This window comes from Aquiflexum lacus (assembly GCF_015476655.1).
In the GTDB taxonomy this organism is placed as follows: domain Bacteria; phylum Bacteroidota; class Bacteroidia; order Cytophagales; family Cyclobacteriaceae; genus Aquiflexum; species Aquiflexum lacus.
In genome coordinates this window covers 57672-111064 of record NZ_JABFHF010000019.1, presented here as the reverse complement: position 1 = coordinate 111064, position 53393 = coordinate 57672, and the positions used below count along the sequence as shown (strand labels likewise).

At 39.2% G+C, this 53393-nt stretch carries 51 protein-coding genes and 1 tRNA gene; 20 read left to right on the top strand and 32 right to left on the bottom strand.

Translation table 11 applies throughout. The annotated features are described in order from the left end of the window. Positions 1-268 precede the first annotated feature (268 nt). The 3 genes from HMJ38_RS16850 to HMJ38_RS16840 form a co-directional block, all read right to left on the bottom strand. The gene (locus tag HMJ38_RS16850; RefSeq protein WP_194975592.1) at positions 269-1234 is read right to left on the bottom strand and encodes a DUF4238 domain-containing protein; all 966 of its coding nucleotides are present in this window, start codon (positions 1232-1234) and stop codon (positions 269-271) included. Continuing rightward, on the bottom strand, positions 1224-1490 hold the full coding sequence (locus HMJ38_RS16845) for a hypothetical protein (RefSeq protein WP_194975598.1): 267 nt from the start codon (positions 1488-1490) through the stop codon (positions 1224-1226). Before HMJ38_RS16845 ends, HMJ38_RS16850 begins: the two co-directional genes overlap by 11 nt. Before the next feature lie 182 nt (positions 1491-1672). Continuing rightward, the gene (locus tag HMJ38_RS16840) at positions 1673-2845 is read right to left on the bottom strand and encodes a baeRF7 domain-containing protein (protein WP_194975591.1); all 1173 of its coding nucleotides are present in this window, start codon (positions 2843-2845) and stop codon (positions 1673-1675) included. Positions 2846-2959: 114 nt separating this feature from the next. Here HMJ38_RS16840 and HMJ38_RS16835 point away from each other — a divergent pair, with 114 nt between their 5' ends. Continuing rightward, a complete protein-coding gene (locus HMJ38_RS16835; RefSeq protein WP_194975590.1) occupies positions 2960-3271 on the top strand; it encodes an HPF/RaiA family ribosome-associated protein in 312 nt (103 codons plus the stop codon). 268 nt (positions 3272-3539) lie between these two features. On the opposite strand, the gene HMJ38_RS16830 is transcribed toward HMJ38_RS16835, so the two are convergent. The 3 genes from HMJ38_RS16830 to rnr form a co-directional block, all read right to left on the bottom strand. Beyond that, positions 3540-4169: a rhomboid family intramembrane serine protease gene (locus HMJ38_RS16830; RefSeq protein ID WP_194975589.1), complete on the bottom strand. Its 630-nt coding sequence runs from the start codon at positions 4167-4169 to the stop codon at positions 3540-3542. Between the two features lie 402 nt (positions 4170-4571). Continuing rightward, positions 4572-5561 (bottom strand): polyprenyl synthetase family protein, encoded by a 990-nt coding sequence (locus HMJ38_RS16825; RefSeq protein WP_194975588.1) that lies wholly within the window; start codon positions 5559-5561, stop codon positions 4572-4574. Continuing rightward, positions 5533-7716, bottom strand: coding sequence for a ribonuclease R (gene rnr / locus HMJ38_RS16820; protein ID WP_194975587.1), 2184 nt, complete (start codon positions 7714-7716; stop codon positions 5533-5535). The genes HMJ38_RS16825 and rnr overlap by 29 nt, the downstream gene beginning before the upstream one ends. A 267-nt stretch (positions 7717-7983) precedes the next feature. On the opposite strand from rnr, the gene HMJ38_RS16815 reads away from it, so the two are divergent. Further along, positions 7984-8763, top strand: a complete 780-nt coding sequence (locus HMJ38_RS16815; protein WP_194975586.1) for a hypothetical protein — start codon at positions 7984-7986, stop codon at positions 8761-8763. A 63-nt stretch (positions 8764-8826) separates the two neighbouring features. On the opposite strand, the gene HMJ38_RS16810 is transcribed toward HMJ38_RS16815, so the two are convergent. From HMJ38_RS16810 to lipB, 4 genes are all read right to left on the bottom strand, one after another. Then, positions 8827-9993 carry an ATP-binding protein gene (locus HMJ38_RS16810; RefSeq protein WP_194975585.1) on the bottom strand — a complete coding sequence of 389 codons (1167 nt, stop codon included), beginning with the start codon at positions 9991-9993 and terminating at the stop codon, positions 8827-8829. A 326-nt stretch (positions 9994-10319) separates the two neighbouring features. Next, entirely contained in the window at positions 10320-11054 is a 735-nt protein-coding gene (locus HMJ38_RS16805) for a 3'-5' exonuclease (RefSeq protein ID WP_194975584.1), read from the bottom strand. A gap of 11 nt (positions 11055-11065) precedes the next feature. Then, a complete protein-coding gene (locus HMJ38_RS16800; protein ID WP_194975583.1) occupies positions 11066-11467 on the bottom strand; it encodes a hypothetical protein in 402 nt (133 codons plus the stop codon). Positions 11468-11608: 141 nt separating this feature from the next. Next, positions 11609-12325, bottom strand: a complete 717-nt coding sequence (gene lipB, locus HMJ38_RS16795) for a lipoyl(octanoyl) transferase LipB (protein ID WP_194975582.1) — start codon at positions 12323-12325, stop codon at positions 11609-11611. Positions 12326-12410: 85 nt separating this feature from the next. On the opposite strand from lipB, the gene HMJ38_RS16790 reads away from it, so the two are divergent. Beyond that, positions 12411-12767, top strand: a complete 357-nt coding sequence (locus HMJ38_RS16790; RefSeq protein ID WP_194975581.1) for a YraN family protein — start codon at positions 12411-12413, stop codon at positions 12765-12767. A 600-nt stretch (positions 12768-13367) separates the two neighbouring features. On the opposite strand, the gene HMJ38_RS16785 is transcribed toward HMJ38_RS16790, so the two are convergent. From HMJ38_RS16785 to HMJ38_RS16770, 4 genes are all read right to left on the bottom strand, one after another. Then, complete coding sequence (locus HMJ38_RS16785; protein ID WP_194975580.1) at positions 13368-14342, bottom strand: c-type cytochrome; 975 nt, start codon at positions 14340-14342, stop codon at positions 13368-13370. A 148-nt stretch (positions 14343-14490) separates the two neighbouring features. Beyond that, on the bottom strand, positions 14491-16062 hold the full coding sequence (locus HMJ38_RS16780; protein ID WP_194975579.1) for a LuxR family transcriptional regulator: 1572 nt from the start codon (positions 16060-16062) through the stop codon (positions 14491-14493). 262 nt (positions 16063-16324) lie between these two features. After that, positions 16325-16990 (bottom strand): arylesterase, encoded by a 666-nt coding sequence (locus HMJ38_RS16775; protein WP_194975578.1) that lies wholly within the window; start codon positions 16988-16990, stop codon positions 16325-16327. A gap of 54 nt (positions 16991-17044) precedes the next feature. Continuing rightward, complete coding sequence (locus HMJ38_RS16770) at positions 17045-17209, bottom strand: hypothetical protein (protein WP_194975577.1); 165 nt, start codon at positions 17207-17209, stop codon at positions 17045-17047. Between the two features lie 143 nt (positions 17210-17352). Between HMJ38_RS16770 and HMJ38_RS16765 the strand changes: the two genes are divergently transcribed. From HMJ38_RS16765 to HMJ38_RS16710, 12 genes are all read left to right on the top strand, one after another. Continuing rightward, positions 17353-18030, top strand: coding sequence for an ABC transporter ATP-binding protein (locus tag HMJ38_RS16765; protein WP_194975576.1), 678 nt, complete (start codon positions 17353-17355; stop codon positions 18028-18030). Beyond that, positions 18023-20542, top strand: a complete 2520-nt coding sequence (locus tag HMJ38_RS16760) for an ABC transporter permease (protein ID WP_194975575.1) — start codon at positions 18023-18025, stop codon at positions 20540-20542. Before HMJ38_RS16765 ends, HMJ38_RS16760 begins: the two co-directional genes overlap by 8 nt. 306 nt (positions 20543-20848) lie before the next feature. Beyond that, positions 20849-21313, top strand: a complete 465-nt coding sequence (locus HMJ38_RS16755) for a hypothetical protein (protein WP_228780105.1) — start codon at positions 20849-20851, stop codon at positions 21311-21313. Between the two features lie 292 nt (positions 21314-21605). Then, a complete protein-coding gene (locus tag HMJ38_RS16750) occupies positions 21606-23822 on the top strand; it encodes a S9 family peptidase (protein ID WP_194975574.1) in 2217 nt (738 codons plus the stop codon). 24 nt (positions 23823-23846) lie between these two features. Further along, entirely contained in the window at positions 23847-24455 is a 609-nt protein-coding gene (locus HMJ38_RS16745) for an alpha/beta hydrolase family protein (RefSeq protein WP_317174548.1), read from the top strand. Between the two features lie 377 nt (positions 24456-24832). Beyond that, positions 24833-26425: an amidohydrolase family protein gene (locus HMJ38_RS16740; protein WP_194975572.1), complete on the top strand. Its 1593-nt coding sequence runs from the start codon at positions 24833-24835 to the stop codon at positions 26423-26425. Positions 26426-26742: 317 nt separating this feature from the next. After that, positions 26743-27543 carry an alpha/beta fold hydrolase gene (locus HMJ38_RS16735; RefSeq protein WP_194975571.1) on the top strand — a complete coding sequence of 267 codons (801 nt, stop codon included), beginning with the start codon at positions 26743-26745 and terminating at the stop codon, positions 27541-27543. Between the two features lie 104 nt (positions 27544-27647). Beyond that, a complete protein-coding gene (locus HMJ38_RS16730) occupies positions 27648-28097 on the top strand; it encodes a MarR family winged helix-turn-helix transcriptional regulator (protein ID WP_194975570.1) in 450 nt (149 codons plus the stop codon). Positions 28098-28167: 70 nt separating this feature from the next. Beyond that, complete coding sequence (locus tag HMJ38_RS16725; protein WP_194975569.1) at positions 28168-28695, top strand: YceI family protein; 528 nt, start codon at positions 28168-28170, stop codon at positions 28693-28695. A 212-nt stretch (positions 28696-28907) separates the two neighbouring features. Beyond that, positions 28908-29858, top strand: coding sequence for a ring-cleaving dioxygenase (locus tag HMJ38_RS16720; protein WP_194975568.1), 951 nt, complete (start codon positions 28908-28910; stop codon positions 29856-29858). A 1-nt stretch (position 29859) separates the two neighbouring features. After that, positions 29860-30462, top strand: coding sequence for an alpha/beta hydrolase (locus HMJ38_RS16715; RefSeq protein WP_194975567.1), 603 nt, complete (start codon positions 29860-29862; stop codon positions 30460-30462). A 396-nt stretch (positions 30463-30858) separates the two neighbouring features. Further along, positions 30859-31539, top strand: a complete 681-nt coding sequence (locus HMJ38_RS16710; protein ID WP_194975566.1) for a DUF2461 domain-containing protein — start codon at positions 30859-30861, stop codon at positions 31537-31539. A 7-nt stretch (positions 31540-31546) separates the two neighbouring features. Here the strand turns inward: HMJ38_RS16710 and HMJ38_RS16705 are convergent, their stop codons facing one another. The 9 genes from HMJ38_RS16705 to HMJ38_RS16665 all read right to left on the bottom strand — a co-directional run bounded on the left by HMJ38_RS16705 (position 31547) and on the right by HMJ38_RS16665 (position 39125). Beyond that, on the bottom strand, positions 31547-31816 hold the full coding sequence (locus HMJ38_RS16705) for a hypothetical protein (protein ID WP_194975565.1): 270 nt from the start codon (positions 31814-31816) through the stop codon (positions 31547-31549). Then, positions 31803-32258 carry a hypothetical protein gene (locus HMJ38_RS16700; RefSeq protein ID WP_194975564.1) on the bottom strand — a complete coding sequence of 152 codons (456 nt, stop codon included), beginning with the start codon at positions 32256-32258 and terminating at the stop codon, positions 31803-31805. Before HMJ38_RS16700 ends, HMJ38_RS16705 begins: the two co-directional genes overlap by 14 nt. Then, positions 32255-32767 (bottom strand): RidA family protein, encoded by a 513-nt coding sequence (locus HMJ38_RS16695; protein WP_194975563.1) that lies wholly within the window; start codon positions 32765-32767, stop codon positions 32255-32257. Before HMJ38_RS16695 ends, HMJ38_RS16700 begins: the two co-directional genes overlap by 4 nt. 81 nt (positions 32768-32848) lie before the next feature. Continuing rightward, a complete protein-coding gene (locus HMJ38_RS16690) occupies positions 32849-34063 on the bottom strand; it encodes a glycoside hydrolase family 57 protein (RefSeq protein WP_194975562.1) in 1215 nt (404 codons plus the stop codon). Continuing rightward, positions 34060-35346 carry a glycosyltransferase family 4 protein gene (locus HMJ38_RS16685; protein ID WP_194975561.1) on the bottom strand — a complete coding sequence of 429 codons (1287 nt, stop codon included), beginning with the start codon at positions 35344-35346 and terminating at the stop codon, positions 34060-34062. The genes HMJ38_RS16690 and HMJ38_RS16685 overlap by 4 nt, the downstream gene beginning before the upstream one ends. 9 nt (positions 35347-35355) lie before the next feature. After that, a complete protein-coding gene (locus HMJ38_RS16680) occupies positions 35356-37272 on the bottom strand; it encodes an amylo-alpha-1,6-glucosidase (protein ID WP_194975560.1) in 1917 nt (638 codons plus the stop codon). Positions 37273-37382: 110 nt separating this feature from the next. Continuing rightward, a complete protein-coding gene (locus tag HMJ38_RS16675) occupies positions 37383-37523 on the bottom strand; it encodes a hypothetical protein (RefSeq protein WP_194975559.1) in 141 nt (46 codons plus the stop codon). Positions 37524-37626: 103 nt separating this feature from the next. Further along, a tRNA-His gene (locus HMJ38_RS16670) sits at positions 37627-37702 on the bottom strand. Between the two features lie 73 nt (positions 37703-37775). Continuing rightward, positions 37776-39125: a dihydroorotase gene (locus HMJ38_RS16665; RefSeq protein ID WP_194975558.1), complete on the bottom strand. Its 1350-nt coding sequence runs from the start codon at positions 39123-39125 to the stop codon at positions 37776-37778. A 132-nt stretch (positions 39126-39257) separates the two neighbouring features. Between HMJ38_RS16665 and HMJ38_RS16660 the strand changes: the two genes are divergently transcribed. After that, positions 39258-40619, top strand: a complete 1362-nt coding sequence (locus HMJ38_RS16660; protein ID WP_194975557.1) for a DEAD/DEAH box helicase — start codon at positions 39258-39260, stop codon at positions 40617-40619. A gap of 325 nt (positions 40620-40944) precedes the next feature. Here HMJ38_RS16660 and HMJ38_RS16655 read toward each other — a convergent pair whose 3' ends face one another. Continuing rightward, positions 40945-41208, bottom strand: a complete 264-nt coding sequence (locus HMJ38_RS16655; RefSeq protein WP_194975556.1) for a hypothetical protein — start codon at positions 41206-41208, stop codon at positions 40945-40947. Positions 41209-41287: 79 nt separating this feature from the next. Further along, a complete protein-coding gene (locus HMJ38_RS16650; RefSeq protein ID WP_194975555.1) occupies positions 41288-41515 on the bottom strand; it encodes a DUF2188 domain-containing protein in 228 nt (75 codons plus the stop codon). Between the two features lie 243 nt (positions 41516-41758). Here HMJ38_RS16650 and HMJ38_RS16645 point away from each other — a divergent pair, with 243 nt between their 5' ends. The 3 genes from HMJ38_RS16645 (at position 41759) to HMJ38_RS16635 (ending at position 44579) form a co-directional block, all read left to right on the top strand. Beyond that, positions 41759-42814 carry a helix-turn-helix domain-containing protein gene (locus HMJ38_RS16645; RefSeq protein ID WP_194975554.1) on the top strand — a complete coding sequence of 352 codons (1056 nt, stop codon included), beginning with the start codon at positions 41759-41761 and terminating at the stop codon, positions 42812-42814. After that, entirely contained in the window at positions 42814-43320 is a 507-nt protein-coding gene (locus HMJ38_RS16640) for a PIN domain-containing protein (RefSeq protein ID WP_194975553.1), read from the top strand. Before HMJ38_RS16645 ends, HMJ38_RS16640 begins: the two co-directional genes overlap by 1 nt. A 119-nt stretch (positions 43321-43439) precedes the next feature. Then, entirely contained in the window at positions 43440-44579 is a 1140-nt protein-coding gene (locus HMJ38_RS16635) for a DUF4221 family protein (RefSeq protein ID WP_194975552.1), read from the top strand. Positions 44580-44619: 40 nt separating this feature from the next. Here the strand turns inward: HMJ38_RS16635 and HMJ38_RS16630 are convergent, their stop codons facing one another. The 3 genes from HMJ38_RS16630 to HMJ38_RS16620 all read right to left on the bottom strand — a co-directional run bounded on the left by HMJ38_RS16630 (position 44620) and on the right by HMJ38_RS16620 (position 48545). Next, on the bottom strand, positions 44620-45207 hold the full coding sequence (locus HMJ38_RS16630; protein ID WP_194975551.1) for a hypothetical protein: 588 nt from the start codon (positions 45205-45207) through the stop codon (positions 44620-44622). A gap of 56 nt (positions 45208-45263) precedes the next feature. Continuing rightward, complete coding sequence (locus tag HMJ38_RS16625) at positions 45264-45983, bottom strand: DNA alkylation repair protein (protein WP_194975550.1); 720 nt, start codon at positions 45981-45983, stop codon at positions 45264-45266. A 129-nt stretch (positions 45984-46112) separates the two neighbouring features. Beyond that, complete coding sequence (locus HMJ38_RS16620; protein WP_194975549.1) at positions 46113-48545, bottom strand: outer membrane beta-barrel family protein; 2433 nt, start codon at positions 48543-48545, stop codon at positions 46113-46115. Positions 48546-49085: 540 nt separating this feature from the next. Here HMJ38_RS16620 and HMJ38_RS16615 point away from each other — a divergent pair. After that, the gene (locus tag HMJ38_RS16615; protein ID WP_194975548.1) at positions 49086-49355 is read left to right on the top strand and encodes a hypothetical protein; all 270 of its coding nucleotides are present in this window, start codon (positions 49086-49088) and stop codon (positions 49353-49355) included. 36 nt (positions 49356-49391) lie between these two features. Here HMJ38_RS16615 and HMJ38_RS16610 read toward each other — a convergent pair whose 3' ends face one another. From HMJ38_RS16610 to HMJ38_RS16595, 4 genes are all read right to left on the bottom strand, one after another. Then, positions 49392-50258, bottom strand: coding sequence for a nucleoside phosphorylase (locus tag HMJ38_RS16610; RefSeq protein ID WP_194975547.1), 867 nt, complete (start codon positions 50256-50258; stop codon positions 49392-49394). Then, positions 50239-51234 (bottom strand): oxygen-dependent tRNA uridine(34) hydroxylase TrhO, encoded by a 996-nt coding sequence (trhO, locus tag HMJ38_RS16605; RefSeq protein WP_194975546.1) that lies wholly within the window; start codon positions 51232-51234, stop codon positions 50239-50241. Before trhO ends, HMJ38_RS16610 begins: the two co-directional genes overlap by 20 nt. A gap of 144 nt (positions 51235-51378) precedes the next feature. After that, a complete protein-coding gene (locus tag HMJ38_RS16600; protein ID WP_194975545.1) occupies positions 51379-52014 on the bottom strand; it encodes an acetyltransferase in 636 nt (211 codons plus the stop codon). 56 nt (positions 52015-52070) lie between these two features. Continuing rightward, the gene (locus HMJ38_RS16595; protein WP_194975544.1) at positions 52071-53366 is read right to left on the bottom strand and encodes a DUF2851 family protein; all 1296 of its coding nucleotides are present in this window, start codon (positions 53364-53366) and stop codon (positions 52071-52073) included. Positions 53367-53393 lie beyond the last annotated feature (27 nt).

Below are 53393 nucleotides of genomic sequence, written 5' to 3'. Positions count from 1 at the left end.
ATATAGGTTTACAATTTTAAATTAAATTGTGTCAACCTATTTCAGTACACGACCCCTTTTCAGAAATGGAATTGCTCCCGACAGCTGTACGGGACCCGAAAAATAATAGGGCGGAGTTGCAAACTCCGCCTAGTCAATGTCGTATTCTACACCCAGCGACCACTGATTCTAAAAGGTGAAAGGTAGAAGTCTACACCTAGATGGGGGCAAACTTAGTTTAGATAAATGCTTATTCTTCACTCAGGCTGGGATTCCAGAAAATAGAAACCTAAATTCCATTCTCTTTTGCAAAATTCTGATCAAGAAACCGTTGCAAATTATCCTTGCTGTTAGAAATTATTAGATTATTTGATACGGAAGAAGATAGCTTATTTATATCCTTAACTACTGAAGAATCTATTTTTTCTCTTTCAATAAGAAAAATATCATTTTCAATTATATTTAATTCCATATCAGTTATTCTCAATGAATGTTTAGGCGAAAGTGGGAGGTAAAAATTAAAGCCATTTAGAAATTTAGTATTGTGAATTATCCCTTTACTATCTAAGGCAACTCCAGGATTATCGGTAGTTAAAAAAAAATCAGAATTATCATCAAGTTCTAATAGTTTCCAAGATGATGAAACTATAGCATCTCTAAATTTTTTATAGTTTTCTTCAGGGTTCTCATATTTTCGTATTAGGCTCTCCTTTTGAAGTTCCTGTGTTAAATTTTCCTTATTTAATAAACTTTTAATAGACTTTTGATAAACAACATCAAATATATCCTTCGGAATCCCTCTTTCAAAAGCTTCATTTCTAAAAAAATCATACCTTTTAGATGAAATCTCTGTTAATCTTTGAATTTTACTTCTCTCGTTTAGTAATTCCTGATACGGATTTCTAACTTTCAGATGAATTATAAAGTCCGAAAATAATGTGGCCTCTCTCAAGCTAAGAGCACTTTCACTTATAATCTTTTCAATAATTTTTGGAATCTTGTTTTCATAAAAACCATTAACATTATTTTCTATATATTGCTTTGGCCTTTTTCCTACAGAAATAGGCAAATCCCTATCTATATTGTAATAGTACTCTTTATAGCAAATTGCTGCTGGGAATGAAGGTTTGATTTTTGCCGAATATCCCCTTTTCATATTTTCAAGATTAAAAACATAAAGCGGTTCTTTTTCACATGATTGAAACTTTCTTAAATAAAATTTAGGAACAAAATGTTGATTTTTTTTATCCGCCATAATCACCCCCTTCCACTACACTAATCTCCTCTTCCGTCAACTCATACACCAAAGCATCGATCTCGCGGTCGAGGCGGGTGATGTCGGATTGGGAGGCTTGAGCTTTGGTTTTTTGTTCATTGAAATAGGCCATCCATTCGGCTTCCTCTCCTAGACTTAACTTTACCTTGGCCTTGGTTAACTCTACCAAAAACCTTTTTAGTCTAGGCTGTGCGGATAGGTAATTCTTAAGAACTGAATTCTGAAAAAGAGGCATATTTAACTTGGGTTCCAAATGGCATTCAAACTAATTGGTTTTTGAAGATAAGGAATAAAGTAAATTTTCGGTAAAAGGGAAAGAGTTTTTAATGGGGAAGGAGGAATTTAAAAGAAATGAAAAAAAAGGGTTACCCGATTTTTCAGGTAACCCTTGATGATGGTTTTTTGGAATTCTAAAGATTATAGCGGATACCTCATCGTGGCAGCGATCAAATTGTCCTCGGGCATATCCTCAGGTTCGGTCATATATACTTTGCCCTTAAACTCAATGACCTTGGCAGCGGCTTCATCTACCAAGCAATGAGAATCATCTTCCTGCTCTTCAGTAAGGTTTACTTGATGGGTTTCAGGATCATATTTTCCCCAAAGGTGTTCATGGTTTTTATTGACCAACAAGGTATCCACCGCACCTGTTAGTGCTGCTTTGATGATTTTGAGATTGTCATTGCTGACTGCCAAGCCTTCCGCTTTTTTGGCCTGAAAGTTTTCTTTTCTTTTTTTCCTTTCTTCCAGAAAGTGTGGTTCTGCTATTTCCCAAGATTTTTGATGTAAGGTCATCATGTCTTTTTCCTGAAATGCCCCGCTGACATGACCATCCATCAAATGATTGTATTTACTGGCTTCTTTAAAAATCGGAATCAGATAATCCACCCCAGCAAGGTATAGGGGCAGTGGGTTTTTGTATAAGAGTGGCTCGAGCATATTGGTCATCCTGTGAAAGTAATTGAGGATCGTGACTTTTTTCACTTCATCCGCACCCCCATCATGTCCGTGGTACATGGCGCCGGCATTGCCAATTCCACCCTGACCATGCAGTTGATCCTGATTCTCATCCTCGTCTTCTTCGGCAGTGAAGGATACCGCCACTTCCTCAGGGTCAAGTAAGACCTCTTGTATGACACTCCTGGTAGCTTCGTAAAGTCTGATCCTGTCAAGGTTGAGCAAGAGAAGATAATAGTGGCCATCATCATTCAATTCAGGAACCATGGGCAACAACATGGGTTTTGTACCTATAAAATGACTGCTATCATTGATTTCAATCGGAAGCTTGAACAGGTCCATATCTCCATCTTTAGATAAAAAACAGGCCAGCGTATCAGAATTGTTTTGCCAAAATTTGAAATTATCCAAAAGCTCCTGGGCAGGATCTAAAAGGTTATTGATTTCTGAATTCGACATCCTATATTCTTTTTCTAAGGTTTTTTTCACATTTGAAAGCTGATTTTTAAAATGAATCATATCCTCCTTGTAACCATTTGAACTTTGCCTGGAAGTAGGAGAATAGATGGATATCATCGGGTTTGCTGTTTTATTGGAAAGATTTATAAAATCTTCTCTATTAAAAATCTTCATATCTATTATTTATTAGTTAAACATGTATTTTTGTTGATTCTAGCCTTTCGACTGATGTGAATGGTGCAAAAACCATTCCTTGGAAGGGAAAATATTAACTAAAATATATTAAATATGAATTACACCGAAAATTACAAAGGGATTAAAATTGATGTTCAAGCCCCACAAGTTGACCTTCCGGAAGGTTTGCAGGCCCAGATTAGAAAATCCATAGACAAGATTTCAAGATTTACCCACGACATCAATGCGGTTGATCTTTATTTTAATATTTCGGGAACAGGAAAGACCGCTGAAAGACAATTGGGCATGAGGGTTGGTATCCCAGGACCTGATGTTTTTTCTGAGGAAAAGGCAAAGGACAGATGGAACACCATGCTGAGAAGTGTCACGGATAAAAATATTCGTCAATTACAGAAGGATAAATAGGTCTTTTTGGTTTGATGGCCTAAATCGAATTTTAAAGCCTATTTCAAGTATAGGATATTTATTGATATTGGATATTTATGGATATTATGGTGCCTAGCTAGGGCTCACAAGTATCTATCAATATCCAATATTAATTTTTGCTTATTTCAATACTTCAAATTACCGTACACCGATTCGGATTATGCAAAACTTTATGTTTGACTTATTCTCAAAGTCCCTAAAGGGACGGAAAAGCAACCATATTTTTCCTGGAATTGCATAAAACATGTCAAAACATCCTGAAGCTTTTTATTTGGTCTATAAAGTTCAAAGCACTTTGGGGATTGATGATCAAGATGAAGGCTATTCCAAACAGTGCGCCATATAAGTGGGCGTCATGATTGATGCCATCGGAACCTTTTTTTGCCTGTACGACCGAATAGATCAAAAACATGATTCCCAAGGCAAATCCCGGTAAACAAATAATCCCAAAAAGGCAGATGTCCGACAAGGGCATCAAAATGATACTCCCAAATACCGTCGCAGCAACACCTCCCGATGCACCCAAAGCCCGGTAAAATGAATGATCTTTATGCTTAAAGTAGGTTGGAATGTCGGCAACCACTATGGCACCCACATAGAAAAGCACATAGGCAATTATTCCCAACACTGTTCCAAATTTAAAGATCAAAAACATCTCCACCACCCTTCCAAAAAAATAGAAGGTAAACATGTTGAACAGCAGGTGGATATTGTCTTTGTGGATAAATCCCGACAGCACGAACCTGTCCCACTGCCCCATATTTTTGATCATGTAGGGAGTAAACATCCACCTGTTGAGCAGTTCAGGCTTTTTCCACGCCAGATAGGAGGTCAATGCAGTAAGGGCAATCAATATGACTGTTACGGATAATTCCATTTGGTGAGGTGTTTAGGAGTCTTTTAGTGATTTTTAAAACTATCCATCAAATGTAGGTGATAAAATGCAAACAAAACTTGTCCTTGTCACCTCGACGTCAGAAGGCTCTTTAGATATCTCTCTACGTTCGATATGACAAGGAGGAGTCATAGACACGATTGATCCATCAAAGGCATTCAATACTTCAAATGGCGTATCCTTGTCACCTCGACGACAGGTCTTGTCCGCCGTGGCGGAAGAGGTCTAAGACCTTCAAGGCAGAACAGATATCTCCTGACGTCGATATGACAAGGAGAAGCCTTTGGCACAATCTATCCAATAAAAGTATTCTAAAGTCCTTTCAAACTTTACTTCGTCACCTCGATCCCGATAGCAAGATGTCTGCCCCTAATACTTCCAGATTTACTTCTCCCTATCCACTAAATTTTGAGTAAGTCCCAAAAGTTCCTCGAAATGGTTCTGATAAGGTACTTTCAAGGAAGTGAATTCCGAAAATCCTTTGTCAAAATACTCCTTCATTTTCGACTCTGTCAAGGCTTTTATCCCCAATTCCTTATAGATAGCGGTGACTGCCTCAACTTTTTCGGCTTTATCAAAATCTTTGGCTTCAATCCAGTTTTCCAATAAATTCTTTGTTTTTCCTTTGGCTAATTCTTTTGCTTTGAGCAGAAGGAAGGTTTTTTTGTTGGAAATGATATCTCCACCTACCTGTTTCCCAAACTTCGCCTTATCTGCATAGACATCCAAAAGGTCATCTTTCAACTGAAAACCAATACCAATATTGACTCCGAAGTTATAGAGATGTTCTGAATCTTCTTTGGATGCACCGGCCAAGATGGCGCCAAACTGTAAAGCAAAACCAAGGAGAACTGCTGTTTTCAATCGGATCATGTCGATGTAATCTTCCTCGGATACCGTAGGCAGGGTTTCGAAATTCATGTCCTTCTGCTGTCCTTCACAGACCTCTGCGGCTGTTTTATTGAAAAGTCCGATGCACAACTTGAGTTTGTCTGCTTCAATTTCAAGCAGCATATCATAAGCTTTGACCAGCATGACATCTCCCGAGAGGATAGCTGTATTGGCATTCCATTTTTCATGCACGGTTTGATTTCCCCTTCTAAGCGGGGCATCGTCCATGATGTCGTCGTGCATGAGTGTGAAATTGTGGAAAACCTCTACGGCCATAGCAGGGGTGAGAATGTTTTGATAATCCTCTCTGTACAGCGAATAGGCCATCAATGTGAGTAAGGGACGGATGCGTTTCCCGCCCAAACTCATGATGTAGGATATGGGCTCGTAAAGTTCCTTGGGTGATTCTCCGTATGAAAAACCTTGGATATGGTTTTCCAAGGCATATAATAATTTATCGGCGCTTTTTTTGGCTTGGTTCATTATCAGCAAATTCCAGATCTATTGTTCTCCTATCAATATCCGTAGCAACTACACGGACCATTACTTTGTCCCCCAAAGTGATCATTTTTTTATTTTTCGACCCAATAAGTCGCATGTTTTTTTCATCAAAATCATAATAATCATCTTTCATGTCATGAACACGGATCATTCCTTCGCATTTGGTCTCTGTGATTTCAACAAAAACACCCCACTCGGTAACACCAGCCACAATCCCTTCATAGTCTTTTTCCTCAGCAAGAGACATGAATTCCACTTGTTTGTATTTGATGGATGCCCTTTCGGAATCGGCTGCTCTTTTTTCCCTCGTGGAGGAATGAAGACATTTGTCTTCCCACTCTTCCTCATTGGGAGATTTGCCGCCATCAAGGTAATGTTGCAGCAATCTGTGCACCATCATATCCGGATACCTCCTGATTGGAGACGTGAAATGGGTATAATGTTTAAATGCCAAACCAAAGTGTCCCTTGGGCTCGGTGGTATATTTGGCCTTGGCCATACTTCTGATGGCCAATTGTTCTAGCACATTCTGCTCAGGTTTTCCAACGATTTCGTCCATCAGCTTATTGAGCGCAGCAGATACCCTCTCGCCTTCACCTATTTTGACCTCATGCCCAAACTTCTTGGCAAAGTTGGCAAATGTTTCCAATCGCTCGGCATCGGGATTGTCATGGATTCTATACACAAATGTATCCTTGCCTTTGTTTTTGTTGTAAACAAATTCCGCCACGGTACGGTTGGCCAGCAACATAAATTCCTCTATCAGTTTGTGGATGTCTTTCCGCTCTTTGACAAAAAGCCCAAGCGGTTTTCCTTTTTCATCCAATTTGAACTTGACCTCAACTGTTTCAAAATTCACAGCTCCTTTTTCAAATCTCCTCTTACGGAGTTTTTTAGCGAGATCATTCAAATGGGTCAGTTCTTGATAAAAGTCTCCGGATTGATTGTCTATATTTTCCTGACCTTCTTCATAGGCGAACCGCCTGTCTGAATGCGTTACAGTCCGCCCGATCCAATGGTTCAGGACATCTGCATTTTCATCCAATTCAAAGACACAGGAAAAAGTCAGTTTATCCTCATTTGGTCTGAGGGAACACAATCCGTTGCTCAATCTTTCAGGTAGCATGGGGATTGTTCTGTCTACTAAATAAACCGAAGTAGCCCTGTCGTAGGCTTCTTTTTCCAAACCTGTTTTTGGCTGCACATAGTAGGTCACATCAGCGATGTGGACACCGATTTCAAGGTTTCCATTGTCCAGTTTTCTGTAGGATATGGCATCATCAAAATCCTTGGCATCAGCGGGGTCAATGGTGAATGTAGGTACATCCCGCATATCCCGTCTGTTTTTGATTTCAGAACTCGGGATTTCATCCGGGATAGCATTTGCCTCTTCTTCCACAGCTTTGGGATATTCAAAAGGCAATCCAAATTCAGCCATGATGGAGTGGATTTCCACTTCGTGTTCACCGGCTTTACCCAAGACCCTTGTAATCTTCCCTGTAGGGTTTTTATCATCTTCCCGCCATTCTGTGAATTTGACTACTACCTTTTGATTGTGTTGGGCACCATTTAAGTCACCGGTATGCACAAAAATATCTTGATGCATTTTCTTAAAATCAGGTACTACAAATGCAAACCGGGGAGAGATTTCTACCCTGCCCACAAATTCATCCCGGTTTCTTTGAACTATCTCCAAAACTTTCCCCTCAAGTCTTCCGGTTTTGCCTTTGTTTGGATAGACCATAATTCTCACCCTATCTCCATCGAGTGCTTGTTTGAGGTCTGCTTCTTTAATCAATACATCTTCCTCCAAATCGTGTTTGGGATCCGGCTTGATAAAGGCAAACCTTGGGTTGACAAAATCAACCTCACCTTCTACAAATTCCGGTTCTTTGACGGAAGAAAAATAATTTCTCGGCGTCTTGGATACAGAACCTGCGGCGGCCAATTTATGCAAAGTCGGTTCCACCCCACCTTTGGTGACGGAATCCCTGATTTCAAGTTTTTTGATGATCTGTTTGGCATTGAATTCTTTGCCATAGTTATTGTCCAAAAAATTAAGGACTTTTCTTGCCAACTGGGAGGCATCCATCACTTTTGTCTTCTTCCCCTGTTGATTGTTTGATTTTCTTCCCATAAAAGGTTTATTTCCAATTGTTTAATTTCAGGCCCTTGATCTGTCGGAAATGGGCCTGGTTATTTGTAATTAATTCCATATCTGAGTTTTTGAAAAAGTTTATCAAGAAATTAGTCCTTAAAAAAGTCACTTTCAAATGTCTCATTGATACGGTTTCCTTTAAGCCTGTTTTTCTTTCTATAAAGTTAATAAAATCATTTTGGTTTTGGTGAAATTTTTTAACTTAGAATTTAATTAAAGAATGGATAATTTTTAACCTTTAGAAAGATGAATTCAAAAACTTTGATCCTGTTGTTTTTACTGTGCTTTGCTCTGCAACCTGCTGGCTTTACCCAAAATTTTCAGGGAATCTACCAGACCACCGATCCGGAAAATCCTTTGGTTTTAAGTGTTTCCGAGCAGGGGGAGTTGCTTATGGGTAAACTTTACCAATCTGATTTAAGTTCCAAGGAATTCGTGGGCAGGAAGGGAAAAAGCGGTTTTGCAGGTGTATTTGAGGTAGAAGGAGAGTCTGAAGAGGTTCATGGGATTCTTGACAAGAAACTCCTGACTTTGACTTTAAAAGCTGAAAACAAGACAGTGGAAATGGAAAGGGTTTCCAAAGATTTGAATTACGATTTTTCAAAGGTATTTGGAGAAGCAACAAATGCTTTAAGAGACAAAATCACCGGGGTTTGGATCCTAAAAGAACAGTATAAAACAGAAAATGGTGAGAAAGTAATTTCTGAATTGACAGGTAAAGATTATATGACAGCTTTCAATCCCGATGGTAAGCAAGTAGCTGATGTCAGAGGTTTTAGAGATGCGGAGAATAAAGCAAACAAAGAATTAAACATTCCACAGCATCTAAGGCCCAAGGCGTCAGATTTTTTTGAAATGTCACAGATGATGTCTTGGAAAATCGTCGGAAATAATATTCATGTTTTTCCCACACAAGCTATCCCTGGTGTACCTACTCTAATTAGAAGTGTAGAATTTGAGAATGAGAAGATGATTCTCAAAAGTATCGAGCATGGATGGATTGAGGTGTATGAGCGGAAGAAATGATAATATCTAAATCTAATACTTCAATTTATTTTGTTGATGACCTTATTGATTCAAAAACTTGAATCACGTTGGTAATCCAAACTCCAACCAAGAAATCAAATTTCCTGCATTCCTTTTTTGAGAAGTATTTCCTCCATAAACCAGTGATTTGTTTAGGTTTTTGATTTGGGAGATTTCTTCAAATTTGGCCAGTCCATCAAACGATTGGGTTTTGATTGTTTGGGATGCTTTGAATTCAATGATATCTATTTGATCACCCTTGTCGACCAAAAGGTCGATTTCATTTCCAGAAGCATCCCGCCAAAACCATAGGTCTTGAGGATTGTTTTGATGGTGCATCTGTTTTACATATTCAGCAATCATCATATTTTCAAACAAAGCACCCTTAATCGGATTTGTCAGTAAACTTTCCGTTTTACTGATTTTGAGCAAGTGACATAATAAACCTGTGTCATAGAAATAAAGCTTAGGTGTTTTGACTATCCTTTTATTGTAGTTTTTATGGTTTGGGTATAATTGAAATGTAATGAAGCTTTGTTCCAATGCAGAAAGCCAGGACTTAGCGGTAGGTTGAGTGATACCGCATTCATTGGCCAAGGCATTAAGGTTGAGTAATTGCCCTGCCCTAGCAGCGCAAATGGAAAGGAAGTTTTGGAAAATCCTCAGGTCTCTGATTGCAACGAGTTCACTGATGTCCCTATTGATGTAAGTCTCAATGTAATTGGAATAAAAGATCCTTGATGGGATTTCCCTGTCATAAATAGCAGGGTAAAATCCCTTGATAAGGGATTGTAAATATTCCTCACCCAATAATTCAGCTTTTCCCAATTCCTTGAAATCAAAGGGAAATAATTTGAAAATTGCAACTCTGCCGGCTAGGCTTTGAGTGATGCTGTGCATCAAGTGGAAATTCTGCGAACCTGAAAGGACATAAATACCCATTTCCCCACTTCTATCATCTACGATATTTTGGATGTATGAAAACAATTCGGGAACACGCTGAACTTCATCGAAAATGACATGTGAGTGAAATTCTTTCAAAAATCCATTAGGATCTGACTCAGCGAAGTTTCTGTTATCAGGATTTTCTAAGCTGACATACCTGTAATCCGAGAATAAATTTTTGAGTAGCGTAGTCTTTCCGGATTGTCTTGGTCCGGTCAATGCAATGATCGGATACATAGGTGCTATCTTCTTGATTGCAGATACTATTTCCCTAGAAACCAACATGTTTTTGTTTCAAATTTAAGCTGAATTTTGAAATTTCACAACATAAACTTTGAAATAACATGACTTGAACTTTGAAATAACAAGATATGAATTTTGAAATTACAAGGTCTAAATTTTGAAATAACAGACTTTGAATTTTGAATTGACATGTGGTATTTTAGTTGAAAAAGTGAATAAAGCAATCCATTTCAATTCTAAGGTTGGAAGGGTAATAATTTCTATTAAAAACGAATAGAGTGCCTTTTTTAATATCTTAATATCAATCAGTATCCATAAATATCCACAATCCTATTTCAATAATATTTCTACTATATTTCCGATATATCTCATTCATCAGAATCCTTATTGACAACTTCCATTTCCATATCCGGCGGAAGTCCCTGAAAGGCCAGATAAATCTGGGCGGTGACCAATACATCCCTCAGACAATATTCCCTGATTTTTTCAAGGTCTTTTTCATGGTAATAGGCTTCATTGACCTGTGAACCGTCAATCCCTTCCTTGGAAGTAGGGATGTCAAAAATAGCAGCCAATAATTCCAGCCGGGTATAGTGCTTATAATCCCCGAACTTCCAAAGTTCAAGCGTGTCCAAATGCCGAACTTCCCAAGGCTTTTTGCCGGCTATCTGCAAAGGTTCAGGAAGTGGGATTCTGTTGATCAAAACCCGGCGGCTCAAATAGGGAAAGTCAAATTCCTTTCCATTATGGGCACAGAGTATCCACTTTTTTCTTTGGAGCAATTCGACAAATCCTGCAAGGGTATCATATTCCTGTTCCTCCCCATAACTTTTGGTCCTGAATTCCAGTTTATTCTCTTCTTCCACAAAATGAAAATAGCCCACACCCACACAGATGACTTTCCCGAATTCGGCATAAATGCCTGCTTTATTGAAAAAGAGACTGCCGGGCTCGATTTCCTCATCTTTGGGTTGGATGTGTTTTTCCTTTTTAATCCATTCCTCCTGAAGTCTTGGAGGCAACGCTTCAAATGTTTCTTCTTGTGAAGCCGTCTCAATATCCAAAAACAGGATATCGCTCAATTCATTTAAAAAATTTCCCATAGCTAAAATTTTTATCCGTGAAGGACGCCTTCCATATCCAATTCAGGAATATAGATCATATTGGATGGGTCCATACTGCCTTCTGTAAAGATAAACTTTTTGTCGAAAATCTGATCAAGGATATAGTAACTTACCCAATATTCATTGTTCAGGGCAAACAAAGCGGGATCGATGGGTTCTATTTTAGCGATGGATTCCGCTCCCAACTCCTGTATCATATGCCGTAAAGTGGAGGTTTTCTTTTCCTCCCCATCAATCATCCCATAGCCTTTGGAGGTAATCATGACAGTATTCAGTTCTATCATATTAAGATTGATGATATACACCCCCCATTCAATATTGCCATTTACTTTGTTTTTGGCAATGGCAAGTTTAACTCCGGTAACCGGGTGAAAGTCTATGTCTTTTTTCATGGGATAGAGGTGAGAGATGAGGCGTTGGATATGAGAGCCAAGAGACAAGAATCAAGAGCCAAGACAAGGTAATTCAGCGGTTAAAACTAATTTTTATATCAACCATATTTCCATTTTATTTCAAATGTATTTCCATTTTATTTAAACCAATTCCATCTCAAACAAATCAATAAGATGCTTTTTGACTTTTTCTTTGACTTCAGAAATGTTTACTGGTCTTCCCAATTCGAGGTGTAAGGAAGTCACAGCTTTGTCGGGGATGCCGCAGGGGACGATATTGTTGAAATAATTGATATCTGAATTGACATTAAAAGCAAAACCATGCATGGTCACCCACCTGCTGGATTTGACACCCAAGGCACAGATTTTTCTGGGATTTTTTTGAGCTTCGTGATCCAGCCAAACTCCTGTCAAGCCCTCTATCCTGCCTGCTTCAATGCCATATTCTGCCAAGGTCAAAATAATGGCTTCCTCCAAAAACCTCAGGTATTTGTGTATATCCGTAAAGAAATTGTCCAGATCGATGATGGGATAGCCTACCAATTGGCCGGGGCCATGATAGGTGATATCCCCGCCACGGTTGATTTTGTAGAAGGTGGCATTTTTTTCTTTCAGACCATTTTCATCCAAAAGTAAATGTGCTAGTTCACCGCTTTTGCCCAAAGTATACACATGGGGGTGTTCCACAAAAATCAGGTAATTATCGGTCGGCTTTTGGAGTTCTGGGGAAGATTTCCTGTTTTCGATTTTCAGCGCAACAGATTTCGCAAACAATTCTTCCTGAAAATCCCATGTTTCCTGGTAATCCTTTAGGCCAAGGTCTAGAAATTTTACTTTTTTATTGATAACTTGATTCACAGTTTTGGAGGGGGTTGCTGCTTAGCGACAAGCGTTTTTAAATATAGGTTCTCAAAGAGTTTTTCAAAAATAAGCAATTATCACGATGGCAGAACACAATGACAAAGGAAAGGAAGCCGAAGACTTGGCCAAGGATTGGCTAAGTGGACGTGGCTACGAATTTATAGAGGCCAATTATCGCTACAGTCATGCCGAAATTGACCTGATTTTCAAGTATAAAGGAATCCTGGTTTTTGTAGAGGTCAAATACAGGAGTGGAACCGGGTTCGGATATGCCGAGGAGTTTGTGGACTATACCAAGCGAAAGTTGATAGTCAAAGCCGCTGACCACTATATCCATGAAAAGGACTGGCACAAAGACATACGCTTTGATATAGTGGGTGTCTATCGGGACAAAAACGGGAATGTGAATTTCAAGCAGTTTGAGGATGCGTTTTATTAGAAGCGAGAGGTTAGAACCAAGAAGCAAGATGCAAGAGCCAAGAGAGGAGATGTGTATAGGTGAGAGGAGAGGAAAAAGGAACGTAATTTAACATTAGAGGTACATATGGCTGATCAAAGCTTTTCCTTGTCATATCGACCGTAGGGAGATATCTATAACCCTAAATCGGAGAATAGACATCTCCCTTGCGTCGAGGTGACAAGGCAAAGTTGAAAAGGAATCTTGAATGCTTTTATAGCATCAATCGTGTCAAAGGCTTCTCTTTGTCATATCGATCCCGATAATTATCGTGGAGAGATATCTATAGAGCCTTAAGGTCACAGACCTCTTCCGCCACGGCGGACAAGACCTGTCGTCGAGGTGACAAGGAAAGGTTTGATTGGACTCTTGAAAGCTTTTGTTGCATCAATCGTGTAATCGACTTCTCCTTGTCATATCGATCCCGATAATTATCGTGGAGAGATTTCTATAGAGCCTTAAGGTTACAGACCTCTTCCGCCACGGCGGACAAGACCTGTCGTCGAGGTGACAAGGCAAAGTTTAAATTAAATCTTTATCACTGTTATGAGATCAGTTGTGCAATTACTCCCCTAATCCGACTCAACTATTAGGCTTAAACTTCTCCACATAATTCTCCACTGGTTTCAGAGACTTTAGGTAAGCGAAAATAGATTCAAGATCGGTTTCTTTCATTCCCGCATACATCACCCAGGGCATGATGGTCTGGAATTCTCCTGGTTTGACCTCAGGGGCAGTCATGTGCTCATTTTCATACATTTTGAACCGTTGAACAAACATGTCTTTGGTCCAGTTACCGATACCGCTTTCATGTGGGGTCAGGTTTGGACTTGTCAGGACACCATCGGGGAATTCAAAGGTTCTTCCACCTGCAAGCCTCTCTCCGACAAAATCTCCCTCCTCAAATTTAGTATGACAATCTGCACAAGCTGCAGCATTGACCAAGTATCCACCATAGGCTACTTGGTCAGATGGCGAAGGTTTTTTGGTCAATTGGGCTTTGGCAGGCAGGGTGCGGAGAATGAGGTTGAATGGAAAATCTGCTTTGGATTTAGGATGGTCGGTTTCGATGGGTTCCAAAGTTCGGAGAAAGGCAATGACAGATTCAATGTCCTCTGAGTCAATGGTGCCGTAACTGTGGTAAGGCATCACCGGAAAAATAGGACTGCCATCTTTTCTGACTCCTGTGGTGATGAGCCTGAAAAGTTCCCCATCTGTCCAATCCCCTATTCCATATGGGGTGATATTGGGAGAAATAAAAACGCCCGGGAACCCCATACTCTGATCAAATCTTTCTCCTCCCGCAGTTAAAGTGCTTGGGACTGGAGGACCTGAAAATTGGCTGAAATCCCTTACTGAATGGCAATCCACACACATCATGACATGGTATGCCAGGTACTTACCGTGAGCGACTTTTTCCGGAGTGATCTCTACTACGAGGTCTTCTGGTGCCGGGCCTACATTTGGTAAAGCTACGCTGATGTAAGTTGCGGCTACCAGAATCAAAAGAATAATAGCTGACGCGATATATGCGGTAATCCTCAAAAACTTTTTCATAACACAATCTTGATTTGGTTTAAATGGTTACCCCAAAATTCAGATATTTAGGTTTTAAGGAGATCACCCATTTGAGTGATATTCGCATTTGGTCAGCAAGAAATGATGTTATATTTGCCTCACATCGAAATCTAAAAAGTGAAGAACTTCAATAGTTTCTGAGTTTATGGATTAGGTCAGTACGATTGATGGCATGAGTTTTTGAAAAAATATTTTTCAGGTGGGTCTTTACGGTATTCTCACTGACAAACAAATTTTCGGCGATTTCATGGTTGGTCATGCCTTTCTCCACCAATTCAATGATCTCACTTTCCCGGGTGGTGAGGGGGCTCAATAATTTGGAATTGATTCTCCCGATATCAATGGCAGTACCGTTTGGTTTTGCGGGTGTGTTGTTTTCTTCTTGGGCCTTAACTTTTGCCCGCCACCTAAATACATAATAATAAATCCCCGCTAAACCGGAAAGAAAGGCAATTGTCAAAAAGATCATCAGCCTAGCTTTTTTGGTTTTTTCCTTGGAAAGTTCGAGTTCTTGTTGCTGGATTTTTTTATCTTTCTCTATGGCATCAAACCTTGCCTGCATTTCCTCAAAAGCCCACAATTTTTGTTCATTGTTGATGCTGTCATTCAGGATGTTAAAAGCTTTCCAGGACTCGATGGATTTTTCGGGCTGCTGCAGCAATTCATAAGCAACTGCCAATTCTTTCATGACCTGCCTTTTCAACTCCAACCTTTCAGTTTGTTCGACAATTTCTTTGGCTTCGATCAATTTGGAAAGGCCTTCATCGGTTTTTCCGGTCCGAACCTCCAATATTCCCAAATAGGTCAAGGCACCAACTTTTTCATGGATTTTGTCGGATTTCAGATTTTCAATACCGATTTTTAGGTAGTCATAGGCATCTTGGTGCTTTTCCAAATTGTATAAGGCGACCCCCAGTCCAACGTTGATTTCTGCCATAGACCTTTCATCTTTTTGGCCTTCTGCCAGTTTTTGTGCCTTGGAAAATGCTTCAAGACTCTTATCAAAAACCTGCATGTAAGAGTAAAGCAGGCCGATATTATAATGTACATTAACCATCCCGATGGTATCCTTTTGTGTTTTTTTGATTTCTAGGGACTTAAGGTAAATATCAAGGGCTTTTTTGAAATTCCTGCGATGCCGGTATATCACGCCAAGATTGTTGAGGGCATGGGACTCACCTTCCTGATACCCGGCTACCTCACTCAAGGCCAATGCTTCATGATAGAAATTCAATGCATTGTTGTAATCGGATTGATAATAATATGCTACTCCCATGGCATTTCGCAGCTTTGCCATACTCAAACTGTCTTTATAGACTACAGAGATATTGTAAGCGTCTTGGTAGGTTGCAATAGCTTCTTCAAATCTATCTCCGAATTCTAATGCAAGTGCTTTTTGGTATAAATTCCAGATCTGACCTTGAACGAATCCAATGTCTCTTGCTAAGTTAAAACCCCTTTGGCTGTAATGGATGGCGGAATCAAGATCATCATCCATATGATAATAAGCTATGTCTCTCAGTATCCAAACTCTGTTTGTATCTCGCTCGCTTTTTTCCAATTGTTGGAGAAGATCATTCAATCCATTTTGACTAAAGGCAGGAGGGGAGTAAAGGAAAATTATTCCAGCTATTACTGATGAAAAAAAAGCAGTCATCAAAAACAAACGGTTTTCAATTACCGGTTGGAGCATTTTCATAGTTGTGGGTAAACTATCCTTTAAAACATCCATTTTTATAATGAATTGTATTTTAGAGGATTAGAAGCTTTTCTCAATTTAAAAAAAATATTGCAGGTATTGCGTAACTGTTTCCCAAAATATAAAGAGCGATATCAAGCAATTGATTAGATGTCAATCAATTTCACAAAAAAAAATAAACGAGATTAGATAAAATAATATTAAGCAGTCATAAAACCTTAAATCCGTACTAAAATGATGATTAAATTTATTTCAAATAAATTCACAATAATTTTTCCAAATAGGGCCAGATGGTCTCAAATACAATCAAATGCCCTTCCTCTGTAGGGTGAATCCCGTCAGGAAGATTTAAATCAGGATCTCCTGCCACACCTTCCAATAAAAATGGTATAAGAATTACATTTTCTTCTTCAGCCACACTTGGGTATAATTCCCTAAATTCTCGGGTATATTCCGGGCCCATATTGGGCGGGATTTGCATGCCAGCCAATAGAATAGTAGTTTCCGGATATTTGGTGCGGACAGCTTGGATGATTCCTTTCAGATTCTTTTTTGTTTCAGTAAGGGGAATTCCCCTCAATCCGTCATTCCCGCCCAGTTCAAGGACAAATATGGCCGGTTCTTCCTCCAGAAACCAATCCAACCGGCTAAGTCCGCTGGCAGTGGTTTCACCGCTCAATCCTCCATTGACCACTCTATAATCCAGTCCCAAGCTGTCTATCCGCTGTGCCACTAAGCCTGGGAATGCATCTTCTGCATCAATTCCATAACCTGCACTCAGGCTGTTTCCGAAAAAGAGGATGAGTTTTTTAGAATTGATTTCTTCAGATTGATGTTCTGCTTTATTTAGGTTTGTGTCAGCAGGTTTTTGATTACAACTGAAAGAGAAAAGGATGATTATTAAATAAAGTGAAAATTTATAATTCATAAATTATTGAATCTAATTCTTTGATATAATACAATGTTGGTATCAATAAAAAGTTCATTCCCATTCATCTCTTAACGCTTTTTGGATTTCCAGGGGATCAATTGCTAAAGTTATTTTACCACTGTATTTAGTGGCATCTAACATTTTCTTTGCCTTGATTTTTGAAAGTGCTTTTTTGATAGTTTCTTGATCAGCACCGCTTTTGATTTTAGTTGTCATAGCTTAAACCTTTCCCCAAATCTACAATTTTTCAAGCGAAATTGTTTCAATCCATTCTTTCGCCTTATCTTTATTTCCAACGGATCAAACCTTTTGGACGTTTGTTGGTGTTATTAGCCCATATAAAAACCCCTCTTATTTTTATGAGTATTTTAAGTGTAAAGGAAGTTTCCAAAACCTACCAAAGCGGTAACAGGAAATTGACAGTGTTGGATAATGTCAATCTCAATATCCAATCAGGTGACAGCATTGCGATTGTTGGGCCATCAGGAAGTGGTAAAACCACCTTGCTTGGCTTATGTGCAGGATTGGATTCTGCTACTACAGGCTCGGTAGTGCTCAATGGTAGTGCATTTGAGAAATTGTCTGAGGATGAAAGGGCTGCGGTAAGAAGTAAAAATGTGGGTTTTATTTTTCAGAATTTCCAACTCCTCCCCACCTTGACTGCCCTTGAAAATGTGATGGTACCTTTGGAATTGAAGAAAAGAAAAGATGCCAAGGAAAAAGCATTGTCATTGCTACAGAAAGTCGGTTTGGGCGACAGGGTGACACATTACCCCACACAATTATCCGGGGGAGAACAACAGCGGGTATCCATTGCAAGGGCCTTTGCCAATGAGCCTTTGATTCTTTTTGCTGATGAACCCACAGGTAATCTCGATACCGAAACCGGAGAAATGATCGAAGATCTGATTTTCGACATGAACAAAGAACAAGGCACTACTTTGGTTTTGGTCACCCATGACCCGGAATTGGCCAAACGCACCAACAGAATCATTCATATCAAAGGGGGCAAAATCCAGGAGGAAACCAATGACTGATTTTTCTTGGATTTTATTGATGGCCTACAGGGATTTTCGAAAGAATTTCTCCCGCCTTTTGCTTTTTGTGTCCTCCATGGTGGTCGGAATTGCTGCTTTGGTGGGAATTAGCTCTTTTGGTGAAAACCTCAAAAAAGATATTGAAGATCAGTCTAAGGAATTAGTTGGGGCGGATTTGGTTCTTCGAAACAACAAACCACTTGGTCTAAAGCCTACTGATTCGATTGCGATTCAGACTGCAGAGGAAGTCAATTTTGCCAGTATGGTGGCATTTCCTGCTACCGGTGAAAGCAGGTTGACCCAAGTCAGGATGCTGGAAGGGGATTTTCCTTTTTACGGAAGACTCGAGACCATACCTGAAAATGCGGAATCGACTTTCAGGCAGGGGGGAAGAAAAGCTTTGGTTGAAAAACTGCTGATGGCACAGTTCAATGCTGTCGTCGGAGATAGCATTAAGGTAGGGGAATTGACTTTTGTGATCGAAGGGGAATTACAAAAAGTTCCCGGTCAAACAGGAATTGCAGCTACAGTTGCGCCTGCGGTGTATTTGCCCATGGAATATGCCGAGGCTACAGGATTGATCCAATACGGCAGCAGACTCAATTATCAAAGGTATTATCAGTTGGCTGACGAAGTGAATCCTGATGAATTGGTTAAACTGTATGAAGAACAATGGGAAGAGGAAAAAGTAGATGCTGATACCGTAGAGGATCGTCGGCGCCAAACCGGGCGTTCTTTTCAGAACTTATCCAATTTCCTGAGCTTGGTGGCATTTATAGCTTTGCTATTGGGTTGTGTTGGAGTGGCTAGTGCTGTGAATGTATTTGTAAAAGAGAAATTGGCTTCTGTGGCAGTATTGCGTTGTCTGGGAGTTTCAGCTTGGACAGCCATGAAAATCTATCTGGTTCAGATATTGGTCATGGGTTTGATAGGATCCTTATTTGGTGCTTTTTTGGGTACAATGCTGCAGTTTGTATTGCCTACTGTTTTTGCGGATTTTCTTCCTGTGGAGGTCACCATGGCAATTTCATGGATGAGTGTTGGTTTTGGGATATTGACAGGATTGCTGGTCGCTGTGCTTTTTGCGCTATTGCCTTTATTGAAAATCAGGAAAGTTTCACCCATGGCGACATTAAGACCTGAGGAAGGAGAAACAAAAATCTCCAAAGATCCATTGCGATGGGGGGTGATTACAGGCATTTTACTTTTTATATTTGGTTTTAGCTTTTTCCTTTTAAATAGCTGGGAAAATGCTTTGGGATTTACAGCGTTTGTGTTGTTTGCATTTATTGCTTTGTGGTCAGTAGCGTTGGGAATCATGTGGCTGATCAAAAGGTTTTTGCCCATTACACTACAGTATCCTATCCGGCAATCCCTTGCAAATCTTTACAGGCCCAACAATCAGACGGTTTCTCTGATTGCAACCATCGGGCTGGGCACGGCGATGATCAGCACCTTGTTTTTTGTGCAAAACCAATTATTGGATGAGGCAAGATTTGCTGATAAAGAGGATCAACCTAACATGCTGATGTTTGATATTCAGACCCATCAGGTGGATTCGGTGGCTGAAATGATCAGAAAACGGGATTTGCCCATTTTACAGCAAGTTCCGATTGTTACCATGGGATTGGAATCCATCAATGGACTCACAAAAAAAGTCAATGATACCCTTCCTGATGAGGAAAGGAGGTCAAGAGGTTTATATAACAGGGAGTTCAGGGTGACTTATAGGGATTCATTGATTTCCTCAGAAAGGTTGGTCAGCGGAGAACTAAGGAAGGTGGAATCTCAAAGTGACTCTGTCTTTATTTCCTTTGATCAGGGTTATGCCGAAAGGACAGGTATTAATTTGGGTGATGAGATAGTATTCAATGTACAGGGAAGACCGATCAAGACTTATGTAGGAAGTTTTAGGGATATCAAATTCAATCAGGTTTCCACCAATTTTCTGGTGTTGTTTCCTGACAATGTTTTGACCAATGCACCAAAATTCCACGTGCTGATTACCAAAACCAAAAATGACCGACAAGCTGCCGATGTCCAATCAGAAATTGTGCGGAAATTCCCAAATATTTCCGTGATCAACTTAGGGGCAATCGTGGAAACGTTGGAAGAAATCCTGGGGAAAATCAGTTTTGTCATACAGTTTATGGCCTTTTTCAGCATCATAACAGGAGTATTGGTTTTGATCAGTTCTTTGATTATCAGCAAGTTTCAAAGGATGCGCGAAAGTATCTTGTTGCGGACATTGGGTGCAGATAGTGGTACGGTCAGCAAGATCAATACATTGGAGTATTTCTTTTTGGGATCTTTGGCTTCTTTGAGCGGGATTTTGCTGTCATTTCTGGCTACCTTCCTTTTGAGCAAGTTCGTGTTCAATTTGCCTTTCCGAGGGGCCTATGAGGAAGCATTGATCGTCTATTTGGCCATCACTGCACTGACGGTTTTATTGGGCTGGTTGAATGGCAGGAATATTATCAAGATGGCTCCGATGGAGATTTTGAGGGGCTGATATTTACTTGATGTTTGTACATAAATATCCACCTTTATTTCAAATCAGTCTGATATTTATGGATATTGGATAATGATGGATATTAAGTGATATCCTAATGGGTAAGCTTATTTCTGAAATAGGATAGGTTAAGAGCATTTATCACCTTCTTTTTTCAGGTTGATTCCCGGTTCCATTACCGGGAATCGTGGGATTTTGCCTGCTGGCTTGATGACAAATCAAATATACCAGAAAAGTTTAGGTGAATATTTTCTTCATTATACAAAGAATCCTACTTTTATAAACTTAATATTAAAGTGTTCTATCATGAAAAAATTTAAACCCCTTGGTGTAGTTTTAACATTGTTTTTTGCTTCCACTCTAATGGCTAATGCACAAGAAAAAAGTAAGCTTAGACCCGCTCATGTTGGTGTTTATCATTCAGGCTTGGTAGGCCAAGTGGCCATCGGAACAGATTTGAACCAAAAGTATTTTGGTGATATCAGGTTTCAGGCTAATGATATTTTGGAAACTAGTTTTGGCATAGAGGGTTCTTTAAATCGAAATCTGGTCCGGGATGATTGGTTCAATTTTCATATTGGTTTTATGGTAGGTTATCATTTCAATGATAATATGCGAATAGGAGTACCCATAGGTTTTACAATCATGCCTTGTGAAAACCATAAAAGATTTGCCATTTTGATGGAGGCTAGCCCGAACGTTTTTCTTAGTAATGATTTTTTTAACTTAAGAGCAAATATTGGATTAAGGTATACTTTCCGAAAGCAATAATTTCTTTATAGTTCCGTAGGAACGAACGATCTTGAGGCTTTTGGAATCGGTCGTCCCTACGGGACTGGATGGTAGTTTTATAGCTTTGGTCCACATTATATCTTTCGTGCCGCTGGCACTTGGTGTCATGGATGATAGAGGGTGCATCGGAATAGAACCTATATTCTTTTTTATTCCCTACTTCTTGTTTGATAAGAAAATTCATAGTGTCATTGATTTCTCCACCGCTGTTATATAGTCGGTTTTTTTGTTTTTCGGGAATGGTATAATTTCAAACCAAATTCAATTGATTATGATGAAAAATATAATTACGGGTTTATTGCTGGTGGTTTTGATACTTCCCGTCCACGCCCAAAGGAAGCAGGCAAGTCCCCCAATTGTCAAAAAGCCATTGACCCATGCTGCTTATGACGAATGGAAAAGCATTACCTATAAAGAACTGACCAATGATGGGAGATACGTCGCTTACACACTAAACCCCGAAGCTGCGGATGGGAAGCTGGTTTTAATGGACCTTTCCAAAAACACCACAGATGAAGTACATCGGGCGGGAAATATAAAATTAAGTTGGGACAGCAGGTATTCCTTTATGATGATCAAACCACAAAAAGATTTGGTTAAAGAGCTTCGGAGAGAAAAGAAGAAAAAAGAGGATATGCCAAAAGACACTTTGGGCATTTATTCATGGACCAACAAAAAACTGGAGAAAATACCCCATGTAAAATCCTACAAAATTCCTGAAAAAGCAGGGAGTTGGATTGCTTATCAATTGGACCCTGTAGCCGAAACCGAAACAACAAATGGGGATGGACAGGAAAATACTGATAAAGCCAAACCATTACGTAAGGTCTCCGATGAAAACGGATTTCCCCTGGTTTTGAACAACCTGGAAAATGGTCAGCAAATGACCTTTGGTTTTGTGAAAGACTATACATTTTCCAAAACCGGAGAAGGCTTATTATTCCATACGACCGGTGATAATGGTGAACTCCAACCAGGAATTTACTGGTATGACCTGAATGAAGGGAAGTTGCAGTCCATTTTTAAAGCCAACCGAAAACATAAATTCAAATACCTGAGCATAGATGATTCAGGTTCCAAAGTGGCGTTTATCGCAGACTTGGACACCACCAAAGCTTTGGTGCGGGAGCCGAAATTGTATTATTGGGACAAATCCATATCAAATGCCATAGTTTTGGCAGATCAAAGCACTACAGGAATCCCTGAAGAATGGTTGGTTTCTGAAAATTTCAATCCCTATTTTTCGAAAGATGGCAGCAAACTTTTTTTCGGAACCAATCCGGTCCCTATTGTCAAGGATACAGCCTTGTTGGCTGAAGAAATAGTGAATGTGGAAGTCTGGCATTGGCAGGACGATTACATCTATCCCGAGCAAAATGTAAGGGCAGACAGGGAAAGAAAGCGGAGTTACTTGGCAGTGATGCATTTGGACAACAGGAAATTGGTGCAATTGGGCAATGAAAAATTGTCTGACATCAATACTGGTGAAGAAGGGAATTCCAAATATGCGCTGGGCAAAGATGACAGGGAATATAGAGTTAGCCGTACTTGGGACACTGGAGGTGGACACGATTTATATATTGTGAATGTGGCTGATGGCAGTTCAAATCTGATCGAAAAAGGTGTTCAGGGTTATTCCAGGTTATCGCCTTCCGCAGGGTATGCCTATTGGTTCAGCAATCCTGATACAGCTTGGTTTGCGCATCACATTGCCTCCGGAAAAACACTGAAATTGACTACGGGTATGGGTATCTCCTTTGCCGATGAGGAAAATGATGTACCCGATTATCCTTCTTCTTATGGACTTGCTGGTTGGACAAAGGATGATGCAAGGATTTTGGTCTATGACAAATACGATATCTGGTCATTTGACCCTCAGGGAAAGGATGGTCCCATTAACCTGACCAAGGATGGAAGGGAAAAGAAGGTAACTTATCGATACGTGAATCTCGACAGGGAAAAGCAATTCATAGATTTGGATGAAGTGATGCTATTAACAGCTTTTGATGAAAAGAGCAAATCATCTGGATATGCCAGGTATTCATTAAAGGATCGGAAACTTAATCCATTGGTCATGAGTGGACACCGATATGGAGGAATCCAAAAAGCCAAAGACACTGACCTGTATCTTTACACCAGGGAAAACTTTCAGGAATTTCCTGATCTGTATGTTTCAGACCTGAATTTTTCCAAACCAAGGAAAATCTCTGAAGCAAATCCCCAGCAAAAAGAGTATATCTGGGGAACAGCGGAATTGGTTTATTGGAATTCATTGGACAATATTCCTTTGGAAGGAATCCTTTACAAACCGGAGAATTTTGATCCCAACAAAAAGTATCCCATGGTAGTGGTGTATTACGAGCGTTTTTCCAATACCATCCATCAGCACCACAAACCAGAACCAATCCGTTCTTTGGTTCACCGTACCATGTATGTCAGTAATGATTACCTGATTTTTGTACCGGATGTGGTATACAGTACGGGCTAACCTGGTGAAAGCGCCTTCAATTGTATCATTCCTGGTGTCAGCCATTTGATATCCCAAGGTTTTGTGGATAAAGATAGAGTGGGTATACAGGGGCACAGTTGGAGTGGATATCAGACAGCCTATATTCTGACCAGAACCAATATGTTTAAAGCTGCCGAAGCCGGCGCCATAGTAGCCAATATGACAAGTGCCTATGGAGGAATCAGGTGGGAGTCAGGACGGGCAAGAATGTTCCAATATGAAAAGGCACAGTCAAGATTAGGGGTCAGTTTATGGGATAATCCATTACCTTATATAGAGAATTCCCCTTTGTTCTTTGCGAATAAAATTGAGACACCCATACTCCTTTTGCACAATGATGCAGATGGTGCGGTGCCTTGGTATCAGGGAATAGAAATGTACTTGGCCATGAGAAGGCTCGATAAACCTACCTGGATGCTGAATTATAATGGTGAACCACATTGGCCTGTCAAGAGAGAAAACCGTATCGATTTCCAGACTCGGATGATGCAGTTCTTTGATCACTATCTAAAGGATGCTCCTATGCCAAGATGGATGGAAAGAGGAGTTCCTGCGATTGAAAAAGGGATTTATCAGGGATTGGAGCTTGTGGGAGAGGATGGTGTTCAATAAGACTGTAATTTGCTGTAGACAAGAGAGGAGTCTTTATCACCATAGAACCAACAAAAGTGTTCAAGACTAATAAAAGCTTTGCCTTGTCACCTCGACGTAAGGTCTTGTCCGCCGTGGCGGAAGAGGTCTAATACCTTAAGGTTGAAAAGATTTCTCTCTACGTTCGAAATGACAAAGGGGAGGCTTTTAATACAATTTACCTACTGATTACATCAATACTTGGTAATTACTTATTAATTTTGATTCTGGTTTTCATCGCAAGAATGCGGAAACCCAAAATAATTTAAAACAAAAGACCGATTGTCAAATGGAAATGACAATCGGTTTTTTTATTCTTTTGAAAAGGCCTATTTTAAGCCTGTCAACCATTTACTAATATGAAAAAATCGATACTCCTTTTATTTCTGGCTATTTTATTATTTCCAATAGCTGCTTATTCTCAAGTAATGCCCTCACCTGACAGAAAGGAAGGGGATGGTCCCTATGACAAGCTGATCATTAGAGGAGTGACTTTGGTCGATGGTACAGGTGCACCGCCGATAGGTCCTGTGGATATTGTTGTTGAAAGAAATAAAATCGCGGAAGTAAGGATAGTGGGTTATCCTGGCTTGCCGATTAAAGAGGAAAGAAGACCCAAGGCTGGGCCGAATGATAAAGTTATGGATCTGGAAGGCCATTACCTGCTTCCAGGCCTGATTGATATGCACGGCCATATTGGAGGTGCCGGTCAGGGTACTCCTGCAGAATATGTATTCAAACTTTGGATGGCGCATGGCATTACCACGGTCAGAGATCCATCGGCTGGCAATGGACTTGATTGGGTATTGGAACATAAAAAGAAATCTGCCGCCAACACGATCACTGCCCCGAGATTATTGGCATATACCAGTTTTGGACAAGGCGCTACCAAACCGATCACGAACGCTACCGAAGCCAAGGCTTGGGTCAATGAAAATGCAAAGAATGGGGCCGATGGTATTAAGTTTTTTGGTGCAAAACCAGAGGTAATGCAAGCTGCAATGGAAGAAAACAAAAGAATAGGATTGCGTTCTGCTATGCATCATGCCCAAATGGATGTTGCAAGGTGGAATGTACTTCATTCAGCCAGGGCAGGCTTGACTACTATGGAACATTGGTATGGATTGCCTGAAGCATTGTTGGCGGACAGGACTATTCAAGATTACCGTTTGGATTACAATTACCAGAACGAGCAACACAGATTCGCAGAGGCGGGTAAACTTTGGAAACAGGCCGCAGCACCTTACTCTGATCATTGGAACAAGGTCATGCAGGAATTGCTGGATTTGGATTTTACCATTGATCCTACTTTTAATATTTATGAAGCCAATCGTGACCTGATGCGGGCAAGGAGGGCAGAATGGCATGAAGAATATACCCTTCCTTCTTTGTGGAGGTTTTATAAGCCATCAAGAGAATCTCATGGCTCCTATTGGTTTGATTGGACAACCGAAGAGGAAATCCAATGGAAAGAAAATTATCGGATTTGGATGACCTTTGTCAATGAATACAAAAACAGGGGTGGAAGGGTTACGGCTGGATCGGATTCCGGATTTATTTATCAGTTGTATGGATTTGCATTTATCAGAGAGTTGGAATTGCTGAGAGAAGCAGGTTTTCACCCATTGGAAGTTATCAGGGCTGCTACCATGCATGCCTCAGAAGCATTGGGAATGGATAAAGAAATCGGAACTGTCGAAGTTGGGAAATTGGCTGATTTTGTGATACTGGAAGAAAACCCCCTTCAAAACCTTAAAGTCCTTTATGGTACAGGAGCCATTAGAATAGGGGAAGACAATGAGCCTGTAAGGGTAGGAGGTGTCAAATATACTGTGAAGGATGGGATTGTCTATGATGCCAAACAACTCCTTGAAGATGCCCGTATCATAGTGCAACAGCATAAGGACCGTGAGAACGCCATGAGGTTGAAGCAGCCTGGATTGGATTGGTAGTTCTTAGAGCCAAGAACCAAGAGCCAAGAAACAAGATGTGCAAGAAACAAGAAATAGCCGAGAACAGAGGGCAGGCACTATTGATGTTTTGATAATCGAATGCAGTAACTATTTAATAAGACTTCTCCTTGTCATGTCGACGGCAGGAGACATCTAGTGAGTCAAGAGATCAGTGAAGAGTCAAGAAACAAGGGGGAGTATTTAGTCGATAAGCAAAAAAGATTTAAATAAGCCTTAAAAAAACAACCAACTTCAATTTCTTGGTACTTTGTACTTCGTACATCGTACTAAATCCTTCAAACTTCGTACAATAATACATGCCACATATCCAACTCAATAACATCAAACTGTTTTACATCAAAGAAGGTGAAGGAAAGGAAACAATTATCTTTTCCCATGGACTACTTTGGAGTCATAAGATGTTTATGGATCAGGTTGAGTTTTTGAAAAAAAAATACACCGTCATTTCTTATGACCATAGGGGGCAAGGTCAATCAGAGGTAAATAAGGGTCCTATCGACATGGACATTTTGACTGAGGATGTATTGGAACTGATTGATAATTTAGTAGGTCAACCTGTTCATTTTGCAGGTTTGTCCATGGGAGGGTTTGTGGGGATGCGTTTGGCTGCACGCTATCCAGAAAAAGTTAAAAGCCTGATATTACTGGAAACTTCCGCTAATTCAGAGCCTGTAGAAAATCTTCCTAAGTATAAATTTTTAAATGGGATTGTAAAATTGGTTGGTGTTGTTCCCATGGTAGCTTCTAAAGTAATGCCGATTATGTTTGCACAGAGTTGGTTGGAAAATTCCAAAAACAAGAATTCCTACAAAAAATGGATTAAGGAATTACAGGCTAACAAAAAATCAATTACCAAATCAGTGGAGGCAGTGATTTACCGGAAGGGTGTGGAGGAAGAAATCCGTAATATCAAATGCCCCACCATGGTATTAGTCGGAGATGAGGATGTAGCTACCAAACCTGAGAAAGCCAAATTTATACAAATGGCCATTCCCAATGCCACGCTTCATATCGTGCCCGGCGCAGGACATAGCAGTTGTATCGAAAAGCCTGATGAAATCAACAGGTTAATAGGCGATTGGCTAGCAAAATTCTAACCAACCAAAAATAATCTAATGTTTTTCAAAAATTAAATTGGAATTGGTAAACCTTTTATTACTTTTGTATGTATATACATTAAATACTTAAACATTATATACCAATGAGGCTAGAAGAAGCGATAAAGCAGAAAGAGTTTAAAGATCAGTATAACAAGGCAATTGTAAATCTACTTTACACTCAAAGTTTTATTGTTACCAAGCAGAGTAGGTTATTCAAACCATTGAGTCTTTCTCCGGAACAATATAATGTCTTGAGGATTTTGAAAGGACAAAAAGGAAGTCCTATTACAGTGTCTTCTATTCAAGAGAGAATGCTTAATAAAATGTCCAATGCTTCACGTTTAGTTGAAAAGCTCAAACAAAAAGGAATGGTGGTCAGAGAGGAATGTCCTACCGATAGGAGACAGGTTGATATTCTGATTACTGAAAAAGGTATGGATGTCCTCAGTCAGTTGCATAATGAAATGCATGAGCTGAACAGAACACTGATTCAATTGAACGAAGGGGAAGTAGATCAGCTAAATTTTCTTTTGGATAAACTGAGAGGCTAAAAAAAAATTAATCAAATAAGTGTATAGACACTAAATGTAAATACAATTTAAACCAAAAAACAATAAAATTATGAGTACTGCAACAACAACAACTACCAAATGGGCTATTGACCCAACACATTCAGAAGTTTCTTTTAAAGTAAAGCACTTGGTGATTTCTACAGTTACAGGTTATTTTAAATCATTCGACGCTTCTGTGGAAACAGAATCCGAGGATTTTGAAGGAGCAAATATTTCTTTCTCTGCGGATATCGCAAGTATCTCTACCAATCAGTCAGACAGAGACAATCATTTGAAGTCAGCAGATTTCTTTGATGCTGAGAAATTTCCTAAAATGACATTTTCCGGAATTTTGAATGGAAATACCCTGGAAGGTGATTTGACTATAAAAGGTGTTACTAAAACTGTATCCTTGGATGTTGATTTTGGGGGTGTAGTGGAAGATCCTTATGGACAAACCAAAGCTGGATTTGAAATTGAAGGTAAAATCAGCAGAAAAGAATACGGATTGATGTGGAATGCTGTGACCGAGGCAGGAAGTGTCGTCGTGAGTGACCAAGTGAAAATAATCGTTAACGCTCAAGTTATTAAGCAATAAAACCTTTAAGACCTTTGGGTACGCCTCGGCGCACCCGAAGGTCTTATTACCAAAATTTGAATTAGACTCAAAGTATCCGAAAGTATATTTCATATGATTAGTCTTGAAAACCTTTGAGGTCTTAGAGACCTCAAAGGTTTAAAAAACCAACTTGCCACTATTTACTAATTGCATATTATCCAGTAACTTAATATCAATAAAACGCCAAAACTATGAAAACCCTGATCACTGGAATACATCACATTACCGCCATTGCAGGAAATCCTCAAAAGAATGTTGATTTCTATACAGGTATTTTGGGACTGAGGATGGTCAAAAAAACCATCAATTTCGATGCCCCGGATGTATACCATTTTTATTTTGGTGACGAATTCGGAACTCCTGGTACAGTTTTTACCACTTTTCCTTTTGATGGTGCAAGGAAAGGGACCAAAGGCACAGGTGAGTTGACTTACACTGCTTTCTCCATTTCCAAAGGTTCATTGTCTTTTTGGATAGACAGGTTAGCAAAGTTTAATATTCCTACTTCTACCGGATTGAGTCGCTTTGGTGAGAAATTGATCCGTTTTGAAGATCACGATGGTATGGGGATAGAGTTGATTGCCAATGACAAGGATTCCAGAAGAGGCTGGACTTATGGCAATATCCCTTTGGAATATTCCATCAGGGGATTTTATGGAGCGACCCTGAATCTCAAAGCTAAAGAATTGACAGAAAAGTTGCTTACCCAGTTTATGGATTACAAATTCATAGCTGAGGAGAATGGCCGTTTTCGATATGGAACCAAAGGTGAACCCGGGGACATTGTAGATATTGTTTTGGATAATAATGGACGTCAGGGAATACAAAGTGCAGGTACAGTTCATCATATTGCTTTCCGGACAGCCAACACTTCTACACAATTGGAGATCCAAAAAATATTGATGGAGAATGGGTATCATGTGACAGAGGTAAAAGACAGGAACTATTTTAAATCCATTTATTTCAGAGAACCTGGAGGAGTCCTTTTTGAGATTGCTACAGATGAACCAGGATTCGCAATAGATGAGGATGAAGCACATTTGGGTGAATTGTTGAAATTGCCTGATTGGGCAGAACCCCAGCGCGATAAAATCGCATCAAGATTGGCGAAAGTGAATTTGAATATCGAAAGTTTTGCATAAGATGAAAACAGCAGGAACAGCATTTGGAAAAGCCGAAAAAGTAGCCATTATGATTCATGGTCGTGGTGCGTCAGCGGATAGTATTATCAGTTTGAAGGAATATCTAAATCTTGATGATTTTGCCATTTTAGCACCCCAAGCACCAGGAAACACTTGGTATCCATACAGCTTTATGGCCCCTGATTCCAGCAATGAGCCCGCATTTTCCAATGCCATAAAAATGCTTGATGGTGTTGTCGTAGATTTGGAGTCCCAAGGATTCAAATCAGAGCAGATCTTTTTTATAGGCTTTTCTCAAGGTGCTTGTCTTTCATTGGAATACGCAACCCAACATGCCAGAAAATACGGCGGTGTGATTGCCTTTACGGGCGGTTTGATAGGGGAGAAATTGAATAGAGACAAATACAAAGGTGATTTTGAAGGTACAAAAGTTTTTATTGGATCCAGTCACAAGGACATGCATGTTCCTTTGAGCAGGATTGAAGAATCAGGTGAGTTGATAAGTAAAATGGGTGGTAATGTAAAGATATTGATCTTTGAAGATTCAGACCATACCATCCGGCAAGAAGAAGTTGATTGGGTAAATGAGAATGTCTTGAAATGAATATAGGTAGCTTAACCAACTAGAAACCTGACCTGTTTTATGGTCGGGTTTTCCTTTAATCAAAAAATAACCCGTCACATTACTTTGCTAAATCTATTCTTGATTTCTAAATCCACCACTTAATCTATACATAAGTCCCCGCTAGGGACCAAATACGGGTAGGAAAAGAGCATTAATTGTAGATTTCCGTGCCTTTAGGTGTAGAATATATTTTGTACCGGAAAGGCAGGCCTCAAGGCACAAAATTCCTCAAATAATCGTTTATTTTTTACCTATATTTAGTCCCTAATGGGTCAAACAACAGCAACTTTTTCATGTCAATCAGGTCATTGGATGCAAAAAAACTAATTTAGGAATGTTAAAACCATCTCAAAATTTATAAGTTTTATTGTTATCATGGACAATCAATATCTCAAATTCCTCGAAACACTTTCCCAAAACAACAACAAAACCTGGATGGATGCCAATAGAGATTGGTATCTCAAAATCAGGGAGCGTTTGTTGGAAGATGTCGAAGTTATTTTACAAGGTGTCACACAATGGGAGCCAGAATTATCAAGTTTTAAGGCTAAAGACTGTGTTTTTCGTCAAAACAGAGATGTAAGGTTTTCGGCTAACAAAGATCCTTATAAAACCAATCTGGCAGCCTACTTTTCAGTAGGAGGAAAGAAATCTTCCGGTCCGGGATATTACCTTCATATTCAGCCGGGACAGAGTTTTATTGCAGGTGGTATTTGGATGCCACCCGCTGATGTTTTGAAAAAAATAAGACAAGAAATTGATTATTCAGGTAAAGAACTGCAGGCTATCCTTGGACAATCTGAATTTCAAAAAACATTCGGGGGTTTGCAGGGAGAGACCCTCAAGACCAGTCCAAAAGGTTATGAATCAGACCATCCTTATATTGAATTGTTGAGATTTAAATCTTTTATTGTATCCACCCCATTGAAAGACAGTAAGGTATCGGATGGATCGTTTAGGACCCACGCCATTGAGATTTTTAGACAAATGAAGCCCTTCCATGACTTTTTGAACAAAGCCGCAGAGGATGTGGAGAATGGAGAAGGGCTTTTGTGATTGGGGATTAAAAATCATCCCATGGCACATTGTCAAAGATTCCAGTGACGGCACCAAAACCCACCAGCATTAAAACCAAAATGGCAATACCTATACCCACGACATACCAAAGTAGTTTAGCTTTTGCCCAATTGGCTTTATTGGGGTTCCCCTGCTTGTCAAAGGCCCATACTATAAGCATGATGAAACCAATTACAGGAATGTTTGTAATCAAAATGGTCAAAAACCATTCACCGGTATTGATTGGAGGATGCTTGAATTGTTCATTGAAATCCATAGTTTTCTGGGGTTTGGTTTGTCAATAAATCCTTCACTTCAAAACTATATTCACTGACCGCAAAGTTTTCTGTATTAAACGGGTCAGTTTGAATAAATGAAATTTTGATGGTTTTGTAATCGTTGATTTTAGAATAGCCATTGGAATATAATTCAGCACATTTACGGGCAGTATTTTCTTCACTTAACCTTAATTCCGGGCTTTTCCCATTATGAAGCCTTAATTCCAGCGTACTTTCATTTTTTCCATTTTCAATAATTTTGGAGACCAAGACTTCTGCCCCTTCAAATTCTCCAAGGGCAAGAATTTCCGGAGACGGGAAATATCCTTCGCCTGCCATTTTGTTAAATCCCCACAGCATGGCTTTCATGACTTTTTCTCCATCACAAGAAGTCAAAGAAAAAGAAAGCAAAAGGAAGGTTATCAAAGCCAGATTTTTCATTTTGCAGCTACAGCTTCAATCTCAATCAATAAGTCAGGGTTGGCCAATGCATATACTGCAATGGTAGACCTTGCTACCTTGTTTGGGTTTTCTTCATTATTGAAATACTCTCCATAAGCTTTGAACCAAGCGTTCCAATCAATATTTCCCTCTTGATCAGGCGCCAAATAAACCCTCAAAAAGAAGACATCTTCCAAAGTAAAGCCTGCCTCAGCGATTGTTTCTTTAATTCTTTTCAAAGTACCTAAGCTTTGTTCATAGGTATTGCCATACCGCTCTATCGAACCAACTGGGGCGCTTTCGTCTTTAATTGGGGCTACAAGTCCTGATGTATAAAAATATTCCTTTCCTTTTGGGATATATACTCCTCTCAGTATACTTGCATCAGGGCGGTCATAGCGCACTATGAATTCCTCTTTTGGTTCACTTTCTTTTTTCGTTTCAGTGGACACAGTACAGGATATCATTGATATCAAAAGACCAAGAATAAGAATATTTATTTTTTTCATATTTTTTGATTTTCACAAAAAAAGGCTTGACAGAACAAGCCTTTTAAAGAAATTATTGATGTTATTTAAATGACTTGCTGGTTATTGAGTCTCCTCAGCTAATTTTTCTTCCATAATTTTTACCCTTAATATAAAATCGCTGAGAACGTTCATATAATTGATAAAGGCATCATAGGGGGTGTCATAATGGCTGAAGTAAGAGTGGACGGCACCATCAGAGAAGAATTTGGTACACATGTAGTAAAAATGATCAGAGGTTTGAAGGTAATTCCAGTCTCTTTGGATTTCTTCATCATCAATTTTCGCAACCCTGTTCTCCATTTCATAAAGCTTCGAAAAAGCTTCATTTTGAAGATCATTTCCTAACCATGCGGTCAGATCCCGCTCCTCATCTGCCCAAGATATTGGAATAGGAACATGGATTTGGGAAATTGACCTACTATTTCTTACCACTTCAGTTGGGGTAGAAAAGCCATAATTGGTATGCTTAAATACTGCATTTGGCAATGCCCTCATAAATTCAAAAATCCCTGTTTCGGCCCATTGATGTTCGCCAAATGTTTCATAATCCATAAATAGGTTGATTACTTCCTGTTCTATTGGCAAGGCATTTATCCAAGTCACAAATTTCTCTGTGGTCAATGGGTAATCAGACCAAGTCTTATTGCTGAAACGGAAAGCGATATCATCACTTAGCTGAAAATTCTTCAATAATATCTTTAGATTGGGATCAATAGCGTTTTCATAGACAAAGTTGGGGCTTTTCCAGCCCAGAATGTGTTTCGCACCTTCTGTTAGCATTCCTTCAAATCCCATTTCTGCAACCATCCCCCCAATCTTATCAGAATAGATTAATTCGGTATTTCTAAACACCTTGGTTTCGTAACCATTGAAGTGCTTTTTGATTTTTTCTTTATGGTTCTGGACCATTCTTTTAAACTCAGTTTTGCTTTTTAGCGAACACAGTGCATGGGAATCAGTTTCACTTAACAGCTCAACATGACCTGTCGCCACCAGCTTTTTGAAGCTATCCAAAACATCAGGGGCAAAGGCTTCAAATTGATCCAGACAAACACCTGAAATCGAAAATGCTACTTTAAAATTGCCGTTGTAGTGATTGATAAGATCCAAAAGTAGGGCATTCATAGGTAAGTAGCATTTTTGAGCTACTTTTCTGATGATACTCTTATTGCTGTAATCATCCCAATAGTAATGATCTGCGCCGATATCAAAAAAACGATATGGCTTTATTCTGAGTGGCTGATGAACCTGAAAGTAGAAACAAATAGTTCTCATGGCTGTTGTTTGTGAAGTTTATCGTAAACGGTTACTAATTTGGCAGCTACATGCTCCCATTTTAATTTTTTAAGTTCTTCGCTGCCCAATTCCTTGAACATCTTGGAGATACTGTCATAGTGAAGCAATCCAAAAATGGCATCAGCCATTGCATCTACATCCCAGAAATCCACTTTGATTGCGTTTCTAAGCACTTCTGCAACTCCGGACTGCTTTGAGATGATGACTGGAGTATTATGCCGAACTGCTTCAAGAGGGGCAATTCCAAAGGGTTCGGATACAGAGGGCATAACATATACATCACTGATGGCATACATGTCATCCACATCTTTTCCTTTAAGAAAGCCTGTGAAGTGAAATTTTGTCCCCATTCCCAATTCAGCGACCCTTTCTATCATCCGGTTTAGCAGGTCGCCGCTTCCTGCCATTACAAATCTGACATTGGGATCTCGGTCAATTACTTTTTTGGCTGCTTCAACGAAGTATTCCGGGCCCTTTTGAAAGGTAATCCTTCCTAAGAAAGTCACGATTTTTTCGGGAACATTTTTATATACACTTGATTTGATAATACTCGCATCAAGTACAGCATTGTGCAATACACTTACTTTATCCGGATGAACACCATATTTTTCTATGACTACCTTTCTTGTGAGGTGACTTACCGCAACTACATGATCAGCAGCAAGCATTCCTGCTCTTTCAATATCGTAAACAGGCTTGTTGACTGTCTCACCTGACCTGTCAAATTCTGTGGCATGAATATGGGCCACTAATGGTTTACCACTGATTTCTTTGGCAGCAATTCCTGCAGGATAAGCCAACCAATCATGTGCATGAATGACATCGTGATCTTTGGATTTGGCGATCTGCGCGGCTACCAGGGCATATCTGGACACCTCTTTCATCAAATCTTTACCATATTTTCCACTAAATTCGAATTTATTGGAAAACACACTTTCGTCTACATCGGTACGATCGTGAATCGCATAATCAGTGTATTTTTGGAATTCTTCGGGTCCCAGATACGGAACCAAAAAGCTGCTTACTTCGAGGTATGTAAGGTTTTTCCATATTTTCTTAAATTTTTTCTCCCTGTAGTCAATCACTACATCGCTGGCATTGACAAAATCTGCCAGGGGCTCTTCGTCACCCCATAATTTTGGTACTACAAAGATGATGTCTTGATTGTGATGGACCAGTCCTTTGACCAATCCATAACAGGCAGTGCCCAATCCTCCTGAAATATGTGGCGGGAATTCCCACCCAAACATTAAAACCTTCATAAAAATAATTTAAACTTTATCTAATATGTACATCATTCTCAATAATTCCCCAATACTCCATGCTTGAGAGATTGCTCCTTTTGGTCTGTGTGGTGGATCTCCATCATAGATTTCAGCAACAGTTCCAACACCGTATTGAGTCATCACACCGTCAAATGCCTGAATGATTTTTTCAACATAGTGTTTTCCTGATTTCCCGTGGAGTTTGAGGTAACCTTCAACAAAGTTCCCTAGGAGCCAAACCCAAACTGTACCATTGTGATAGGCTATATCCCTAGTGAATTGGTTGCCATGATAATACCCTTTGTATCCTGGATCATCAGGAGAAAGAGACCTTAATCCTCTTGTAGTCAGTAATTTTGACTTCACTTTTTCCAAGATACTGTCCATTTGACTTTCTTCCAATGGGGAGTACTGCAAGGAAGTGGCAAAGATCATGTTGGGTCTTATGGACCAATCTTTGAAACCACCTGAGACATAGTCGGCAAGGTATCCTCTTTCTTCATCCCAAAAGGTATCAACAAATGATTTTTTGACTTGCTCCGATAACGCTTGGATTTCTTGGTCCCCAGTAAGTTCCGCATAAAAACAAAGCGCATTGTACCAAAGCGCATTTATTTCAACAGGACAACCGATTCTAGGAGTAACAGGACCATCAGAATTCACAGCATCCATCCAAGTCAAAGCGACTCCATCCATACCACCATACATCAATCCATTTTCCAACATATGGATATTGTAATCTGTACCTTTTCGGAATCCATCAATGATTCCTTTCATTTTTTCAAGATACTTCTTTTTGATAGTCTTTGTATCTCCTGTAAATTCTATATATTGTTGGAGGGACCAGAAAAACCATAAGGGAGCATCCATTGAGGTGCTATTTCTCATGACTCCACTGCCCACATTTGGGAAAAGAGGGCCTTGAAGGTCAGTTATCATGGTATCCATGATCTCCAAAAATGTCTCTTTATTGCCTTGCGTCAAAGTTAGTCCAGGTGCAGAAACAAAAGTGTCCCTTCCCCACCAACCAAACCAAGGGTACCCTGCGATTACATGGGTTTTGCCATCTCTTTTTTGAATAAATTGTCCGGCAGAATTTTTGAGACAGTTAATGAAATTATTTCTTGGAATCCGTCTTGCCAATTCTTTTTCAAAAGCTTTTTGTCGGGTACTTGGATCGGCTTCAATAAGTCCAGCAGAGAAAATTACAGATTCGCCTTTTTTGATATCAAATTCAAAGTATCCGGGAACGAATAAATCCTCTTGATATTCATAGCCCCGTTCCCTTTCCATGATGTATTCAATATTAAAATACCAATCCGGTTTTGATACGAACTCATTTTTTTTGGAAAGCTGTAGATAGAGTGGGTTATATTCAGGATATAATTGAAATTTTGCACCATTGGGGACTTTGGAAAATTCTTTATTGATTCTATCATTTTCTTTGGAAAGATTATGATATCCCCGAAATCCCAAAAATGGGCTGATTCTTATTTTGGTTGGTGAGTGAGCATCCAATAAGGTGTACCGAATCATTACCCGGTCTCTATTGGTATCAAGAATAAGTTCTTTTTGCAATAAAACGCCACCTACCCTGTAAGTGAGCTTTGGTATAGGTTCAGAATCAAAGTCCTCAAGGTATTTATGTCCTCTTGGGGAATAGTTCCCTGGAAATTTACTGATACCTAAATTGAAGCTTGCCCCCCTTTGGATGACTGTCTCATGGACAGTAGATAACATGACATGTAATTGTTCATCAATTTGGGGCTGTGGGGCCACCAAAAGGCCATGGTATTTTCTGGTGTTACATCCTATGATGGAGGTACTGGTATAACAGCCGCCTCTATTCGTTCTGATTATTTCCCTATCGAGGGAGTAATTAAGGTTGATTAATTGGGTTTTGTCAAAATGGATATAACTCATTTGGTTAAAAGTTTTGAGATTTCCATAAAAATACTTTTTTGATACCGAAACAAAAACTTATTCAACAAAAAAAAAGGTTATTATAAGATAACCTTTCATTTTATCCAAAATTAGTATCGGATGCTTTCTTTTTGTAATTCCTCAAAGTTTTTGAGTGATTCTTCAAACTTGGTCATGTATAACTGAACAAACTTCAGATTGACAGGCTTGACCTTTGGGAATTTGGGCGAAGCTTTGAATAATGTAAACATTGCCTTTCAAATTTAAATTTTAACCATCTATACAAAATTTATGCCATTCGGGTTCATTATTGGTTCTTAAAATAATAAAACCCCTCTCATGGAGAGGGGTTTAGGGTGGAAGACCGGGTTCGAACCGGCGACCTCTGGATCCACAAACCAGCGCTCTAACCAGCTGAGCTACAACCACCATTTAGGATTATTGATCCAAGTATTTCTGGATTCGACTGCAAAGGTAATGTTTCGCTCTTTCCTAAGCAATACTCAATCCTGTAATTTTCTTGAAAATTTTAAACGTTGTCCTTTCTGTTCTTCATGAAATGTGCCGTTTTCGAACGCTAAGTGCCCAGATACAACCGTATGGGTTACTTTGGACTTAAAAGTATGCCCTTCAAATGGCGACCAACCGCATTTAGAAAGAATATTCTCTTTTGCTACCGTCCATGGGCTGTCTAAGTCTGCAATCACCAAATCAGCATGATAGCCTGGACGGATATATCCTCTTTTATCAATTTCAAAAAGTATCGCAGGGTTATGGCACATTTTTTCAGCAATCTGTTCCAATCTGATTTTACCCTGATGGTAAAGGTCCAGCATGGCCACTAAGCTGTGCTGTACCAATGGCCCTCCTGAAGGTGCGGATAAGTAGGTTTTACTTTTTTCTTCAATGGTATGTGGAGCATGGTCCGTGGCGATGACATCAATATGCCCGTCCAAAACCCCTTCTAATATTTTATCCCTATCATCAGCGGATTTTACTGCTGGGTTCCATTTGATAAAATTTCCCTTTTTATCATAATCTTCTTCCGAAAACCACATGTGGTGGATACAGGCTTCAGCAGTTATTCTTTTTTCTTCTAATGGCAGTCTGTTGTCAAAAAGCCCAACTTCTTTACCAGTACTGATATGCAAGACATGAAGCCTGCTGCCGTATTTTCTTGCAAGATCCACTACTTTTTTAGAAGCATCATAACAAGCTTGGGCAGACCTGATTTTAGGATGGTATTTTACTGGAATATCATCTCCGAATTCTGCTTGATATTTCTCAAGATTTGCTTTAATGATTTCGTCATTTTCACTGTGCGTGGCGATGATCATCTTACATTCAGCAAAAATCCTGTCCAGACTTTTTGGATTGTCCACCAGCATATTGCCTGTGGACGAACCTTGGAATACTTTGATGCCGCAAACATTCTCGGGGTCAACTTTAAGGATCTCCTCGATATTATCATTGGTAGCCCCGAAGAAAAAAGAATAATTGGCCAGGGATTTTTCAGAAGCGATTTTGAATTTATCTTCCAATAGTTCCAATGTAACGGCTTGTGGAACGGTATTTGGCATTTCCATGTAGGACGTAATTCCCCCTGCTACGGCAGCTTTGCTTTCGGTATAGATATCAGCCTTATGCGTCAAACCCGGTTCCCTAAAATGTACTTGGTCATCGATCAATCCCGGAAAAATATATTTGCCACTTGCGTCTATAGTCATGTCGGCTTCAAATTCAGAAAGGTCTCTGCCAACATTATAAATTAAGCCATCTTTGATTAAAATATCAGAACGGGTAATCTTGCCTTCATTTACTATATTTGCACCGGTGATTAATATACTTTTCATTTTGTTCTTGATTTGGAGAGATTTATTGACAATTGAATAATAAGCCGCTAAGGGTTATGACCAAAATTAACCCTTGGTTTCAGGTAATGGTTTATTTTCTGCCTTCCTAATTAAGTTCAAAAATACAAAAACATGTCTGATAGCCTTCAATCTTTTGAGAATTTTAAACTGAATAAGCAACTTTTGGATGCAGTCAGGGATGCGGGATATACCAAACCTACCCCGATACAGGAACAGGGCATTCCTCTAGCATTGGCAGGCCATGATGTTTTGGGGATAGCACAGACGGGCACTGGCAAAACAGCAGCTTATGTTTTGCCATTGCTGATGAAAGTCAAATACGCCCAAGGTCAGCATCCAAGGGCATTGATTTTAGCACCTACCAGGGAACTGGTGATGCAGATAGCAGAAGCTGTGGTAGATTTTGGAAAATATACCGATCTCAGGTTTGTGAGTCTTTACGGTGGAATAGGGCCAAAAATCCAAATTGAAAAAGTACAGGCAGGAGTGGATATTATCATTTCTACACCGGGAAGGTTTTTGGACTTATATAAGCGTGGTGAAATTTTTACCAGGGAGATCAAAACCATGGTCATGGATGAGGCGGACAAAATGTTGGATATGGGCTTTTTAGGACAGATCAGGGCGATATTGGAAGTGATTCCAGTCAAAAGACAAAACATGCTTTTCTCTGCAACTTTCAGTGGGAAAATCGAAAAGCTTTCCCATGATTTCCTGGAGTTTCCGGAGCGTGTCGAAATAGCCATTCAGGCTACCACTGCCGATACCATTCAACAGGTGAAATACTTGGTGCCCAATATCAAGACAAAGATCAACCTGTTGGTTCATTTGTTGGAAAGTCAGGATTTCAAACGGGTAATGATCTTTACCAAATCCCGAAAAAATGCTGAGTCGGTCTTCAGTTATCTGGAAAGAAAACATTTGGGTTCAATAAGGGTCATCCATGCCAATAAGGGGCAGAATACCCGTATCAATTCCATGGAGGATTTCAAAGCAGGAGAGGTCAGGATACTGGTAGCAACAGATGTAGCCGCAAGAGGCCTTGATGTCAGTATGGTCAGTCATGTGGTCAACTTTGACGTGCCTTTGATCTATGAAGATTATGTCCACAGAATTGGTCGGACCGGAAGGGCCGAACAGGAAGGTGCAGCCATCACTTTTATCAATCCTGCAGAAGAATACCATTTTGAGAAAATTGAGGAGATTATCAGGATGGAAGTGCCAACTGTGCAAATTCCCTCAGAAGTGACTGTAACTCCCACTCCATTTGAAGAACAGCAGGGCTATGCCAGGGAAATAGATAGTCAGAAGAAAAAAGAGAATCCTGACTTCAAAGGTGGATTCCATGAAAAAAGGGCCCGCCCAAAACCCAATCCAAACAAAGTGGAAAAGAAACGCGGCAACAAAAACTCCAAAGCCAAAAGGAATAGAAATCAGATGAAGACGAAGGGGAAGTGGAAGAAGGGTGGATGAATTTTAGATTTTAGATTTTTTTTTAAAAGAAAATGGATGTCTTTTATTAGGGTGAAAAATCTAAACTCAATGTTATGAATTCTTCACCTCAAACTCCACCCTCAATTCATTCAAAATCGGTGTCAGGATATCTTCTGAGTCTGTTTCGATGCTAAGGACTAAGCTATATCGGACAAATTGATCGTAGCGCTAGTGGTTGGGTCTAGTTTTCCACCAACCGCTGGTTGGGATAATGAAGTTTTTTTTTGATGTTTATTCAATTAAGATCCCATTGCAGGAAAAACAGGCTATTAATTCTCTAATAGCCCATTTCTCAAGGTGATTTCTAATCAGCTAAACTTTCTTGAATTATCTCGAAATCAGAATCTCTTTCTTTTTCATCACTATACCTAATATGCCAGGTTCTCTCGACTCCATTTTCCCAATCTTCCTTTGAGGGGCTAATCGGAGTAAAGGAGATTGAATAATCTTTTCCGTCATCAGACTCAAAACCTAAGTATTCCTTATTGATTTCTTTAAAGGCTTTAAGATTTAACAAGGATCCATTAAGTTCTACAAAGCCATTTCCTGCGTTTTTAATTTTATTCATATTCATTTTTTTAATCGTAAGACTTTTCAATAAACGGAAATATTTCTTTCCGGATTAAGCTTTTTGCAAAAAGGGGCTTTCATCCCTTCGGTGGAAATGGATCATTTCCAAATGAATCCCTTTCCCGAATTCGGCCATTTCGGCCATGAATGAACAATTCGGATTCTTGATTCTGTGCGATTTCTCTAGCTATTTGAATAGCCTCCCTTTGCGTCTCGGTAACCCTAGTTACCCGATCATTTCCAGCACCCCTTACAGCCCAGCCGTCTGTATGCTTTACTACATGTTGATTTTTACCTTTTGACATTTTATGAATTGTTTAATGGTAGTTGACAACTAACAAATAAAAAACCAAATTTGTCACTTGAGTTCCGGGCTATGAAAAATTTATTCAAATTACTTATTTTAAGTCATTATGTCATAAAAAAGATGTTTATGTCAGTGACCGCTTGTCATATCTAATTGACATATATATAAAATTATTCTATAATGTAAACTGAAATTGTACATTTGCGTTAACTTTTATATACGAATTTAATCAATTAACCCTATGAAATATTTAGCAGAGCGCCTCAAATCGGCCCGTTTGATGAATGGCTTATCCCTGCAAGGTCTGGCAGACCGTATAGAAAACCGCATTACCAAGCAAGCAATCAGTAAGTATGAGCAGGGGCAGGTAGTTCCTGACTCAGAAATGATCGGCATATTGGCAGAAGCCCTTCATGTCAGGTCTGACTATTTCCATACCGATACTGTGATTGAATTCGGTGAAATAGAATTTAGAAAACTGGATTCCTATCCTGTAAAAGAGAAAAATAGGATTGTAGAAATAGCTAAAAATAAACTGAGCCGCTACATTGAGTTGGAGGAGATATTGGGCATAGAGACCAAGTTTCATAATCCGCTTGATGGAATGGTAATAAATTCTTTAAAGGATATAGAAAATGCAGCTGAAAAATTAAGGGTTGCCTGGGGATTGGGAACCGATGCCATTTCCAATGTAATCGAACTTTTGGAAGATCATCACATAAAGGTGATTGAGATTGATTCCGAGGAGTCATTTGATGGTTTTGCTACTTGGGTGAATGGGAAGGATATCCCCTTAATCGTGCTCAATAAAGCCAAGCTTGAACACAAGCTTGACCGAAAGCGTTTCACTGCCTTACATGAACTTGGACACTTGCTCCTTGGTGTCAATGGATATGAAGAAAAGCAAAAGGAAAAATTCTGCCATGCTTTTGCAACCGCCATGTTAATCCCTGAGGAAACTTTAAGACAAGAACTGGGCGGTAAAAGAAGTAAACTGTCGATGAATGAACTTGGCGCCATCAAACAGCAATATGGTATTTCTATGCAGGCATTAGTCTATCGGGCAAAAAATCTTGGATTAATCTCTGAAAATTATCTCAAACAGTTTTATATGGTTTTCAATCAGCTGGGATTTCGAGTCAATGAACCTGTAGATTATGAAGGAGTAGAGCATTCCAATCGCTTCTCTCAGCTTTTGTTCAGGGCTTTGGCTGAGGAATTTATCAGCATCAGTAAGGCAGCAGCTTTGAAAAATCAGAAATTGGCCGAGTTTAGAAAGGAAAATATGGTTATCTGATGAGGGTTGCTGTCACCGATGCCTGTATTTTTATAGATCTGATAGAGTTGGATTTGATATCTGACTTTTTTCAATTGGACTTGGAGTTTCATACAACAGTGGAGGTTATGAATGAATTGTTCCAAGAACAAAAGCAGGTATTGGAAGCATACCAAGATGGGAGAAAGCTAATCGTACATAACCTTGATGAACAGGATTTTTCAAAAATGGGAAAAATTGCCTTCCCCCGAGGTCTATCTCCCGAGGATAGATCCGTCATTTACATCGCATTGGAAATCGGGAATGCAATTGTGCTGAGCAGTGATAAACTTGTAAGAAAATGTGCAGAAAGTCATGCTTTAGAATATCATGGACTTTTGTGGATTTTTGACTTATTGGTTGATAATGGTGTTTGTTCTAAAGCCAGAGCACTTTCTACGATTAAAAAGCTTTTTACTATGAATATTGTGTATGCGGGTGCAAAGACTAGAAAGGAGATAGAAAACCGGATTAAGAAATGGGGTTAAAATTAGTTAATCCCAATCATTGCCCTAGATTTCCATCCCTAAAATGGATATGTTTACCATCATTATTTCTCAGCAAAGCTTTTAAATCTAATTACCACTTTTAACCCCAATCAATCCAAATGTTCCCAAGGACCCTTATCGCCATTTTACTGATTGCAAGTTTTTCCTGCGGAAAGCCGGGAGAAGACATCACGGTTGATACATTCAGTTATAGCGTTGATACTGTGACTGTGGACGCCAAAGGGGAAATTTTGTATTTAGAGTATGAACTCAGAGTGGCAGACTACAGTGAAGTTGACGGGTTTTTGTACAATTTCAATAAACATTCGCACAGTATCGAAAAAATAGATCTGGACCGATTAGAATGGGTAAGAACTTTACCATTGCAACAGGAAGGACCGGACGGAACAGGGTTTTGGATTTCGGATATCAAAGGTGTCCGGGAGGGGCAGTTGTTCCTGTCTGGAGAAAAGGCCGGAATCATTAGCTTGGATGGTAAACTGCTCCAAAAGATTGATTGGTCCAATGTCTCTCCCGAAGACGGAGGGATATTGGATGAAGAAAAATTTTATATACAAGTGATCAACCCTAATTTCCCCGAGTCGGCTTTTTCCTTATTTGTCAATTACACCAAAAATTCTGTGATTTTAAAAAAATTGGACGCATCCCAAAATAGGATAGCTATAATTGATATAGATCCCAATGATAATTATAAAACATACACCTTAGGAGACCTGTCTACTTATAATCATTGGGCACCTAGAGTCAACATCAACAGCCAAAGGGATAAAATCATCGTATCCCATGAGTTTGCCAATGATTTTTATGTGTTTTCTCCACACGGTGATTCCCTTCAAGCCATCAATTATACCGCTGCATATACACCTAGCAAGGTAACGCTTACCACTGAAGGGGATTTGGTCAATTCCACGGATGATAGGAAGAATGCCCTTCAGTATTACCTTGGACAGGTAAGTTTTGGGAAGTTGGTCTGGGATGCAAAGCATCAACGATATTACCGGTTTTCTTCCTCTACACAATATGGAGAAGAAGAACGTATGGGATGGCTTTTACCTGAAATCAGCAACAGCGAGGTGTACCTTAGTGTCTTTGATGCCGACTTCAAGCTTCTTGATGAAACGCCAATACCGGAACTCAACGGGCTCCCATTGTCCAAATATTTTGTCAAGGACGGGATGTTGTGGGTATTCGTAAACTTGAATGATGAGATGGGATTTATCAGGGTAAGTTTTGAATAATCCTTCTCTATACCATTAAAATTCAGGCGATTATTTCCTCTTAATCCCTCGGCGGATTGATCATAATGTGTGCTCTATGAGTTCCGGGATCCATGATCCATGGCATGGCCGGGCCTGAAGGCTTTAGGGGCAGGCCGGTGCTTGCTTCAGTAGCCCAAGGGATATAGACCACATAGCGAAGATAGGAGTCTTTGACTTCTCCGGTTTGAAGGTTGTAATTTTCTGCATCAGCGGACAGAACAAAAAGTGTTGCCCCGTCTTTGGGCATTTTGAGTTTACCGCTTTTGACTTCTTCCTCTCTGATATCAAATATTTCCTGGAATCCTTTCCCCTCTTTCTTCAATTGTCGGCCTCTTTCCATAAAGGGTTCCAGCCCAATATGGTAGCAGGAGGCATTGAAGCCGGGACTGTTTGGGTCATCGGTCAGACAGACCAATTCATTGGTTCCCTTTCTCAGCACTATAAATTCACCTTTTTCATTATAACCGTAGACCATGGCACCCTCTCTTTTGTCTTCCGGTGCCGCCATAAGAGCAGTTTTGATCTGGATTTCTTTGCTGGGGATGGTCTGTGAAAATGCAGGAAATACGATTAAAGCGATCAGTAAAAATAATACAGAGGTTTTCATAATATTCTGGTTTTTGTTAGTCTACTAATTTAGAAAAAATTATCAGCAAGGTAAGCTTATTTGGCCATAAACATTTCCTTGACCTCAGGCTCAAATTTTTCGAGGGCATATCTGAGCATCGTTCTGGGCATAATCTTATAATGCTTTTTAAGAAAATCATACTCGGTTTGATAATCCCTGTTCCCAACTTCCCTGAGCATCCAGCCAACAGCTTTGTGAATGAGATCATGTTTGTGGAAAAGTAAGATTTCAGAGATTTTCAATGTATCATCAAAATCATTTTTACGGATAAAGAAGAAAGTGCTGATAATGGCTATCCTTTGGTCCCAGAGGTCGTCTGAAGTGGCAAGGTTATAAAGCAAGGTTCTGTCTTTGTCATACAGCCATGAACCCAAAATCTTGGGTGCTGTGCTGTCTACCAGATCCCAGTTATTGACATATTGTTTGTTTTTCAGGTAAAAATCCACCCACTGCTTTTTTTCTAAAGGAGTTTTTGATTTTTCATATTTGCTGACCAGCATAAAAAGGGCTGTTAATCTTACCTCATGGTACGGAGAGGTAATCAATATCATTAGGTCCTTTTCATCGATTGCCGGTAGGAATTTTTTGGCGATTTTTCTTTGCTGAGGAACTTGGATACCCAAAAATTGATCGCCTTCACCGTATTCACCTTTTCCGGTTTTGAAAAAATAGGGGAGGAATAATGCTTTTTCCTTGTCCGATAGCGACTTAAGTTCTGAAATAATTTTTTCCGGGAGATTATTTTCAGGATTCATTTGTACATAATTGAGAGTAAAAAAATGAAATGGTTTATAATGAGTTTATTGAGTGCGGGATAAAAATAAAAAAAACCTCCAGATATTAAGTTATCTGCAGGTTTGAATTTTGATTTTCAGAATTGAAATTTAAAAATCCATGTCTTCCATATCTTCTCTTCCACCTTCTCGTTTACCGTTTTTATCCCTGAACCCACCAAACCTATAGGTGAATCCAAGTGTTCCTATTCTGGTTTCCCGGTTGAAGGCCCTGTTATAAACAAAACGTGAATCGATAGTTTTGATCCTAAAGATCTGGGTATTGAATACATCACTTACATTCAGACTGATGGTTGCTTTCTTATTCAGAATATCTTTTCTCACCCCTATATTCAAGCCCCAATAGGGTTCAATTTCTCCTTGTGGAAAAACAATCGGCCCTCTATAATTTCCTTGTACCTGTACAGAAAATAAATTAGGGATAGCCATGGTGGACAATAGATTTAAGGTCCAGCTAAAGTTGGAATTATTAAACCCTTCACCTAGATTGTCTCCGAAAATCTCAGAGTAAAAAAAGTTTCCAGTTAGGGCAAGATCAAACCAATCGGTTACCTGAATTTGATTCACCAATTCTAAACCGGTACTTTTTCTAACATTGGCATTTTCTCTACTTTGTATAGTGATATTATCATCCAGGAGAGTGATGATTCTTGTTTGGATATTGGTGGAATATCTATGGTAAACTGTGGCATTTAAGAGGTATTTTGACCAACCTTTCATGTAACCGACTTCATAACTATCTGTCAATTCAGGTTGAAGCGTTGGATTTCCGACCGAAAAATTCAATTGGTCTCTCAAATTGTAAATTGGCGAAAGTGACCAAATATTAGGTCTTGAAATTCTTCTACTGTAATTGGCTGAAATTTCCTGTTCTTCTCCTAAAGTATAAGAAGTGTAAACGCTGGGAAATAAATTGAAATAATTATTGATGAATTCTTCTCCAGAACTTTCCAGTTGGCCCATGGTACGGGTATATTCACCTCTGAGTCCAACCTGATATCCAAATTTGTTGAATCTGTTTCTATAGATTAAATAAGATGCGTATACATCTTCATTAAAGGTGTAAATGTCGTTCAAAGAATCTATTGGGACAGGAATGAATTCATTTGATGCTGTTCCTTGAGAAAATGATTGGTCTCTCATCCATTTTCCAAAAGTCCCTTTCACTCCAGCCTCTATTTTACCATTTTCTCCGAGAGGATTTTCGTAATCTACCTGAAATATAGAAAAATTGCTTTCCCTTAAGCTTCCATCCAATTGGTTCAAGCTGTTTTCAGGTACAAATTCATTAAAGGAATTGTAGAATGTCTGCTCTGTAAACTGTGATTGTTCTCTATTATCGTAGGCGTATGAAAAAGAAGTGAATAATTTTTGACCTGATGAATCCAAATTTAAAGTGTAATAAACACCTGTTTCGAAATTGAGTCTATCACTTGTCTCAAACCTATCCCTACTAAAAATACTGTCCAATTCATTATTAATATTAAGATTGTTCTGAAAGGTAAGCTCGTCTTCTGTTTCACTTCCAAAATTGGCCTGAGCATATACTCCGAAAACGGATTTTTCGGAAATATTGTAATCCATTCCTGTTCTAAACAATGATCCCCTGCGTTTCTCGATTTCATCGCCTTCCTGAACTAGAAATCTGGAAATGCCTGGTACAAAATTTTCTCTTCTCCCTTCAGCAATTCTAAACCTTCTCCTGTCCTGAAAATCAAAAGCAGCATAATAATTTACTTTATCCGTTCTGTAATTAAGGTTTATTCCAGCTTGATATTTATCTCTAGTTCCGATTGATGCATTCACTTGACCATTAAATCCTATGTCCTGATTCTTTTTTAGAATAATATTAATGATACCGCCTACTCCTGCAGCATCGTATCTTGAGGAAGGGTTCGTAATCAATTCTACAGATTTTATGCTATTTGCAGGAAATTGAGAAAGGATGTTATCCGTGTCAGAAGATGAAAGGTTTGAAGGTCTTCCATTAATGTAGATCAATACCTCACCACTTCCCCGCATTGATATTCCGCCTTCTTCATCGACTTGAATAGAAGGTAATGTACCAAGAAGTTCAGCTGCGGTTGCCCCTTCAGCTACAATACTATTTTCCACATTGTAGGTTCGTTTATCTATATCACTGGTGAAAATCGAGGAAACACCTTCCACAACCACCTCCTGTAAGTTGGTTGCATCTGTCTTGATTTGGATATTCCCTACATTGAGTATATTCTTATCACCGACAGATATGTATTTGAAAGCACTTTCATACCCAATAAAACCTATTCTTAAAATATAGTCACCTATTTCGGATTCGAAAGAAAATGTACCATCCAAATCGCTCATGACTCCTGTCACAAGAGAAGAATCTCCAGGACTAAGTAGCGCAATATTGGCAAACTCCATGGGTTGATTTGATGTTGCATCAGTTACCTTTCCTTTTATGATGTGCGTCTGGGCAAAGGATTCAGTACCAAAAAGTATGAAAATTAAAATAGACAAATAAGATAAAACAGATTTCATTTTTTGATTTTTTTAATATTTAAAATAGTATTGATAAACAGAATATAATTTTTTAAAATTGATTTATATAACAAAATAATTAGGAATTTGATTTATTTTTTTAGAATTAACTAAATTTTATTGGTTTATTGATGAATACCTTTAAAATGGATAAATCAGTTTCACTTAAATTTTTCTTGAATATATTCAATGTCGTTACATATAAAGAAACGCCTGGGAAGTCATTTGGTTCGAGAGATATGTGTATATACAATTAATTTCTTTGGGCTGTATATGCCTTACATGAATGGTAAGGGTAAATCAGCTGAGAAGTAACAATTGTCTCAGTAGAAACCAATGGATCAATTATATTTTGGATAATTGAGGGTATATTATTTTAAATCAGGGTGGCATCATGCTATTCAGGTTTAAAAAAAAACCAGGCACATATTCAGTTAAGCAATTGAAAATCCAATAATTATATAAAAATAACTACTGTAAGGGATTGTTTAGTCCAAACAATTCCATTACTTTTGAATTAGTTTTAAAATTATTTTGACTATGAATATTGAATGTACTTTTGGGAAATTTAAAATTATTCAAACTGTTGCTGATGATGAAGAATTATTAATTCTTTCAAAATGGGATTGTCTTAAAAATTTTTTTGCCAGTAGCAGGATTTTCCTGGTCAATCAGAAAGAAGCAGTTTTCGGAGTCTATCTCAATAAAAAGGAGTGTTTGGAAACCATTAGCGAGCTGATCAAAAATATTGATTATAAGGATTGGGACCATCTACATTTAGGAAGTGACCAATTGATAGCTAAACAATAGCCTTTTCAAGAATCAGATTGAAAAATCGGCTAAAAATTAAGCTACTAGTTTTTTCAGTGTCTCTTTAATCAAATTGTCCACAATTTTATAGCCATTCTTTGCAAATTCATGGGTAATCCTATTGGCTACAATGGCATTCAGACTGAGCATTTCATGGCCCAATAACCTACCCATGGCATAATACCCTGCGGTCTCCATTTCAAAATTTGTCATTTGGAAACCATCAAGATTGATCGCCGCCAATTTCTCGATAATATCTGGAATAGCGGGCTTAAGTCTTACTTCCCGACCTTGAGGACCAAAAAATCCAGGGCATGTGACTGTATTTCCTTGAATCATATCTGAACCCAGAAGCTTTAATAAAGCCGCTGAACCTTCGATACAGTAGGGCTCAAATGAAAGGCCAAGTTTTTCCTTGATCTTTTTACCTACTTCACTTTCCATTGCTGTCTTTTCTATACTATAGAAGGACATTAATGAATCTAACCCTATACCGTACTTTGAGGCCAACAATGAACCGGTTGGGATCTCGGATCTCATACTTCCAGAAGTACCTATTCGGATAATTTGAAGACTGGTGTGATCTTTTTTTGGCATACGGGTTTGCAGGTCAATATTGACCAAGGCATCCAATTCAGTCATAAAGATCTCGATATTGTCGGTCCCCATGCCTGTACTGATGGCAGTGATTCTTTTTCCTTTATAAGTCCCCGTGTGTGTCACAAATTCTCTTTTGGAAATCTTAAACTCAATTTCGTCAAAATACTGGGATACCTTCTGAACCCTGTCCGGATCACCTACAGCTATAACAGTTGAAGCCAGGTGTTCTGGCTTCAAATTCAAATGGTAAATGCTCCCATCAGGATTGATGATCAGTTCCGACTCAGGAATTCTTTTGTCCATGATTGGTTTGTTTTACTTTTTCTTTGTCCTGACGTCTAATTAATCCCTTCAATGGATTGTAACCGTTGGTATTTTTCTGGTAATAACCTGTGCCGTTATAAGGTCTTTTTTCAGGATGATCTTTGCATTCAGCCGAACAAGCACCGTCCATTTTCCACCCACATTTTTCACAGATTGGCAAGTGTTCGTTACAGCTTGGGTTGGCACAGTTGACCATTCTATCACAATCAGTACCGCAAATATGACAGGTCGAAATCACTTTGGGATTGACCTTATTGATGTCCACTGCAATCCTGTTGTCAAAAACATAGCATTTACCTTCAAAGTCTTCTCCGCCAGCCTCTATGCCATATTTGATGATGCCGCCATGAAGTTGATATACATCTTTGAAACCCTGTTCCAAAAGAAAGGCAGATGCCTTTTCGCATTTGATGCCACCTGTACAATAGGTCAATACCTTTTTGTCTTTGAGGTGTTCAAGTTCTTTTACCTTTTCCGGAAAATCCCTGAAATTTTCCATGTCCAAGGTCAGTGCGTTTTTAAATCTACCAAGTTCATGTTCATAATTGGACCTTACATCGAGAATCACAACATCATCTCGATCTTTGAAGGCTTTGAATTCTTCGGGTTCAAGATGCTTGCCTGTTTTTACGTTTGGATCAAGATGCCGAAGGCTGCTGTGGACGATTTCAGGTTTGACACGCACATGGATTTTTGCAAAGGCATGCGTATCATGCGCATCTATTTTGAATTCGGTTTTGGCAAAGCGATCATCTGAATGAATGTAGGTCATATATTTATCACAGTCTTCCTTCAGACCGGAAACAGTTCCGTTCAGTCCTTCAGGAGAAATGATAATACGGCCTCGGATGTTGTTTTCGATGCAGAAGAGGTGATGCTCTTCCCGGTATGCTTCCGTATCTTCGATAGCGGCGTAGCAATAGTAAAGTAGGATGTTGTATTGATTTTTTTCCATAACTGAAGCCCTGTTTCAAGCAGGGTGTTTTGGTAAAAAGATTTTAGAATTTAGAAGGTAGATTTTAGATTGGTTGCCCTTGATCCTTTCTTTTTAATGTAATTTATTTTTTGACTTTGGATGAGATATATGAACTAAATGCTCTTATTTGACTTTTACGGCAGGATTTCCGAAGACGGTTTCGCCATCTTTGACATCTGATATGACCACCGAACCAGCTCCGACTCTTGAGTTTTTGCCCAAGGTGACTCCTGATACTACAATCACCCCTGAACCTATAAATGCACCTTCTTTGACAGTGGCATTGGAGTTGACAACTGCACCCGCACCGATCTGCACAAAATCACCTATTTCTGCACCATGATCAATTATTGAACCTGAATTGAAAATGCAGTGACTTCCGATTTTTGCTCCTGCGCCAATGTTGACTTTTGCATTGATGAAATTCCCATGTCCTATGATGGTGTCAGTGGAGATGTAAGAAGTTTCGTGAATGGCATTAATGGGTTGTACTTTCCGTTTGTCTTGGAGCATTTTGACCAGAAACTGACGGTATTTGTTATCATCCACAGCTACGAATGCTTCAGTTTTTTGTCCAATCAATTTGAGGAATCCATCATCCTCGGGGTTTCCGAGTACGGGGACCACATTGATCTCAGTACCGTGTAATTTTTCATCCTCATCCAGAAAACCATAAACAATAACCTTATTGCTGTTGAAGATTTCGAGTGCGGGATGGGCAATTCCTTTAGCACCAAGTATAATGACAGGTTTATCCATGTTTTTCTTAATATTCGGATGGCAAAAGTACAGTTTATTGGACTTCTAACCAAAAATCATTTCCTTTCCGGTTTGAGGAGGTTTTGTCCAATTTTGCAGTCCAGACATTTTTTTGGTTTGCAATAATCTTGATAAAGACCGATCATTCCCTGCGTATCAAAAGCGTTTTGCGCCACCCATAAATGAACTGAATACTTCCTTATGATAAAGTTGTCTTCGGCAGATACTTCCTGAAGCAGGTCAAATGATTTTTCTTTCCATTCAGGTTCCTGAATGTATTGACCATAAGCAAACCATAAGGGGCTTATAAAGTTAATAGTGAGTAAGGTTAAAGTGTTGTTGCTGAGTTTTTTGGACAATCTTTTTTGTGCAGGTTTGTCTATTCCAAAATGTTGTTGCCAATATTCCGGGATATCTATATCGAATATCTTTTTGAACAATTCATAATTTCCGGAAAAATTGATAATAGCCGAAAAAAGACTTGGATTTTGACAGAGAATCTGTGCTAATTGTGCAATCCTTACTGCAGGGAAATTATGGGGTCTCACACCCATCAACTTCCATTCATGATGGTGGATGTTTTTTTTTAACCCATATTTTTTCTGATAAAAATCATACTCTTTCTTCAGAAACTTTCCATACTCGTCTTGTGGGTTTTCCGGGATCAGATCTGCTTGTCCAAACAAGATGGCCTCAATGATGGTGGACTGAGGTCCATGTTTTTGTAAAGTTCTGTAAGGAATGCTTTCCGCTAATCTCAGCATGGGCAGGGCATTGGTTTTGAATCCAAAACATTGAAACAGCCATCGATAGGTACTTTCTTCCCAATCATTGTTTATGTTTTGTAAAATCCCATTAAATTGTTCAGATTTTTTTTCCAACCGTTCTACAAGAGCTTTCTCCAACATGGAGAACTTAATGATAGGCTTAATTTCTTTTAGTTCCTGACCACAAAGAATCTCATCCTTGCGGCTAACCAGTCTCTCATAGTTACGCAATACATCCAACCAGATTTTCCCTTTTAACTCCAAGGTAGGGATCAAACTGCCATCTGTTCTGTGAATGGGTCGGTCATCCTCCCATACCACATGTAAAACCACTGAATCGTATCTTAGGTCGGCATCATGGTCATGATGCTTCCAATCAGAAGATTTGCGGTGCACTTCTACATGCCCTGCATGTTCCAGTTTGCCGATTTTGATTCGGGATTCCAAAAAATCAGGGCCTTCATGAAAATTATGAAACCCGATTTTTTTCACTTCAATGGGCAGTCCATCTGTTGTCCTCAACTGACTTTTATCAAAATATTGGTGTTTCCATACCCGCTGTAGAAAATCTTCCTGAAAATCCATGTTAAAAATTGATTTAAAAATAAGTGA

Bases quoted from the DNA above. Each gene is read 5' to 3' on its own strand.
- HMJ38_RS16850 (WP_194975592.1), bottom strand. From the start codon at position 1,234: ATGGCGGATAAAAAAAATCAACATTTTGTTCCTAAATTTTATTTAAGA.
- HMJ38_RS16845 (WP_194975598.1), bottom strand. From the start codon at position 1,490: ATGCCTCTTTTTCAGAATTCAGTTCTTAAGAATTACCTATCCGCACAG.
- HMJ38_RS16840 (WP_194975591.1), bottom strand. From the start codon at position 2,845: ATGAAGATTTTTAATAGAGAAGATTTTATAAATCTTTCCAATAAAACA.
- HMJ38_RS16835 (WP_194975590.1), top strand. From the start codon at position 2,960: ATGAATTACACCGAAAATTACAAAGGGATTAAAATTGATGTTCAAGCC.
- HMJ38_RS16830 (WP_194975589.1), bottom strand. From the start codon at position 4,169: ATGGAATTATCCGTAACAGTCATATTGATTGCCCTTACTGCATTGACC.
- HMJ38_RS16825 (WP_194975588.1), bottom strand. From the start codon at position 5,561: ATGAACCAAGCCAAAAAAAGCGCCGATAAATTATTATATGCCTTGGAA.
- rnr (WP_194975587.1), bottom strand. From the start codon at position 7,716: ATGGGAAGAAAATCAAACAATCAACAGGGGAAGAAGACAAAAGTGATG.
- HMJ38_RS16815 (WP_194975586.1), top strand. From the start codon at position 7,984: ATGAATTCAAAAACTTTGATCCTGTTGTTTTTACTGTGCTTTGCTCTG.
- HMJ38_RS16810 (WP_194975585.1), bottom strand. From the start codon at position 9,993: ATGTTGGTTTCTAGGGAAATAGTATCTGCAATCAAGAAGATAGCACCT.
- HMJ38_RS16805 (WP_194975584.1), bottom strand. From the start codon at position 11,054: ATGGGAAATTTTTTAAATGAATTGAGCGATATCCTGTTTTTGGATATT.
- HMJ38_RS16800 (WP_194975583.1), bottom strand. From the start codon at position 11,467: ATGAAAAAAGACATAGACTTTCACCCGGTTACCGGAGTTAAACTTGCC.
- HMJ38_RS16790 (WP_194975581.1), top strand. From the start codon at position 12,411: ATGGCAGAACACAATGACAAAGGAAAGGAAGCCGAAGACTTGGCCAAG.
- HMJ38_RS16785 (WP_194975580.1), bottom strand. From the start codon at position 14,342: ATGAAAAAGTTTTTGAGGATTACCGCATATATCGCGTCAGCTATTATT.
- HMJ38_RS16780 (WP_194975579.1), bottom strand. From the start codon at position 16,062: ATGAAAATGCTCCAACCGGTAATTGAAAACCGTTTGTTTTTGATGACT.
- HMJ38_RS16775 (WP_194975578.1), bottom strand. From the start codon at position 16,990: ATGAATTATAAATTTTCACTTTATTTAATAATCATCCTTTTCTCTTTC.
- HMJ38_RS16770 (WP_194975577.1), bottom strand. From the start codon at position 17,209: ATGACAACTAAAATCAAAAGCGGTGCTGATCAAGAAACTATCAAAAAA.
- HMJ38_RS16765 (WP_194975576.1), top strand. From the start codon at position 17,353: ATGAGTATTTTAAGTGTAAAGGAAGTTTCCAAAACCTACCAAAGCGGT.
- HMJ38_RS16760 (WP_194975575.1), top strand. From the start codon at position 18,023: ATGACTGATTTTTCTTGGATTTTATTGATGGCCTACAGGGATTTTCGA.
- HMJ38_RS16755 (WP_228780105.1), top strand. From the start codon at position 20,849: ATGAAAAAATTTAAACCCCTTGGTGTAGTTTTAACATTGTTTTTTGCT.
- HMJ38_RS16750 (WP_194975574.1), top strand. From the start codon at position 21,606: ATGATGAAAAATATAATTACGGGTTTATTGCTGGTGGTTTTGATACTT.
- HMJ38_RS16740 (WP_194975572.1), top strand. From the start codon at position 24,833: ATGAAAAAATCGATACTCCTTTTATTTCTGGCTATTTTATTATTTCCA.
- HMJ38_RS16735 (WP_194975571.1), top strand. From the start codon at position 26,743: ATGCCACATATCCAACTCAATAACATCAAACTGTTTTACATCAAAGAA.
- HMJ38_RS16730 (WP_194975570.1), top strand. From the start codon at position 27,648: ATGAGGCTAGAAGAAGCGATAAAGCAGAAAGAGTTTAAAGATCAGTAT.
- HMJ38_RS16725 (WP_194975569.1), top strand. From the start codon at position 28,168: ATGAGTACTGCAACAACAACAACTACCAAATGGGCTATTGACCCAACA.
- HMJ38_RS16720 (WP_194975568.1), top strand. From the start codon at position 28,908: ATGAAAACCCTGATCACTGGAATACATCACATTACCGCCATTGCAGGA.
- HMJ38_RS16715 (WP_194975567.1), top strand. From the start codon at position 29,860: ATGAAAACAGCAGGAACAGCATTTGGAAAAGCCGAAAAAGTAGCCATT.
- HMJ38_RS16710 (WP_194975566.1), top strand. From the start codon at position 30,859: ATGGACAATCAATATCTCAAATTCCTCGAAACACTTTCCCAAAACAAC.
- HMJ38_RS16705 (WP_194975565.1), bottom strand. From the start codon at position 31,816: ATGGATTTCAATGAACAATTCAAGCATCCTCCAATCAATACCGGTGAA.
- HMJ38_RS16700 (WP_194975564.1), bottom strand. From the start codon at position 32,258: ATGAAAAATCTGGCTTTGATAACCTTCCTTTTGCTTTCTTTTTCTTTG.
- HMJ38_RS16695 (WP_194975563.1), bottom strand. From the start codon at position 32,767: ATGAAAAAAATAAATATTCTTATTCTTGGTCTTTTGATATCAATGATA.
- HMJ38_RS16690 (WP_194975562.1), bottom strand. From the start codon at position 34,063: ATGAGAACTATTTGTTTCTACTTTCAGGTTCATCAGCCACTCAGAATA.
- HMJ38_RS16685 (WP_194975561.1), bottom strand. From the start codon at position 35,346: ATGAAGGTTTTAATGTTTGGGTGGGAATTCCCGCCACATATTTCAGGA.
- HMJ38_RS16680 (WP_194975560.1), bottom strand. From the start codon at position 37,272: ATGAGTTATATCCATTTTGACAAAACCCAATTAATCAACCTTAATTAC.
- HMJ38_RS16675 (WP_194975559.1), bottom strand. From the start codon at position 37,523: ATGTTTACATTATTCAAAGCTTCGCCCAAATTCCCAAAGGTCAAGCCT.
- HMJ38_RS16665 (WP_194975558.1), bottom strand. From the start codon at position 39,125: ATGAAAAGTATATTAATCACCGGTGCAAATATAGTAAATGAAGGCAAG.
- HMJ38_RS16660 (WP_194975557.1), top strand. From the start codon at position 39,258: ATGTCTGATAGCCTTCAATCTTTTGAGAATTTTAAACTGAATAAGCAA.
- HMJ38_RS16655 (WP_194975556.1), bottom strand. From the start codon at position 41,208: ATGAATAAAATTAAAAACGCAGGAAATGGCTTTGTAGAACTTAATGGA.
- HMJ38_RS16650 (WP_194975555.1), bottom strand. From the start codon at position 41,515: ATGTCAAAAGGTAAAAATCAACATGTAGTAAAGCATACAGACGGCTGG.
- HMJ38_RS16645 (WP_194975554.1), top strand. From the start codon at position 41,759: ATGAAATATTTAGCAGAGCGCCTCAAATCGGCCCGTTTGATGAATGGC.
- HMJ38_RS16640 (WP_194975553.1), top strand. From the start codon at position 42,814: ATGAGGGTTGCTGTCACCGATGCCTGTATTTTTATAGATCTGATAGAG.
- HMJ38_RS16635 (WP_194975552.1), top strand. From the start codon at position 43,440: ATGTTCCCAAGGACCCTTATCGCCATTTTACTGATTGCAAGTTTTTCC.
- HMJ38_RS16630 (WP_194975551.1), bottom strand. From the start codon at position 45,207: ATGAAAACCTCTGTATTATTTTTACTGATCGCTTTAATCGTATTTCCT.
- HMJ38_RS16625 (WP_194975550.1), bottom strand. From the start codon at position 45,983: ATGAATCCTGAAAATAATCTCCCGGAAAAAATTATTTCAGAACTTAAG.
- HMJ38_RS16620 (WP_194975549.1), bottom strand. From the start codon at position 48,545: ATGAAATCTGTTTTATCTTATTTGTCTATTTTAATTTTCATACTTTTT.
- HMJ38_RS16615 (WP_194975548.1), top strand. From the start codon at position 49,086: ATGAATATTGAATGTACTTTTGGGAAATTTAAAATTATTCAAACTGTT.
- HMJ38_RS16610 (WP_194975547.1), bottom strand. From the start codon at position 50,258: ATGGACAAAAGAATTCCTGAGTCGGAACTGATCATCAATCCTGATGGG.
- trhO (WP_194975546.1), bottom strand. From the start codon at position 51,234: ATGGAAAAAAATCAATACAACATCCTACTTTACTATTGCTACGCCGCT.
- HMJ38_RS16600 (WP_194975545.1), bottom strand. From the start codon at position 52,014: ATGGATAAACCTGTCATTATACTTGGTGCTAAAGGAATTGCCCATCCC.
- HMJ38_RS16595 (WP_194975544.1), bottom strand. From the start codon at position 53,366: ATGGATTTTCAGGAAGATTTTCTACAGCGGGTATGGAAACACCAATAT.